The following is a 57,671-nucleotide window of genomic DNA, read 5'->3' on the forward strand; positions in this document are numbered from 1 at the left end:
TCGTGCACGATCCGCGCGCGGGTCTGCTGTTTATCGACTTCGCAACCGGCGATCTGCTTTATCTGGCGGTGCGAGCAGAGATCATCTGGGACGGCGACGAACTCGCGGCATTTGCGGGCGCGCAGCGGCTCGTGCGGTTTCATGTGAGCGAAGTGCGGCGCAGTCGCGGCGCGTTGCCGTTCCAATGGTCGGAGGTCGAATTGGCGCCGCAGTTTCTGCCAAAGGTTCGAGAAATCGCCTGAGCCGATGCGCACGCGCGTGCTTTAGCTGGGTACGGCCGCCGTTTTACTGCGCATTCCGGCCGAGCCGATAAGACACGCCGAGTCTGGTGGCCAGTTGCCATACATAGACTCGCGAGTACGAAATGCCAAACTGACGGCTTATCAGCTCGCGCATGCGCGCATTGCTCCAGCCGTCGGCGTCGAAGCCGTAGTCCCGCGGCGAGGCCCTCAGCGCCTGGGCCAACCAGTCCAGATCCGCCACCGCGAGTGCGGAATGGCGGCCGCCGACGCTCATGTTTCTCAGCGCCTCGAGCCCGCCTTGCTCCAATAGCTTGCGATATCGCTCGACGGTGGTCTTTGCCATGCCCATCTGTCTCGCGACCTCGGCCGCAGCGACGCCGTCGAGCAGTTTCTTGCCCGCCGTGAGACGCCGCGCGACGGTCGGCAAATCGTCATTTGGTCGATGCATCGGAGAACTCCGCCGTTGGGTCGCTGACCGGACTGCAATCGGTTACTGGGGTAGACAGTGAGAAGGGCGCGTCACCTACAGATAATCGAAAACTCGCCCGTTGTGTCCAAAAGAATAAAAAATCAATCGCGCCTTTCCTCTGATAGAAAATCACGCAATCCTCACGTAAGGCGGTTACATGATGTTTTCTTTCTAAAATCTTAAATATCCCTCTTGCGATTGAATTTAACGTTTGCTAACCTGATTGACGTGATTCAAAGCCGTCAATCCGGCTCGGCTCGCTCTGGCAGCCCGGACACCGCCAGGCCGCATCCGGCTTGACGTCGGGCGCTTTTAAGTGCGGGGCGGCAGGTCGGAAGACTGAACCGTTTGAGTGCGCGGATTCCTGTTTTGCGAATCTAATTGGAATGCATTTTTCGATGCAGAGTGGCGATTCGCCGGACAGCTGCGAAAAAACTGCTGAAGCTTGAAAACCCTTCGCGGCGTTTTTCCGGCGGATTATAGCTAAACGGGGCATTCGCGCAGAGTGGCGTTGTGAAGCCCGAATCCAGTAACCACCCGCTTAATTTTAGCTGCGTCGTTCAATACCGGAAATATTTTATGCCGGGCAGTTTCCCACTCGATACGCATAACCGCGATAAAAGCTGACAGCGCATTCATCGGTTGCCATTGGGCGCTTGCAAGCAGGCGGTAAGGAGAACGACATGAACATGGATCGGACCCGCGATATTGCCGCGATGCTACTGCGTGCCGCGAAACGCAAAAGACTCGTGACTTATCAGGAACTGCACGCGCTTTTCGGTCGCGACGAACCGTTGCAAAGCCGCTATCGCGCATTGGAGGACGCGGCGCGCTCACTGAGCGATTGCGCGTCGCTCGACTACGGCTGCCTGATGAGCCTCGACAACGGCCTGCCGGGCGATGACTTCTTTAATCGCTTCAGGCACGGCAGGCCGCGTGAGTACGAAAAGGTGATGGGCTTCGGATCGGCGGGACGCTCGATGCCGAAGAAGCGACTGATTGCGGATGCCGAGCGTCTGCGCGTGTTCGAACATGCATCTCAGATCGCGGCAAGTGGGAGGGCGGCGAACACGTTGCGCCCGTACGCCACGTCGAAATGCACGTAGCCCATTCACAGCCGCTCAACGACGACACGCCCGCCGGTTGAGAAAAATGCGAAACGTCTCTAAGCCACAAGGCAATAGCAGATGATAAAAAATCCGCGCGAGCTGCGATAGTGGCATTGGCTTTCGCTACCAAGCTTATTCTCGTGGTGCGCAAAGCAGTATTTAACAGTTGTCTAATTTCGGCATGTGGCGTGCATAAATTAATCTGTACGCACGGCCGCGTCTTAATTCGTGAGGGCTCTGATTGGGCCCGCCATAAAAATTGAAATTGAATTGCCGCGCCAGTTTTGTTGGTCACTGAATCGGGCTGCACCCGGCGTCAGTTGTGGTAGGCGAAAGAGTCGCGGTTCGGACGATTCGCGATCGTCACCGGGCATCGGTGTGCATCGCTTGTGGCGTAGGGCCGACACGCGGCACGCGCATCGACGGTGGCACGTGCGATGCGTACTGGAAGCCTTTTCCGAAGAATTCGCAATTTGACATAAGATAAATTATCACCCAAGCTGGTTGTAGTAGCTTTATAGAAATGTCGTACCTGGGCATTGCGCCGAAATCCAGCGTGCATCGTCGCAGTCGCAGCATTTTCCAAATCGGTCCAACGAGATTTACAAAAGCTGTCAGAGAAATCGCTTTAGATTTAATGATCGAGCTCAATCGCCTGAGGGCTTTATGTACGCTGGCGCACATTGTGCCCGCCTCGGAGGGAATATTTTTCAATACGGTCGTAGAACAAAAAGCGAATGGAAATTTGCGCTATGGACACCCTGACAGACGTGCGCGGGCATACAGAGACTAAGCGGATTCGAATCGACAAAAGCGTCGCGTTGAACTCTTTTGATGAGGTGATTCCGCAGGAGTCGATCGTCGAAATCAACGACTTCATCGACCACCTGTTTGGCACGACGGTACCGCGCTCGCAGTCCGGCGCAGAGATTGCAAAGATGCTGCGTCGCGGTCAGGCATTTCGCGAACTCGAACAGTCGATCTGCGCGAATGCGCGCGCGATGGCCGCGAAGTTCGGTCGGACAAACTTACCGACTGAGCCGTTCCACGTACTGCGCTGTGCGAGCAAGACTTCGTTGGCCGAGAGCCACTGCCGCCACTACGACTCGCACCTGCTGACGCTGCTGATTCCGCTTCAGCTCGCACCCGACGGAGTTCACAACGGCGACCTCGTGATGTACTGCAAGCCGCGCCTGTCCGTAACGACGCTGACCAACGTGATCTGCAAGATGCGCCATGGCTTCCTGCAAAGCCTGCCGCTCAGCTGGCGCAGCTGGCATACCTTGCATGATCTGCGTGTCGGCAACTGCAAGCGCATTCCGGTCAAGCCGGGCAGCGTCTACGAATTCAACGGCTTCGCACTTCAGCATGCGAACCTCGACGTACAGAACGGGCAGCGGCGCACACTCCTCATTCACTACTACGACCCAGGCCACTCGCTCGGTCTGAGCAGCGTGCTGCGGCGCGGACGGATCGGCTGAGGTCTGCCCCGCAAGCCTGAAATCGTCCACGTTGGCTTGCCGATTCCGCAATCGCACATCGTAAGTCCTCCTGAATCGAACCAGAGGCCTTGCTTGCGATCGCAATGCACAAATGCATCACGGCGCCCGCGGCACGCCCGGCGCTGCGCGCGCCAGCCATCGCACTGCCCTATCGCCCCGACAAAGCAAGCGGATTTCACTTTGCTTTTAATCCGGCATAGACTGAATTTGCCGTTAGACGCTTTCTCCGCACTTGCCGTGGCCGTTGCCGTCCACGGCGACGGATGTTTTTGTCGTGCTCCACGAGCCGATGGCAGCCTAACCGGTTCGTGCCTGATCAACACTGAAAAGGGACGACTCATCATGGCCGATACCGGTTACATGGCACGCAAAACCGTTGCTGATATCGTCGCCAGCGCGGACGCCGAAGAAGGCCGTCACCTGTCGAAAACGCTGGGCGCGACGAGTATCACCGCGATGGGCATCGGCGCGATCATCGGCGCAGGCATCTTCGTGCTGACGGGGACCGCCGCCGCGCAGTTCGCGGGGCCGGCCATCATGCTGTCGTTCGTGCTGGGCGGCATCGCGTGCGCGTTCGTCGGCCTGTGCTATTCGGAGCTTGCGGCGATGCTGCCCGTGTGCGGGAGCAGCTACACCTATACGTATGCGACGCTCGGCGAGATCTTCGCGTGGATCATCGGCTGGGACCTGATCCTCGAGTACGCGATGGGCGCCGCGACCGTCGCGGTCGGTTGGTCCGGCTATATCGTGAGCCTGTTGCGCAACGTCGGCATCGACATTCCACCTACCCTCGCCGCCGCCCCCGGCACCATCGTCAAACTGGCCGATGGCTCGACAGTCACCGGCGTCATCAACCTGCCGGCGGTGTTGATCATCGCGATCCTGACCACGTTGCTCGTGTTGGGAACCAAGGAGTCGGCGCGGCTCAACAACGTGATGGTCGCGATCAAGCTGATCGTGGTGGTGGCGTTTATCGCCATCGGCCTGTTTTTCATCAAGCCGGAACACTGGCATCCGTTCATTCCTGCCAATACCGGCCAGTTCGGCAGTTTCGGCATGAGCGGTATTCTGCGCGGCTCGGCCGTGGTGTTCTTCGCGTTCATCGGCTTCGATGCGGTGTCGACCGCCGCGCAGGAAGCGCGACAGCCGCAGCGCGACATGCCGATCGGCATTCTCGGCTCGCTGATCATCTGTACGGTGCTGTACATCCTCGTCGCCGGCGTGCTGACCGGCCTCGTTCCGTACCCCGAGCTGAACGTTCCTGATCCGATCGCCAAGGGCGTCGACGCGATCGGGCTCACGTGGTTCTCGATCCTGATCAAAATCGGCGCGTTGACGGGGCTGACCACCGTGATACTCGTGCTGCTCTATGGACAAAGCCGCATCTTCTTCACGATGTCGCAAGACGGTTTGTTGCCGCACTTTTTCTCGAGGGTCCATCTGCGTCTGCATACACCCTATCTGAGTCAGATCCTGATCGGCACCGTCGTCGCGATCGTGGCGGCGCTGACACCGATCGGCGTGCTCGGCGAGATGGTCAGCATCGGCACCCTGTTCGCGTTCGTCCTCGTGTGCGGCGCGGTGATCTATCTGCGGCGCAGCGACGCCGAGGCGACGCGCCCATTCCGGGCGCCCGGCGTGCCGGTCGTGCCAGTGCTCGGCATCCTGTTCTGCCTGCTGCTGATGGTCGGCTTGCCGCTCGTCACGTGGCTGCGGCTCGTCGTGTGGCTCGTGATCGGCATGACGATTTATCTGTCATACGGCCGCAACCATTCGGTGTTGCGGCATCCGGAGCGCAAACGTACGTGAGTGTGTGGCGACTCGGAATATTTTTTTCAGGCGCATCGATTTCGATGACAATTGCATGCCTTTGAATTGCGGCAATTGCTGGATGGCAAGTGACATGTAATTGACAAATACCATTCAAGATCTCGTCTGCGAGCGGGAATCCCCCGGTCGTGACCACCGCGTCCGCCGCCTGGTCCTTGCGAGTCCATGCCACTCGCGACCACCAAGAACAAATTGACAAGCCACCCAGACACGGTAGGATCAACAGAAATCTTTTCCCCGCATTAACGCACCCACACACGTTCTGAATAGTTAATTCGACCGCAAACCGTTAAAACCGTCACCGATCTCACGCGCAAAAAAGACTGCCTTGATCAAAGGAGTTTCTCTTGCTTTGCTCCGCACTCCGCCTGCGTAGTCGTGCCGTATCGCTTCTGATCACCGGTTTGCCGCTCCTGCTTGCCGCCTGCAACGACCGGCCGCAGACTCCCACCGCCGCGTCGATGCCGCCGGTTCCCGTGCTGGTCGAAACGGTTTCCACCACCCCTGTCGCCGATGTCGTCGAGTTGCCTGGCCGCATCGAGGCCGTGCGCACCGCCGAAATTCGCGCGCGCGTCGACGGCATCGTCCAGCGCACGCTCTATCAGGAAGGCACGGACCTGCCGGCCAACGCCCCACTCTTCCAGATCGACGCGAGCGACTATCGCGCGCAGTTGCAGCAGGCGCAGGCCGCGCTCACGCGCGCGACCGCCGTGCGCGACAACGCGGCGTCGGTGGTGGACCGGTTCAAGCCGCTCGTCGGCCGTCATGCAGTCAGCGCGCAGGAATACGACGCCGCGCTTGCGACGATGCAGCAGGCGCAGGCCAATGTCTCCGATGCGCAAGCTGCGGTCTCGCTTGCACAATTGCGGCTTGATCGCTGCATCGTGCGCACGCCGATCGCCGGGCGCGCGGGCCGCGCGCTCGTCACCGAAGGCGCGCTCGTCAGCGCGGGCGCCGCCACGCTGCTCACGCAGGTCAATCAACTGACGCCGATCAACGCAGTGTTCACGCAGTCGAATACCGCGATGCTCGACGTCGAGCAGCAGATCCAGTCGGGCGCGCGCAAGCCGACCAGCATGAAGCACGTCGAGGTGCAACTGATCCTTGCCAACGGCCAGGTCTACAACGAGCGCGGTTTTCTGGACTTCGCCGATCTCGTCGTCGATCCGTCGACCGGTACGCAGACGGTGCGCGCGCAGTTCGCGAATCCGGCCCGCACGCTGTTGCCGGGGCAGTTCGTGCGCGGGCGCATCATCGCGGCGGGCAATGTGCAGGGCATCCGTATTCCCGAGCGCGCGGTGCAGCTCGACAACGGCATTGCAAGCGTTGCGTTGGTCGCCGACGACGGCACCGTGGTCCGCCGCAATATCTATCTCGGCGAGCAGGGCGAAGGACGCTGGACCGTGCGCGACGGTCTGAAGCCCGGCGAGCGCCTGATCGTCGATGGCTGGCAGAAAGTGCAGCCGGGCCAGCGGGTCGACGCGCGGCCCGCCCCCGATGCGTCGCCAGCGGCGCATTCGGCCGCGTCCCCCGCTCCCGCTTCGACCGCGCACTGACGGGCTCGCCGATGAATCGATTCTTCGTCGCCCGGCCGGTCTTCGCGTGGGTCATCGCCCTCTTCATCGTGCTGTTCGGCGCGATCGCGCTCGCGCTGCTGCCGGTCGAGCAGTACCCCGACGTCGCTCCGCCGTCGCTCACCATCAGCGCGGTCTTCAGCGGCGCGGACGCGAGCACGCTCGAGCGTACCGTCACGTCGATCGTCGAAGACGAGATGAACGGCATCGAGAATTTCCTGTACATGTCGTCGGTGAGCCGCTCGAACGGCACGATGCAGATCACCGTGGTGCTAAAGCCCGGCACCAATCTCGACATCGCGCGCACTCAGGTGCAGGACCGTCTGAGCCGCGTCGAACCGCGCCTGCCGCTCGAAGTCCGTCAGATCGGCTTGAGCGTGACGAAGGCGTCGTCGGGCTTTCTGATGCTGCTTGCGCTGCAGGCGACCGACGGCACCACCGACGCCGTCGCGATGGGCAACTTCGCGTCGAACAACATCGTCAACGAGCTGCGCCGTATCGACGGCGTCGGCGACGTGCAGCTGTTCGGCTCGTCGTACGCGATGCGGATCTGGCTCGATCCGCGCAAGCTCGCGGGCTTTGGGCTGTCGGCCAGCGAGGTGTTGCAGGCGATCCAGGAGCAGAACAGCCAGACCGCGGGCGGCAGCCTCGGCGATCAGCCGATCGCGCCGGGCTCCGAGTTCACCGCGCAGATCGTCACGCAAAGCCGCTTCACGACGCCCGAGCAGTTCCGCGAAATCATCGTGCACGCGAATCCGGATGGCTCGACCGTGCGGGTGGGCGACGTCGCGCGCGTCGAGCTCGGCAACGACAGCTATGGCAACCGCCTCACCGTCAACGGCAAGGCGTCGGCCGGGATCGCGATCCAGCTCGCGAGCGGGGCGAACGCGCTCGCAGTCGCCAACGCGGTGCGCCAGCGCATGGCCGAATTGCAGCCGATCTTCCCGCGCGGCGTCGCGTGGACCGTGCCGTTCGACACCACGCCGTTCATCACGACCTCGGTGCAGGGCGTGATCCGCACGATGGTCGAGGCGCTGTTGCTCGTGACGGTCGTGGTGTTCCTGTTCCTGCAGGACTGGCGCGCGACCGTGATCCCGACGATCGTGGTGCCGATCGCGTTGATCGGCACGTGCGCGGGGCTCTATCTGTTCGGGCTGTCGATCAACATTCTGTCGCTGTTCGGCATGGTGGTCGCGATCGGTATCCTCAACGACGACGCGATCGTCGTCGTCGAAAACGTCGCGCGCATCATGCGCGAGGAAGGGCTCGGCGCGCCGCGCGCAACGGTGAAGGCGATCGGGCAGATATCGGGCGCGGCGATCGCGAGTACGCTGGTGCTCGTCGCGGTGTTCATTCCGATGGCGTTTTTTCCGGGCTCGACGGGCGGCATCTACCGGCAGTTTTCGGTCACGCTCGCGGTGTCGATCCTGCTGTCGACGATGTTGGCGCTGACACTCGGCGCGGCGTTGTGCGCGGCGATGTTGCGTAGCGAGGCGGCCGCCAGGGAGCGGCCGAAGAACCCGGCGTCACGAATGCTGCATCGCGTGTTCGACGGCTTCAATCGCGGGCTCGATGCGGGCACCACGCGCTATATCGGCGGCGTCGATGCGATGCTGCGCTCGCCGCTGCGCTGGCTGCTGGTGTTCGTCGCGGCCTGCGCGATCACCGTGTTTTTCTTCACGCGGCTGCCGACCGGCTTTCTGCCGACCGAGGACCAGGGGCATATCTTCATTACGTATACCGGCCCGCCGGGTTCGACCGACCAGCGCACGCAGCGCGCGATCGACCAGGTCGAGGCGTTTCTGCGAACCCAGCCGCAAGTGCGCAACGTCGCGTCCGTGACGGGCTTCAGCTTCTTTGGCCAGGGGCAATCGGCGGCACTGTCGTTCGTCGATCTGAAGCCGTGGGACGAGCGCTCGGGCGAGGCCAATTCGGCGAGCGCGCTGGTGCGTCGCGCGAATGCGGCGTTTCGGCAGATTCCCGAGGCGATCATTTTTGCGCTCGACCCGCCGCCGATTCCGTCGCTCGGCAACGCGACCGGCTTCACGATGAAGATCCAGGATCGCAGCGGCGTCGGCGGCGAAGCGCTGCAACAGGCCGCGCGGCGGATGATGATCGAGGCGTCGCAAAGCCCCCTTCTCGCGGGCGTGCGCGCCGAGGGCATGCCGGAAGCGCCGCAACTGTATGTCGAGATCGACCGCGTGAAGGCGCGCGCATTAGGCCTGCAAATCGGTCAGGTGAACCAGGCGCTTGCGCTGACGTTCGGTGCGAACTACGTGAACGACTTCGTGTTCGAGGGCAACGTGCTGCGCGTGCTGTTGCAGGCGGACGCCGAGCAACGCATGCGTGCCGAGGACGTGACTTCGCTGCGCTTGCGCAATAACCGCGGCGAGATGGTGCCGTTCTCGGCGTTCACGCGTGTGCGCTGGATTTCCGGACCGCAGCAGATCGAACGCTATAACGGCTTTCCGTCCGCGACGCTGTCGGGTCAGGCCGCGCCCGGCCGCTCGAGCGGCGCGGCGATCGCCGAGATGGAGCGCATCGCGTCGCACGTGTTGACCGGCAACCTGAGTTACGAATGGACCGGCACCGCGCTCGAGGAAAAACAGGCGAGCGGCCAGATCGGCATGCTGCTCGGGCTGTCGCTCGTGGTCGTGTTCCTGTTGCTCGCGGCGCTGTACGAGAGCTGGGCGATTCCGGTCGCGGTGTTGCTGATCATCCCGTTCGGCGTGATCGGCGCGGTACTGTTGACGATGCTGCGTGGACTGTCCGCGGACGTGTATTTCAACATCGGCCTGGTGACGATCATCGGCCTTGCCGCGAAGAACGCCATCCTCATCGTCGAATTTGCGATCAAGGAGGAATCCGAAGGAAGGGACGCGCTAGCCGCCGCCAAAAGCGGCGCACAGCAGCGTCTGCGCCCGATTCTGATGACGAGCGTCACGTTCGTGTTGGGCATGCTGCCGCTCGTGCTCGCGACCGGCGCGGGCGCGGCGAGCCGCCGCGCGGTCGGCACCGGCGTGATGGGCAGCATGCTGACCGCGACGTTGTTCGGCATCTTCTTTACGCCGCTGTTCTATGTCGCCGCGCGACGCTGGCTGAGCCGCAAGAAACGCAGCATCGATCTCGACGATGACGATCTGCCGACGGCCATGCCGCCCGATTCGGGTGGAGGGCAGCGCGATGCGTAAATGCCTTCATGTGCGCCTGGTGCTGCCCCTCTTCTGCTGCTCGCTCGCCGCCTGCAACTTTGCGCCGAACTATCAGCAGCCCCAATTGCCGATCGCCGATCGTTTCGACACGACGGAGACCGCCAATCCGGCCACCGCGCATCTGGCAAGCGAAGTCGACTGGCAGACCTTCTTCGCCGATCCGCAACTGAAGCTGCTGATCGAGGCGGCGCTCGAGCACAACCGCGATCTCGCCGCGTCGATCGCGCGCATCGAGCAGGCGCGCGCGTTTTATCGCATCCAGAACGCCGCGCGTTTGCCGCAGGTCAATGCGAACGCGGGTGCGACCCGCACCAAGGCGCCGCTCGGTTCGATCGATCCCGAGTTCGACAACACGGACATCTCGGTCCAGTTCAACCAGTACAACGTGCAGGCCGCAGTGACGTCGTTCGAACTCGACTTCTGGGGGCGCGTGCGCAACACCAGCGAAGCCGCGCGGCGTCGATATCTGGCCACCGTCGACGCGCAGCACGCGTTCCGTTTGTCGCTGATCGGCAATGTCGCGTCGAACTACTACGCGATCCGCTCGGGCGAGGAAGGCATCGAGCTTGCACAACAGACGCTCGACAGTCGGCGCTACGCGCTGGAAGTCGCGAAGATGCGGCTCGACGCGGGCGTCACGTCGATGGTCGATTACGACCAGGCCGCCATTCTGGTTACGCAGGCGCAGACTCAGCTGGCCGAGCTGCAACGGACCACCGCGCAGCAGCGCCATCTGCTCGAGGTACTGATCGGCGGGCCGCTCAGCGGGTCGCTACCGCCGGCGCCGCCTATCGCCGACGCCGCGCAGTTCCGCGAGCTCGATGCCGGCCTGCCCTCCGCACTGCTGATCGACCGGCCGGACATCCAGCAGGCCGAGCAGCAGCTGCGCGCAGCCAATGCCGACATCGGCGCCGCTCGCGCGGACTTTTTTCCACGCATCGCGCTGACGGGTAGCTTCGGATATGTGTCGCCCGAACTCGGCGATCTGTTCGTGCCGGCCAAGCAGGCGTGGTCGTTCGGCGCGCTGGTCGGCATGCCGATCTTCGATGCGGGACAGCGCCAGGCGCAACTATCGCAGGCGCGCGCGCGACGCGACGAATTGGTCGCCGATTATCAGCGCACGGTGCAGAACGCGTTTCGTGAAGTGTCCGACGCATTGGTCGCGCGACAACGCTACAAGGAACAGATCGCGGCGCAGGAACAGGCGGTGCAGGCGCAGCGGCAACTCGCCGAAACGGCGGAGCTGCGCTACGAAAACGGGATCTCGATCTATCTCGAGGTGGTGGATGCGCGACGCAATCAGTTTGCCGCCGAGCAGCAGCTGATCCAGCTTCGGGCGACGGCTTTGCAGAACGGGGTGTCGCTTTACGTCGCATTGGGGGGCGGGCCCGACGAGCCGCGGAACGTCACGCAAAGCACGTCTCACGCTAAGGGGGTCCACCCGTCCAACTGAGGCACGCGCGCCACAGCAGCGCATCGTGCCCGCCGCCGGCATTGCACCGGCGGGTTCTACTCATCAGCCAAGCGTTACGTCGACCGATGCTTGTTCACCATCGCGCACCACGGTGACAGACACGCTTTCGTCCGCCTGAGCGATCATGCGGCGCAGTTGCTCGACGCCGTGAATCACCTTGCCGTCGACGGCAACGATGATGTCGCCCGCCTGTATGCCGGCTTCGGCGGCCGGACCGGTGGCCTGCTGCACCACCACGCCGCCCGGCAGCTGCGCTTGCTGCTGTTCGTCCTGGGTCAGCGCACGCACGGCGACGCCGAGACGCGGACGGTTTTGCTGCTGCGGTTGTTCCTGCTGCTCTTCGCGTGGCGCGGCCGACGCCATGTCCGACGCTTGCTGCGCGCCCACCGTCACCGCCAGCTTGCTTTCGCCGCCGTTGCGCCACACGCTGATCGTCGCTTTGCTGCCCGGCGACAGTTGCGCGACCTGACCGATCAATTCGGTAGTGTTACCAATATGCTTGCCGTTCACGCCGACGATCACGTCGCCCTGGCGCAGACCGGCTGCGTGCGCGGGACCATTCGGATCGACCGAGCCGACCAGTGCGCCGCCCGTCGAGTCGAGGCCGAGCGCCTTGGCCTTGTCGGCGCTGAGCGGCTGCACGCCCACGCCGATGCGGCCGCGGCTTACGTGACCGGTACTCACGAGCTGGTCCTTCACGTGCATCGCCGCGTCGATCGGGATGGCGAACGACAGTCCCTGGAAGCCGCCGGTGCGCGAGTAGATCATCGAGTTGATGCCGATCACTTCGCCGTTCAGGTTGAACAGCGGACCGCCCGAGTTGCCCGGGTTGACCGGCACGTCGGTCTGGATGAACGGAATCGGGCTATCGTCGGAGAACGAGCGCGATTTCGCGCTGATGATGCCCGAGGTCACCGTGCTGTCGAAGCCGTACGGCGAGCCGATCGCCACGACCCATTCGCCGACCTTGCTGCTGTCCGGGTTGCCGATCTTCACGGTCGGCAGATTGGTCGCGTCGATCTTGACGACGGCGACGTCGGTGGCCTTGTCCTTGCCGATCACGCGCGCGTGAAATTCGCGGCCGTCGGTGAGCTTCACGGTCACGCTGGTCGCGCCGTCGACAACGTGATTGTTGGTCAGGATGTACCCGTCCTGGCTGATGATGAAGCCCGAGCCGAGCGCTTCGCCGCCGCTCTTGCGTTGACCGTTCTCGTCGACCGACGCGGCTTCTTTCACGCCGATATGCACGACCGCCGGGCCATAGCGCGTCACGATGCTGGAGAAGTCCGGTGCCGACGAGCGCGAGCCGACGATATCCGCCGCCGCGTGCAGCGACGACGTCGAGCCCTGCGCGTCGTTCACCGACGCATCGGCATTGCGATGGCTCAGCGCATACGCGCCGCCGATTGCGAGGACGGCGCAGATCGCGGCGCTACCGCGCCAATAGTTTTTGGTGGTCATAGTCAGGGAGTGTTGCGGAGGGTTACGTGGTGGATGCGTAATGTAGTGGCCTCCACTTAAAGCAGACTTAAAGATGGTGTTCGATCAGAATGCGCGCGCAGGCCTTGTTTTAGGCGCTTTTTGCGTGTCGTGCGGCTTTTATGAGATAGCAACACGTGCATCTTTCGCGCGATTCGAGAACGAGTGCGGCGTCGCTTTATCGTGCCTGACCAGTAATTTCCCCAGGATTGACCCCGCCCAAAGCGGTTCCGATAATAACCATATTGTGGACTCTTTATCCACAATATGGACATTGCTTTTTTCTGCACACTTCGTGAGGAATTTCCCATGCCAGAGGCCGATCAATCCGACCTGACGCCGTACCAGCTACCGTTCCCGAAGGAAGCGCAAAAGGAAATCGTCGTGCCCTTCGCGATTCCGACCGACGAACGCGTGTGGGTCCCGCAGGCAGAAAACGTGTCGTTCCGCCCACTGTGCCTGAATGCGTCGCAGGGATACTGGATGAATCTGCTGCGCGTACGCCGCTCGGGCGTGTTGAGTCGGCATCGTCATCCGCAGGCTGTGCACGGCATGGTGCTCAAGGGCCGCTGGCGTTATCTCGAGCATGACTGGGTCGCGACCGAAGGCAGCTACGTGTACGAGCCGCCGGGCGAAACGCATACGTTGTATGTGCCCGAGGACGTCGAGGAAATGATCACGTACTTCCAGGTCAACGGCGTGATGTTCTATTGCGATCCGTACGGGAACTACACCGGTTACGAAGACGTATTCACGAAGATCGACATGTGCCGCAAGCACTACGCGGCGGTGGGCCTCGGCGAAGACTACGTCGACCAGTTCGTCCGGTAAAAGGCCGCGCAAGCCCCAACAGAACCAACAGCCAGGACACCGCAATACCGACAGGCACGCCAACACCATTCCCACACAGCAGAACCCATTGCGCAGGAGACAAACATGCTTCAGAAGTCGCAGCGTCTGAAACGTATCCAGGTGGTCGCCGTCGTCTTCCTGACGGTGGCGGGCATCGTCAATTATCTCGATCGCAGCACGCTGTCGATCGCGGATCATCTGGTCAGCGAGGAATTGCATCTGTCCGCTTCGCAGATGGGGCTGCTGCTGTCCGCATTCTCGTTGTCGTATGCGTTCGCGCAGTTGCCGGTTGGCGCGCTGCTCGACCGTTTCGGATCGCGCGTGATGCTCGGCCTCGGCATGCTCGTGTGGTCGATCGCCCAGGTCGCGGGCGGCTTCATCCAGACGCTCAATCACTTCCTCACGGCGCGCGTCGTGCTCGGCATCGCCGAGGCGCCGCTGTTTCCGGCCGGCGCGAAAGTCGTCAGCGAATGGTTCGCGGTACGCGAGCGCGGCACGCCGATCGGCACCTTCATCTCGTCATCCACCATTGCGCCGATGATCGCACCGCCGCTGCTCACGGTGCTGATGCTTTCCTTCGGATGGCGAACGATGTTCGTCATCATGGGCGTGGCCGGCATTGTCGTCGCGCTCGCGTGGTACCTCGTCTATCGCAATCGCAGCGAAATCGCGCTGACCGAAGAAGAAACCGCGCATCTGAACGAAGGTGCGACCGGCCAGGAGAATCCGCAGGGCCTCAGCTGGTCCGAATGGGGCGCGCTGTTCAAGCTGCGCAACACGTGGGGCATGATCTTCGGCTTCATGGGCGTGATCTACATGGTGTGGCTCTATCTGACGTGGCTGCCCGGCTATCTGGAGCGTGAGCGTCACTTGAGCATCGCGCATACCGGCTGGCTCGTCGCGATTCCGTATGTGTTCGGCACGATCGGCATGGCGAGCAGCGGCGTGATCGCCGACTATCTGTTGAAGCGCGGCATGGCGCCGATCCGCAGCCGCAAGTGGCCGCTGTGCGTCGGTCTCGTCGGCGCGGCCGCATTCACGGTGCCGGCCGCCTACACACCGAGCACGACGCTCGCGATCGTCTACGTGTCGCTCGCGATGCTGTTCGTGAACCTGTCGAGCGGCAGCGCATGGGCGCTCGTCAGCGTCGCCGCGCCGCGACATCTGGTGGCGTCGCTCGGCAGCATGCAGAACTTCGGTGGTTTTCGGTGGTTATCTGGGCGGCTCGTTCGCGCCGGTGATCACCGGCATCGTCGTCGATCGGACGCATTCGTTCGTCAACGCGCTGCTGATCAGCGCGGCCGTCGCGTTCGCGGCGGCGCTCGTCTATCTGTTCGTCGTCCAGGAAGTGGCGCCCGCGCCGCTCGCGAACTCGATCGAGACCCAACCCACCTGAGGCGGCTTCTCCCATGACATTCCAGAACCAGCTCCTCGAAGGCAAGACCGCGCTCGTGACCGGCGGCTTGACCGGTATCGGCGCGGCGATCGCCAACACGCTCGCGCAGCTTGGCGCGCACACGGTGGCGGCTGGTTTGCCGCTGCCCGAAGGCACGCCCGATACGCTCAATCGCGAGATTCCGCGCGTCACGCTGGATGTCCGCTCGGGCAACGCCGTAACGGCCGCGGTGAACGCGTTCGATCGTCTCGACATCGTGGTCAACTGCGCCGGCGTGATCAACCGCGTCGAAGAACATCGGCTCGACGTGTTCGAACGCGTGATGGATATCAATCTCAACGGCACGATGCGCGTGTGCGCCGCCGCGCGCGACTCGTTGAAGGCGTCGGCGGGCTGCATCGTCAATACGGCGTCGATGCTGAGTTTTTTCGGCGGCGGTCTCGTGCCCGCTTATAGCGCGAGCAAGGGCGCGGTGGCGCAGCTAACGAAGTCGCTCGCGATCGCCTATGCCGCCGACGGCATTCGCGTCAATGCGGTTGCGCCGGGCTGGATCGCAACGCCGCTCACACAGGCGTTGCAGGACGACGATGGCCGCTCGCTGGCGATTCTGGAACGAACGCCGCTGCGTCGCTGGGGCACGCCGGAGGAAGTCGCGCAGGTCGCGGTGTTCCTGTGCTCGCCGGCGGCGTCGTTCATGACGGGCGCAATCGTGCCGGTCGACGGCGGATATCTCGTCGCGTGATCGAGTCGTCGCGTGAAGCGGCGCCGCCGTCGTTCGACGCCATTGATAAAGGCATAATTGCGTACCCCTGCTCTGCCCTGCCTCTGTGTGATGTCGAGTTCCACTTCCAAACCCCGTTCCCACGCCGGCGCCACCGGCCATGATGCTGTCGGGCACGCCGACAACAAAGCCGACTTCAAGGCCGTCGCCGGCGCCGCCGCGTTCTCGAAGTTCATCGCGGTGCTGCAACTGATCGCCGATGCGCCAACGCCGCCCAACGTCGCGAAGCTGAGCGCGGCGAGCGGCTATCCACGCCCGACCGTCCATCGCATCGTCGCGGCTTTGCAGGCTGAAGGGATGATCGTCGCGAGCGGCAGCGGCAACACCTTCGGCCTCGGACCGCGCCTGATCAACCTTGCGAGCCATAGCTGGGAGCGCTCGGATCTGCGGCTCGCGGCCGTTGATGCGTTGATGGCGTTGCGCGACTTCACATCGGAGACGATCCACCTCGCGGTGCCCAGCCAGGGCGAGATGGTCTACATCGAAAAGCTCGAAAGCCCGCACGCGGTGCGCATGGCATCGCGCATCGGCACGCGAGTGTCGCTGACGTCGAGTTCGGTCGGCAAGGCGTATCTGGCGACACTCAGCGTGGCCGAGCGCGAGGCGCTGCTGAAGAACGCGCCGCTGGAGCGTTTCACCGAGCACACGCTGACCGACCTCGACGCCGTGCGCCGCGAGCTCGACGCGACCGCGCAGCGCGGCTACGCGGAAGACCGCGAGGAGAACGAAGTATCGATCTGCTGCTACGGCGCCGCAATTCGCGGCACGGACGGCCGCGCGGCCGGCTGCGTGAGCATCAGCATGCCGACCTTCCGCCGTCGCGACGATGTGCAAGCCACTTACATCGAGCCGTTGCTTGCGGCATGCCGCACGATCGCGGCGCGGCTGGGGCCGCCGAGCGGCAGATAGCGGACGATAGTGCGGCCGCGCCCGTCGATAAACTGCTATTCTTGCTGTCGCGCGGCCGCTCTGGCCGCCCGCCGCGTGCAAGCGGCAGACCCCGACAAGCTCCCGGCGGCGCTCACGCGCACGCCTTCGCAAAGACAGGAATACGCATGTTCGGCTTTCTGCGCGGCTACTTTTCCAACGACCTGGCAATCGACCTCGGTACGTCGAACACGCTGATCTACATGCGCGGCAAGGGCATCGTTCTCGACGAGCCGTCGGTCGTGTCGATCCGCCAGGAAGGCGGGCCGAACGGCAAGAAGATCATCCTCGCCGTGGGCCGCGAAGCGAAGCAGATGCTCGGCAAGGTACCGGGCAACATCGAGGCGATCCGCCCGATGAAAGACGGCGTGATCGCCGATTTCAACATCACCCAGCAGATGATCAAGCGCTTCATCCAGATGGCGCACGAGTCGCGGCTGTTTGCGCCATCGCCGCGCATCATCATCTGCGTGCCGTGTGGTTCGACCCAGGTCGAGCGCCGCGCGATCAAGGAGGCCGCGCATAGCGCGGGCGCCTCGCAGGTCTATCTGATCGAGGAACCGATGGCCGCGGCGACGGGCGCCGGCCTGCCGGTGTCGGATGCAACCGGTTCGATGGTCGTCGATATCGGCGGCGGCACCACCGAGGTCGGCGTGATCTCGCTCGGCGGCATTGTGTACAAAGGCTCGGTGCGCGTCGGCGGCGACAAGTTCGACGACGCCATCGTCAACTACATCCGCCGCAACTACGGCATGCTGATCGGCGAGCAGACCGCCGAGGCGATCAAGAAGGAAATCGGCTCCGCGTTTCCGGGCTCCGAGGTCATGGAGATGGAAGTCAAAGGCCGCAACATGTCCGAGGGCATTCCGCGCAGCTTCACGGTGTCGAGCAACGAAATCCTCGAAGCGCTGACCGATCCGCTGAATCAGATCGTGTCGTCGGTGAAGATCGCACTGGAACAGACGCCACCGGAACTCGGCGCGGACATCGCCGAGCGCGGCATCACGCTCGCCGGTGGCGGCGCGCTGCTGCGCGATCTCGACCGTCTGCTCGCCGAGGAAACCGGCCTGCCGGTGTTCGTTGCAGAGGCGCCGCTGACCTGCGTCGTACGCGGCTCGGGCATGGCGCTGGAACGGATCGAGAAGTTCGGCAGCTCGTTTTCCTACGATTGATGCGCGTGCCGAACGCTGAGCGATGACGACCCTGCCCGCCTACGAGCCGCCCGTCGACGAAACCGAGCTGCTGTTGAAATGGATTCGCCGCGCGCGCGAATCGCAGATGAGCCATTACGACATGGCGGATCTGCTGTCGGCGCGCGAGCGCCGCATGGGCTGGCTCGTGACCGCGCTGACCGCGTTCGTCGGCACGGCGGTGTTCGCGTCGTTGAGCGCGCCGCCGGTGTCGATCGAGATGCGGATAGTCGTTGGGCTCGTCAGCGTGGCGGCGGCGATGTCGGCCGCATTGCAGACGTTCCTGCGCTATGCGGAGCGTGCCGAGAAGCATCGCGCGGCCGGTGCGCGCTATGGCGCGGTGCGTCGGCGGCTCGAAGCGGTGTTTGCCGGCGACGCCGATGCGCGCGAAGCGCACTACCTCACCGGGATCCGTACCGAACTCGACCGTCTCGCCGAAGACTCGCCGAACGTGCCGCCGCGAATCTTCTATCGCACGCAGCGCACGTTGCTGGCGGACAGGCCGCGTCGGCGTGATGCGTGAAACAGGCGGCCGGGCGCGTTTTCGCCTTCGCTTTCGCCTTCGCCTTCGTTTCCGTTTCAGATCACAGATCGTCCGCGCTGATACCCAGCTCGGTCGCCATGCGCCGCACGACGGCCTGCAGACGGCTGACTTCATCGGCGAGACGCTTCTGCTCGGCCTTCAGCGCCTCGAATGCCGACAGCGGCACGCTGTCGTCCTCGGCGAGCGCGGACTGCGCGGCTTCGGTGATGCTGACCTCGCCGCACAACAGATGCATCCAGCGAATCTCACGCTCGCCCGCCATGCGCGGCAGCCGGACGACGCGAGGCGGATCGTTCGCGGCCAGCTCGTCGAGGAACGCCTCGACCGACGAAATATCGGCGAAGCCATGCAGGCGCGCGCTGTTCAGGCGCAATTCGGCGGCCGTTTGCGCGCCGCGCAGCAGCAGCGTGGTCAGCAGCGCGATCGACTGTCCCGGCAGCCCGAGCACGCGGTTCATGTTGTGCTCGAAGCGCGGCACGCGGCTGCTGCTGCCCTCGAACACGAGGCTCAGGCGTTTCAGGCCGTCGACGGCGGTCAGCACCTCGGCCTCGGTCGCGCTCATCACCGGCGCGCGGCCGGTCTTCTGATTGCAGCCGAGCGTCAGCGCGTTCAGCGACAACGGATAACTGTCGGGTACCGTGTGCTGTTTTTCGACGAGCACGCCGAGAACACGTCCTTCGAGCGCGGTCAGCGCGCGCAGCGAGGGTCGGGAAGGAGCGTCGGGAGGAGAATTCATGGGATTGCGAGGTCTCGTGGAAGATGCGCGCGCCGTTCGCGGCTGGACGGCGCGTTCTGTCAGGTGGGCACTATGATAAACGTGGCGAGCCCGGCGCGGCGAGCGAATCCGCGCTGCCGGCGTTGCCGCGCGTCAGGCCGTCTTCGAATACTTGAACGTGCCCTGCGCGCTCGCGATCAGCAGCTTGCCGTCCACCCACGCTTCCGAGCGCGAAAAGAAAATCGAGCGGCCCGCGCGTTCGAGAAAGCCCTTCGCGGTGACCGTCGCGCCGAGCCCCTTGTCCAGATAGTTCGTGGTCAGCGACAGCGTGAAGCCATGCCGCGCCGGCTGTCCCGGTGGCGCATAGAGGCCCGCGTAGCCCGCGGCGGCATCGAGCAGCGTCGCGATCGCGCCGCCTTGCAGCACACCCTGACGATTGAGCTTGCTCGCGTCGATCGGCATCAACAGCTCGGCATAGCCGTCGCGCCATTGGGTCAGACGCACGCCGAGCGATTCGAGAAACGGGTTGTCGATGGGAAAGTCGGACATGAATCGGGCCTTGCCTGGGTCGGAACGAATCGTGAGCATACCCGCGATCCAGCGGCGGCAGCGTCGGCAGCGGCGAAGCGCGCACGCCGGCAAAACCCGCCACATCTGCTAGTGTGAGTTGATCGACATTCTGTTTCGCGGAGACGCCATGCGGTCCACAAGCTCGAGAGCGAGCGAATCTGCCCGCCTGACCGACGCGCAGATCGCCGCCGAAGCGGCGCGCCGTCTCGCGTGGGATTCGGCCGTGCCGCCGCGCGCCGTGCGCGTGAAGGTCGCGCGGGGGCGCATCACGCTGTCGGGCGAGCTTCAGCGCGAAGCACAGCGCGCCGCGATGCTCGAAGACGTCACGCGTCTGTTCGGCGTCACCTCAGTCGCGGACCGGACCGTCGTCCGCAAGGGCTGACCTCAGTCAGGCGGGTCAACTCCCGCCCGCTTGCAGCAGTTGCCGGCAATGCCGCGCGATCTGCCTTTCCTCCTCGGTGTGCAACACCCTCACCTTGCCCGCCGGATCGTTTTCGACGAGCCCAAGAAACGCAAGCCCATCGCATACGCGCCGCCGAACCTCGGCGCTGTGCTCGCCGATCCCGCCGGTAAACACGAGCAGTTCGATGCCGCCAAGCAGTGCCGCGTACCCGCCGATCGTCTTGCGCACCGCGGTCGCAAAGGCATCGAGCGCGAGCGACGCCCGCGCGTCGCCGGCCGCCGCGCGTTTTTCGAGCACTTGCATGTCGCTTTCGCCGTCCGCGTAACCGGCCAGCCCGCTGCGGCGATTGAGCAGCGCTTCCAGCGCATCGGCGTCGAGCCGTTCCGCGCGCAGCAGATACAGCAGCACGCCCGGATCGAGGTCACCGCAGCGCGTGCCCATCGGGATGCCGCCGGTCGGCGTCAGGCCCATCGACGTATCGACCGAGCGGCCGTCGAGCAGCGCGCACAGGCTCGCCCCATTGCCGAGATGCGCGAACACCGCTCGCGACGGCAACGCCGCGCCGAGCTGCATGACCAGCGATTCGTACGACAGTCCATGAAAGCCATAGCGGATCACACCAGCGTCCGCGTAACGGCCCGGTAACGCGAGCTGCGCCGCACGCGGCGGCAGCGTCGCGTGAAACGCGGTGTCGAAGCACGCATAGTGCGGCGCGTCGCCGAAGATCTGCGTGGCTTCATCGATGAGCGCGAGTGCCGGCGGGATATGCAGCGGCGCGAAGTGCAGCGCGTCGCGCAACTGACGGCGCACGTCGTCGGTGATGAGCTGGTGCGTGCGCAGATGCGGACCGCCATGCACGACGCGATGCCCCACCGCCGAGGGCCGCGCATGATGCTGTTGCACGAGCACCTGCGAGAGCGCCTGCAACGCCTCGGTCTGCGATTGGAGCAAGTGCTCCTGCTGCAAAAGCACGCGACCATCGGCCGCTCTGATCCGCAGGCGGCCGTCGTCGCGGCCGATGCCCTCGGCCGCGCCTTCGAGCAGCAGTGTTTCGTCGTTGGCCGAGTGGGCGAACAGCCCGAACTTCAGCGATGACTACCCGCTGTTCAGCACGAGGATCGTCCGTTCCTGATCGTGGTCGTGCATGGCGCCTCCTCGCTCAGCCTTTCCACGTCCAGTTGCGGATTTCCTCCTTGTCGATCCCTTCCTCGTGCGCATACGCGAGATGCTCGATGATCTGCCCGCGCAGCCACTCCTTCGTATGATCACCGACGCCGCGCAGCGACGGCACGCGATCGATCGCATCGATCGCCAGCGTGAAGCGGTCGACGCCGTTGATGATCGCGAGTTCGAGCGGGGTATTGATGTTGCCCTTCTCGTTATAGCCATGCACGTGCATGTTTCCGTGATTCTGACGGTTGTACGTGAGCTTGTGCACGAGCGCCGCATACGAGTGGAAGTTGAAGATCACCGGCTTGCTGGTCGTAAACAGCGAATCGAAATCGCGGTCGGACAGTCCATGCGGATGCGCATGCTCGGGCATCAGGCGGAACAGATCGACCACGTTGACGAAGCGGATCTTCAGCGTCGGGCAGCGCTCCTTCAGGATCTGCACGGCGGCGAGCGCTTCCATCGTCGCGATGTCGCCCGCGCACGCGATCACGACGTCGGGCTCGACGCCCTGATCGGTCGACGCCCAGTCCCAGATGCCGATGCCCTTGGTGCAATGCGTGACGGCCGCGTCCATGTCGAGATAGTCCAGGTGCGGCTGCTTGTCGGACACGATCACATTCACGTAGTCGCGCGAGCGCAGGCAGTGATCGGCGACGCTCAGCAGACAGTTCGCGTCGGGCGGCAGATAGATGCGCACGACGTCCGGGCTCTTGTTCGTGACCACGTCGAGAAAACCGGGATCCTGGTGCGTGAAACCGTTGTGATCCTGGCGCCACACGATCGACGTGATCAGCAGATTGAGCGACGGCACCGGCTGCCGCCAGCCGAGCTCGCGCTTGGCTTTTTCGAGCCACTTGGCGTGCTGGTTGAACATCGAGTCGATCACGTGCACGAACGCTTCGTAGGTCGCGAAGAGTCCGTGACGGCCTGTCAGCGCATAGCCTTCCAACCAGCCTTCGAGCGTGTGCTCGCTGAGCATTTCCATCACGCGGCCATCGGGCGACAGTTCGCCGCCGTCGGCGTCGCCCGGTTCGAGCGCGGCGAGCCAGGTCTTGCCCGACGCTTCATAGACCGCGTGCAGCTTGTTGCTCGAAGTTTCGTCGGGACCGAACAGCCGGAAGTTCGACATGTTGTTGCGCATCACGTCGCGCAGGAACGTGCCGAGCACCGCGGTCGGCGACGTGTACGCCGCCGCCGGCTTCTTCACGGCCACCGCGTAGTCGCGGAACGGCGGCATGTCGAGCATCTTGCACAACAGCCCGCCGTTCGCGTGCGGATTCGCGCTGATGCGGCGCGCGCCCTCGGGCGCGAGCGCGCGCAGTTCTTCGACGAGCCGGCCGTTCGCATCGAACAGCGTTTCGGGGCCGTACCTGCGCAGCCAATCCTCGACGATCTGCAGACTCTTGCGATTGCTCACCGCATCGGCCACCGGCACCTGATGCGAGCGCCACGAGCCTTCCACCTTGTGACCGTCGACTTCCTTCGGCCCGGTCCAGCCCTTCGGCGAGCGCAGCACGATCATCGGCCAGCGCGGCCGCGTCGTGTCGTTGTTCTGCCGCGCATGCTGCTGGATCGCGCGAATTTCGCCGATGCATTGTTCGAGCGTCGCGGCCATCTGCTGATGCATCGTGTCGGGATCGTCGCCTTCGACGAAATACGGCTTGTGCCCGTAGCCGACCATCAATGCTTCGAGTTCCTCACGCGGAATGCGCGCGAGCAGCGTCGGGTTGGCGATCTTGTAGCCGTTCAGATGCAGCACCGGCAGCACCGCGCCGTCGCGGATCGGGTTCAGGAATTTGTTCGAATGCCACGACGTGGCGAGCGGGCCGGTTTCCGCTTCGCCGTCGCCGATCATCACGGTGACGATCAGCTCGGGGTTGTCGAACGCGGCGCCGTAGCCGTGCGACAGGCTGTAGCCGAGTTCGCCCCCTTCGTGAATCGAGCCCGGCGTTTCGGGCGTGCAATGCGAGCCGATGCCGCCCGGAAACGAGAATTGCCGGAAAAAGCGCCGCATACCGGCTTCGTCCTCGCTGCGGTCCGGATAAATTTCCGAGTAGTGGCCTTCCAGGTAGCAGTGCGCGAGGCTCGCGGGGGCGCCGTGACCGGGGCCGGACAGAAAGATCACGTCGAGATCGTGTTTGCGGATCAGCCGGTTCAGATGCACGAGCACGAAGCTCTGGCCGGCGTCGGAGCCCCAGTGGCCGAGCAGCCGGTTCTTGATGTGCTCGGCCTTCAGCGGTTTGCGCAGCAACGGGTTGTCGCGCAGATAGATCATGCCGACCGACAGGTAATTGCATGCGCGCCAGTAGCGATCGAGGTTGCGCAGCGTATCGGGGTCCAGAACTTGCGGTGGGGTGGGATGCGAGGTTGCTTCGGCCATGGCGTCACTCCTCGAAAAGAACTGTGAGGCTGGTTGGCGGATGATGCGGCGCACTCGAAACGAAGCCGGGCGGTGCGAGTCGAATGTACTAAGCTGCTCATACGGGGGCGGATGCTTTCTACCCCTCCCAGTATGTCGCGCTGAATGTGGCATTCGTGCTGCAACTCCCTGCGCTGTCTGCTTTCTTTTCGTGATTTTCCGTCTCAGGTCAATGGCCGCCATGTCGACATCTCCCAGTGCGCTCAAAGTGCTCGTGGTCCTGGTCCTTACGCTCGTGTTCACATGCCTGGCGGTCGCCATACCGATCGGCATATTCGGGCTGCTGGTCAAGCTGTTCGGCCACGTCTAGCACAGCGGCGCGGCTGCCAGCACGCGAACGCGGGCGCCACGGAATGTGTATGCTCGCTGAAAGACCGGGCGCGGCATTGGCAACACGCCGCTCATTCGTCGAAAGGAGAGTGCCTTGACCGACCACACCGACAACCCGCACGCATCGCAACCCGATCCCGAATTGCAGGCGCTCGCGCGCGAAGTCTTCGACCTCGCGCGGCGCGGCGACGCGACGATGCTCGCGGCCGTCATCGAAAAAGGCGTGCCGCCGAATTTGCGCAACGAGCGCGGCGACAGCCTGCTAATGCTCGCGAGCTACCACGGCCACGTCGACGCGGTGCGCACGCTGCTCGACCGGGGCGCCGATGCGAACCTGCGCAACGACGCGGGCCAGACGCCAATCGCGGGCGCCGCGTTCAAGGGCTTCGACAAGGTGATCGAAACCTTGCTCGCGCATGGCGCCGACGTCGAAGGCGCATCGCCCGATGGCCGTACCGCGCTGATGATCGCGGCGATGTTCAACCGCACCGCGATCGTCGATCTGCTGCTCGCGCACGGCGCGGACCCGCATGTGCGCGACGCGAACGGCGTCAGCGCGGCCGATGCCGCCGCGCGGATGGGCGCGGCCGATACCCAGGCGCGCCTGAAAGCGCTGGGCGCGTGAGCCCGCGATTTCACCCATGAAACGGCGCCCGCACACCACGCGCGGCGCCGCCTAGTTGCCCTTCGCGCTACGCAACAGCGTTTCCACGTCGATCTCCGCCAACTCGCCGATCCGCCCGACCGTCACGTCCGCGGGCGGATTGCTCGCGATCTCCTTCGCATCGAACGCATAGTGTCCCTGGCGCGGAAACACGGTGGTCAGCTCCGCGCCCCAGGCCTTCTTCATCGCGCTCAGAATTCGCAGCTTGTCGTCGACCATCACGTAATGGCGCGCCGGATAGCATTCCATCACCTGATCGAGCATCAACTCCTTGTGGATGTAGATCAGCACGCGCCCGTCGACTTCGTCCCACAGGCCCGAGCGCGAAATCTTGCGCGGCTGGAACACGACGTCGCCATCCGACAGGATCACCGTCGGCCCGTGCTTGCCGAGATGCCGCAGCGCGTCGAGCGCACCCGGATAGAGCCGGTTCGCAAACGGATACTCGATCAGGAACGACGACATCAACAGCAGGCGCGTGTCGCGTGGATGCTCGGTCCGGTAACGCTGCAGCGCGCCGAGGTAGTCGGCGTAACCGAGTTCGGTGCGCAGGTTTTCGAAGATTTCCCAATAGCGCGCACTGTTCTCTTCGCCGAACTGGCCCATCATGTGCGCGCGCAGATCCTGCAGCACGTGATCGTTGTCGAGCAGCGTGTTGTCGCAATCGAACAGAAACACGACGTCGTGCGGCGTGGTGGAGGTGACTGGCATCGGGGTTCCTTGTGGCAAGTTCGGCGGGACGGTTCGGCGGATCGGCGTGATAGCGGACGCGTGGATGGCCTCGACTACTTCAGCCCGCCGTCCGGCGCAACGGGTTTTTCCGCGTGGCCGCCGAAATCGTGCCGCATCGCCGACAGCACGCGATTCGCGAAATCGGCTTCTCCGCGGGAACTGAAGCGCGCGAACAGCGCCGCGCTGAGCACCGGTGTCGGCACACCTTCGTCGATGGCCGCCGCGACGGTCCAGCGCCCCTCGCCCGAATCCGATACGCGGCCCGCATAGCCTTTCAATTCGGTGTCGGTGGCGAGCGAGCCGGCGATCAGGTCGAGTAGCCACGAGCCGATCACGCTGCCGCGCCGCCAGACCTCGGCGATATCCGCGAGATTCAGATCGTACTGATACAGCTCGGGACGGCGCAGCGGCGACGTCTCCGCATCGGCCTCGCGCGCGTGCCGGCCGGCGTCGGCGTGGCGCAGCACGTTCAGACCTTCGGCGTAGGCGGTCATCAGCCCATACTCGATGCCGTTATGAACCATCTTGACGAAATGCCCCGCGCCTTGCGGGCCGCAATGCAGAAAGCCCTGCTCAGCGGTGCTCGCGCCCGCCGCGCGGCCCGGTGTCGCGCTCTGCGTGCCCACGCCGGGCGCCAACGTCGAGAAGATCGGTTCGAGCCGTTTGACGACCTCAGCCTCGCCGCCGATCATCAGGCAGTAGCCGCGCTCGCGCCCCGCGACGCCGCCGCTCGTGCCGACGTCCACGTAGTGAAGCTGGCGCGCGCCGAGTTGCTGGCCGCGGCGGATGTCGTCGTGGTAGTAGGAGTTGCCGCCGTCGATCACGACATCGCCCGGCTCGAGCAGCGGCACGAGCTTGTCGAGCGTCGCGTCGACCACGGCGGCGGGCACCATCAGCCACACGGCGCGCGGCTTGTCGAGCTTCGCGACGAGGTCTTCGAGCGAGCTCGCGCCGGCCACGCCTTCCTGCTTCAGCCTGTCGACCGCCGCCGGCTGCACGTCGTAGACGATGCACTGCTGAGCTCCCCTGGTCAGGCGCCGCACCATGTCGGCGCCCATTCGTCCCAATCCAATCATGCCTAGCTGCATGGCTCGCTCCGAAAGATGCTGCGTTGCGCTGCCCGATTTTGCGGTCGTCGTGTTGCGGCGGCGTGGCTGCCCTTAAGCATAGGCGCTGTGTCGCGAGCTACGCCGAATGTACCGAAGCAAGCCGCACTTTTTTGCAGAGGCGCAGCGCGGCTCAAAGTTCCGCGTAGCTGGAGGCGCGCCGCATCCGCACGAAAGCGAACGCGGCGGGCCCACGTGTCATTCGCTACGCTCGGGCACGCGCGTGCCGCGGCGGGCGGCCAGCTTCGCGTATTGCTCGGCCGCGAAGCGCTTGACCGCGCGCCACATCAGCGGATAGCGATAGCCGGGCACCGCGAACAGCACCAGCGCGCACAGCCCCAGCAGTCCGCAGAACAGGAACGTGCCGCGATAGCTGAACGCCTGCACGAGCAGCCCCGACAGCACGCCCGACAGGATCGAGCCGACTCGCGCCGCATTGAAGAACAGCGCGGTCGCGCGCCCGGGCGAATGCGGCATCAGGTCCTGCACGTAGGTCATGCCGAGGCACGACGTCACGGCGACCACGAACGCGTTCAGCATCTGCATCGGGATCAGCACGCTGACGTTGCCCGCCAGCGACATCGCGACGAAGTACACCGCATGCACGGCCGCGCACGAGGCAAGCCAGTTCGGCTTGTGCAGCGACGACGACTTCGCGCCGAGCGCGAGCATCATCGGGATCTCGGTCAGCGCGCCGAGACCGAGCATCACCGACACGTCGAGATGCGTGCCGTTGAGCCCATGCACGATGTACAGCGGCAGTACGATCATCGTCGCGTTCGCGGCGAGGCCGAGCAAGGTCAGCGCGGTCACCGAGCGCAGGATGTCGTTCGCCGACGCGACCGGCAGTGTTTCGTGCGCGTCCTCGCCGGGCTGCCTCAGCGGCGGCACCGTGATCGACGCGGACGGCTCCGACGCGGTGTCCTCGACCGTGTGATCGCCGAGATGGCTCTGCGGCTCCTGCATGCGCCAGACGATGAAGCCGCAGGTCGCGAAGCTGGCGGCCGCGAACAGGAAGAGTCCGGTGAAGCTCGTCGCGGCGAGCACCAAAGCGCCGACCGCCGGCCCGAACACCCATGCGGCCGAGAGGATCGTACGCAGCGTCGCGCTCGCGAACACGCGCTCGGCAGGGTCGGGCACCGGCAGCGCCGCGCGGCTGAACGAGAACACCATCGAAATCGCCGAACCGCCCGCGCCGATGAACACGATGCCGACCACGAGCAGCAGCCGGTAATCGCGCACCACGCACAGACACAGGTAGCCGAGCGCGGCAGCGATGAGCGCCGCCAGCAATAACGGTCGATGCCGCCCGCTGCGGTCGCTCCAGCGCCCCGCCACCGTGCTCGCGAGCACGCCGCTCGCGGCGATCAGCGTCATGAATACGCCGAGCCGGAACGGCGTCATGCCGGCGCGTTCGATGCCGAACAAAGACAGATACGGTGCGGTGAAGGACATCGCCACACCGAGCATCAGGGTGGCGGCGGCGAGCGGCTTGAAGCCAGGAATGCGAAGCAGGTCGAAAAAACGCGCAGTTTTCAACACGGGGACGGTGGGTCAGGTGGAGCGGGCCTCGATACGCAGCGAAGCGCTCGAAGGCACGTTAGGCGTCGCAGGCAGGGGGCCGGAACGACCGGGGCATTATCGACCCGGAGCGCGGCTCGCGTAAACCCGCTAAGAGCTGTCCCAAATCCGTGAGAAGCCTGCGGATTCATCCGGTTACTTGCGCCGCGCCGCGCCGATGCGTGCCGTTAGCGCCAAGCTGCTGGCGCGCTCACCGCTACTTGCCCTCAGTTGCGCGCATCTGCTGCGCCTGCGCCTTGTAGTCGTAGGTCGGATAGAACTCGGTGTGATAGCCGCCCCACGCGGTCGATTCGATCGCGCGGTTCACTTCACGCAACCGGCTCGCGGGCACGCGCAGCGTCACGACCTGCCCGATGCCCATCATCACGTACCACGACACGACTTCGATGCCTGGCGGCGGGAAGGTCTTGAAGAAGCCCTGCTCGCGCAGTTGATCGTTGATTTTCGGAAGCGGCTTCGATTCGTCGTGGCGCAGGAAGATCGTCAGCAGGAAGGTGTCGTCGGCGGGGGCGGAGGCTGCCGTGGCTGGGGTGGCCGCAATCGTGGCGGGGGGCGCCGCGTCGGCGCAGTGCGCGAGCGGCGCGATGGTCAACATGACCAACGATGCAGCCAGCGCGACCGCCCGCGCGCCGCGCGTCGAAAGGCTATCAGCGGAAAGACCAGCGACTGCCGATGCAATGAGCATAAAACGCCTCCATGACGGATTGAACTCAGCTTCGATCACATTCCTGCGCGCAGCAATCCCCGCTCCAGCGCGAACGCATCACACCACGACGTAGCCGCGCTGTTCGAGCGTCCAGCGGTGCCACCGGTTGCCATACGCGCCGCATGCGAACGCGAACACGATCGACAGCACGAAGCCGATCAGATCGGCCGTCTCGCCCCACAGACCGATGCCGAGCAGGATCACGTTGATGCCTAGCATCACGAACGCGGCGAACCACATTCTCTTCGACAGCGCCCAGATGAAGCCGAGCAGGCACGCGCCCCAGCTGAAGCCGGTCGCGACCGCGATAGCGTCTTTGTGTTGCGGATGTTGCAGATAGATTCGTGTGTTCATGTTTTGCGAGGTTCTGTGCGATGACGCGGCGCGTCGATCGGTCGAGCACGCGCGCACCGCTTTTTAACATACCGCGGCGACACCGCGCGCATCGGCAGCATACGGCCGCTGCGCTGACGATCCGCGACATAGCTGCTACCCTTGGCAGATCACGATCAGCAGCGGAGCACGCATGACCTCGCCGACAGCTTATTCCCCGAAAGGACCGACCCGTGCCGAGCTGGACTCGCTGCCCGGCGTCACCGTCGTCGAATTCGGCACCGACTGGTGCGGTTATTGCCAGGGCGCGCAGGCATCGATCCGGCAGGCGCTCGCGCCGCACGCGGGCCTGCGGCATCTGAAGATCGAGGACGGCCCGGGCCGCCCGCTCGGCCGCTCGTTCAAGGTCAAGCTGTGGCCGACGCTCGTGCTGATGCGCGACGGCGCCGAGGTCGCGCGCGTGGTGCGGCCACACAGCGCCGAGGATATCGACGACGCGTTCGCGTCGCTCTGAGATTCGAGCTCCGTCATGCGCCAGGTCATCCATCATCTGAGTGTCCAGGCCCGCGGCCGCGGCCTCGTCGAATTTACCGACGACGCGCGCCGCTTCGTCGACGATACGGACATCCGTACAGGTCTGCTAACGCTGTTTTGCCGGCACACGTCGGCGTCGCTGCTGATTCAGGAGAATGCCGATCCGTCCGTGCGGCGAGATCTGCAGCGCTACTTCGAGACCCTCGCGCCCGAGGACGACACGCGCTACGAGCACGACACCGAAGGCCCCGACGACATGCCCGCGCATCTGCGCACGGCGCTCACCCAGGTGCAGTTGTCCGTGCCCGTCGAGCATGGAAGGATGGTGCTCGGCACATGGCAGGGGCTGTATCTGTTCGAACATCGGCGTCACCCGCAGCCGCGCGATATCGTGTTGCATCTGCTCGGCGAATGAAGTCCGCTTTCGCACCCACTCGTCACGCAAAGGAAACTGTCACCGGCACTTCTCCGCACACCGCATCGAACGGAACCTACCCAAGGGAGCACACCTCATGGACACCCGTAGCGAGCTGCAAGCCACCGTCAAGGCGATGGTTCAACCGGGCAAGGGTCTTCTCGCCGCCGACGAAAGCGGCCCGACCATCGCCAAACGCTTCAAGACGATCGGCCTCGAATCGACCGAGGAAAACCGTCGCGCGTATCGCAACCTGCTCCTGACGACGCCCGGCCTCGGCGAGTTCGTGAGCGGCGTGATCCTCTACGAAGAAACGCTCGGCCAGAAAGCCGACGACGGCACGCCGTTCCCGCAGGTGGCCGCGGCAAACGGCATCGTGCCCGGCATCAAGGTCGACCTCGGCAAGGTGCCGCTTGCGCTCGCTCCCGGCGACGAGATCATCGAAGGCCTCGACGGTCTCGCCAAACGGTTCGTCGATTACAAGCGGCACGGCGCCCGCTTCGCGAAGTGGCGCGCGGTCTACAACATCACCGCGAGCCTGCCGAGCCGGCTCGCGATCGAGGCGAACGCCGATTCGCTCGCGCGCTACGCGGCGATCAGCCAGGAAGCCGGCATCGTGCCGATCGTCGAACCCGAGGTGCTGATGGACGGCGAGCACACGATCGAGCGTTGCGCGGAAGTCACCGAGGCCGTGTTGCACGAGGTGTTTCATGCGCTGCATCGGCATCGCGTGGTGCTCGAACATATCGTGCTGAAGCCGAGCATGGTGCTGGCCGGCTCCGAGCATCAGCAGCAGTCGAGCACGGCGCATATCGCGGCGGCGACCGTGCGCGTGCTGATGCGTACGGTCCCCTCTTCGGTTCCCGGTCTCGTGTTCCTGTCGGGCGGACAGTCGCCCGAGGAGGCCACCGCCAATCTCAGTGCGATGAACCGGCTCGGCGCGCTACCGTGGAATCTGAGCTTTTCGTACGGGCGCGCGTTGCAGGAGCCGCCGTTGAATGCGTGGCGCGGACAGCCGGCCAACGTGAAGGAAGCGCAGCAGGCGTTGCTCAAGCGCGCGCGTCTGAACGGCGCGGCCGCGCTCGGCAAGTACGACGCGGCGATGGAAAAGGATTGACCGCTGGCGAGCGATTGCAAATCGCCAGTAATCACGTTTATGTACAAAGCGGCAGGAGCCGACACGCCGGGTCACACCCGACGCGCGACTCCAGCCGCCCTTCTGCCTTGATACGCTGCGCTTACTGCCCCTTCGTATCGCTGCTCGCGTCGGCGCCCGGCGTATTCGTCGAGTCGGTCATGGGCTTCTTCGACTTCGAATGCTTCTTCACGTGATGGTGAGTCGAAGGCGTGGTCGCCCCGGTCGGCCCCGCATCGCCGCCCTCGCGTGTCGAGGTCGCGGCGTTGCTGTTCGGGTCGTTGCCGGCGGGCCCCCCGCCGCCGCCTGCGCCACCGCCGGCGCCTTGCGCCATTGCGAGCGACGAAGCCGCGAGCAAGGTGGAAACGAGCACTGCGTGTCTGATCTTCATGGCGATTCTCCTGGGTGTCGAGAGTGTCGAAAGGAAGTGGGCGCGCGGTGACCGCGTGCGCAAACCTCGCGCTCTTTTCAGCAAGGGCTGTGCCGCAGCACAGCACGCCAGGAAAAGCCCATGGACGCGATAGACGAACGGTGCCGCGGCTTCAGGTGCCGCAAGCCACCAGCGCATGCAGTTCGTCGATATTGAACGGCTTCGCGAGTATCGCGATGCCGAGCCGACGCGCGCGGTCGAGCTCGTCGGCGTAACCGGTCATCAGCGCGATCTTTTGCGACGGCCACGCGCTGCGGATCTTCTCCGCCAGGTCGATACCGTTCAGCTTGCCCGGCATCTGGATGTCCGACAGCACGAGCTCGAAGCGCTCGCCGGCGCTCAGCACGTCGAACGCCTGGTCGGCGGTCGGCTCGTGGTGCACCTCGCAGCCGAAGGTTTCGAGCACCGCGGTCACGCCGGCCGCGACGTCCTCGTTGTCCTCGACGAGCAGCACGGCCCCGGCCGCGGTCGGCAGCGGCTGGCGCGCATCGGCGCCGGCCAGCGCGGCGCGCTCACGATAGCGCGGCAGAAACATCCGCACCGTCGTGCCGCTGCCCAGCACGCTGTCGATCTTCGCGGTGCCACCGGCCTGCTCGGACATCGACAGCACCTGGGCGAGCCCGAGGCCGGTGCCCGAGCCGCGCAGCTTGGTCGTGAACAGCGGCTCGAACGCACGACGCGCGACCGATTCGGGCATCCCTTCGCCGTCGTCGGAACAGGCGATCAGCACGTACTCGCCGTCCGGCAGCAGCGTATCGCTGTTGACCAGCCGATTGTTCTGGCAGCGGATCACGAAGCGCCCGCCGCGCGGCATCGCATCGCGCGCGTTCATCGCGATGTTCACGATCGCGAACTCGAGATCGGTCGGATCGACGAGCACCTGCCACAGGTTCTCCGGCATCCGCAACGCCAGTTCGATCGTGTCGCCGAGCGCCGCGTTGATCAGCGGCACGGCGGCCGGCAGCCAGCGCGCAAGCTCGACGGGCTCCTGCTTCAGCGGCTGCTTGCGCGCGACGCTCAACAGACGCCGCGTCAGCGCTTCGGCCGTGGCCGTGGCACGCTCGACCGCATGCACTTCCTTCTCGAGATCGTTGTAATGTTTGAGGCGCGCGAGCTCGGTGTTCGCCGACACCACCATCAGCAGGTTGTTGAAATCGTGCGCGACATTCGCGACCAGATTGCCGAGCGCGCCCATGCGCTGCAGTTGCCGGCTCGACGCCTCGGCCGATAGACGCATCGCGACCTCGCCCTGCCACCGCTCCCACGCGCGCCGCTCCGCCTCGAGCTGACGCAGCGAATACAGCACGAGCCACCAGATCGCGATGCAGGGCACCGCCGTCAGCGCCGCGATGAACATAAAGTGCGCGCGCCACGCCGCCACGATCGACGACGTCGAATACGCGCTCATCACATACAACGGATAGTCGCCGACGCGGCGAAACGCGAGCAGCCGCTCGACACCGTCGACGGTCGAATTCAGACGCACGTGCCCGAACAGCTCTTTGTCGCGCAACGCGGACATGAACGCGCTGTGCATCGACGGCCGCGCGCCGGCCGGCCATGGCGGATAGCGCACCAGCAGATTGCCGTCCTGCCGGTACAGCGCGAGCGCGAGCGACGGATCGCCGTTGGTCAGCTCGCGATAGAAGCGCGAAAAATATTCGTTGCGCAGCGCCACCGTGACCGCGCCGAGAAACTGACCGTCCGTACCCGTGCGGCCGATCGCGGTCGTGAACACGTCGATCTTCGACAGCGCGCCGAACATCGGCAGCGAGAAATACGGCTGCGGACGCATCGACTTCGCGGCGAGAAAGTCGTCGCGCAAGCCGATCGTCATCGCCGGCGCCGGATACACGAGGCTCGACGCAAGTAACTGGCCGTTCACACCGAGCAGCGAGATCGACGCCACCTGCGGAAAGTCGCCGCCGATGCTCTGCAGACGCTCGTGCAATTCGCGCTCGCGCGCGCGGATCTGCGCGTCGTCGGAATTGCCGAGCAGCTCGATCACGCGCGAGGCCATCTGCCGGTTCAAATCCAGCACCTTGACGGCCTGCTCCTGCGCCACGCGCGCGAGGCGGTCGAGCGCATCGTTCGCATCGGAGATGCGGCGCTGGTAGTCGAAGTAGCCATAGCCCACGAGGCAGGCCAACGGAAACACGATCGACACGGCCAGCAAGATCAGCAGCATGCGCCGCGTCGCCGCGAAGTTGCGTGACGGCATCGGCACATCGACTGCGATACGTTCTGCACGCTGCACGGTCACCTGCTCCATCAAAGTTGCATACGGTCAGGGAAGGCATTGCCTGGGAATTCGCACGCCGCTGTTCGCGCGCTAATTCCCCTGTCTCGAAATTTACCGCAACTCGGCCTATCTTCCCAAGCGGCTTCACGGCATCACTCCGTCGACGCGTCCGGGCACGACGATTGCTGCCTTATCGCTGCTTGATGGCAAGCGTACTTCCGTCACCGCTCGCGACGCGTTTGCGTGCGCTGCGCGAGCTCTTTCTTGCGCGAGGCCTCACCATGTCCACGACTGCCCGCCGCGTCGCGCGGCTCTCGGAATTGCCAGCGGACCGCGCGGTGCGCGTGATCGTGGACGGCACGCCGATTCTGCTGGTGCGCGATGGCGACACCGTGCGGGCGTACTCGCCTGATTGCCCGCATGCCGGGGGCCCGCTCGAAGAGGGCGCGCTGTGCCACGGCCGCATCATCTGCCCATGGCACAAGGGTACGTTCGACGTCGCGACCGGCAACGTGCTCGAGCCGCCCGCGCTGCTGCCGCTCGATCGCTACCCGGTCACGCTCGATGGCGACGAAGTGCTCGTGTCGTCGGAAAAAATCGCAGCGGCGGCACCGGCGGCGCACACAGCCCCGCCCGATGCCACCGCGCAAGACAAGCACTACGTGGTAATCGGCGCGGGCGCGGCCGGCGCCGCTGCCTGTGCCGCGTTACGCGAGTTCGGCTTCGAGGGCCGCATCACGCTGATCGGCGACGAAGCGCACGCGCCCTATGACCGCACCTCGCTGAGCAAATTCGTCCCCTCGTTTGAAATGGCGCCCGCCGACGTGCCGCCGCTGCTGCCGCCCGACTGGCTGCACACGCACGGCATCGAGCGCATCGTCGCGAAGGTCGCGCGGCTCGACGTGCCTGCGCACACGATCCATTTCGAAGCCGGCGCGGGTGGTAGCGAGCAGAGCATCGAGCCGCTGAAATACGACACCGCGCTGCTCGCGACCGGCAGCGTGCCGAAAGTGCCCGACATGCCCGGCTGCGAACTCGGCGGCGTGCATGTGCTTCGACACCTCGACGATGCCGCCGCGTTGATCGACGCGCTCGGCGACGATGCATCGCAAACCCGCGTCGCGATTCTCGGCAGCAGCTTCATCGGCCTCGAAGTCGCGTCCGCGTTGCGCAACCACGGCGTGCCCGTCACCGTGATTTCGCGTGACAAGGTGCCGTTCGCGAAGCAGTTCGGCGAGCGCGCGGGCCGGATGTTTCGCGCGCTGCACGAAAGCAATGGCGTGAAGTTTTATCTCGACGCCAAGGTCGCCTCGCTCGAGGGCGAGGAAGGCAATGTGCATACGGTGATGCTTGCCGGCGGCGAGGCCATCGCGGCCGATGTCGTGCTTCTGGGCACGGGGGTTGCGCCGGCTACGGGGTTTGTCGAAGGACTGCCGTTGCAGAAGGACGGCGGCGTGATCGTCAATGCCGGCATGAACGCCGCGTGCGGTCTGTATGCGGCCGGCGATATCGCCGTGTTCACGCTGCATGAGAACCAGGAGCCGGTGCGTATCGAGCATTGGCGCGTCGCGCAGCAGCATGCGCGCATCGCCGCGCAGAACATGTGCGGTTTGCGCAATCGCTATGCCGACGTGCCGTTCTTCTGGACCTATCACTACGGCAAGACCTTCGAATACCTCGGTCACGCGAGCGAGTGGGATGAGATCGTCGTCGATGGCGACTTCGATCGTCACCAGTTCATCGCGCTGTACGTGCGTGACGGCCACGTCGACGCGGTGTTCGCCTGCGAGCGCGAAGCGCTGACCGCGCGGCTTTCCGACGCGATGCGCGGCGGGCTGTCGCGGGCCGACGCGCTCGCGATCATCGGCGCGGCGGAAGCGGCGGCGTCGTGACGATGCGCACGTGGACCCGCGCGATCCGATGTCTTGACGTTCAACCTGGAGCAAGGAGCCACCATGACGACAAACAAGGAAAAGCATCCGCACTCGGAAAAGAGCGAGCAGCAGATCGACAGGCAGGTCGAAGATAGCTTCCCGGCTAGCGACCCGCCTTCGACGGGCGGCACCACGAAGATCGAGCCGGAGCAGGACAAGTCAAAGGGCGGGCACGACAAGCCCGCCGGTCAATAGACGGATAAAAGCCGCGATGCCGGGACGCATCAGCAACGATTGTTCAGGAAAACCACCTAACGGCCATCCTCGAACTGCGGCTCCGCAATCACCGTTCGCGTCGCATCGATGCGACGGCACGCGGCCAGCATCTGCTGCAACGATGTCACGGAGCACTCCGCTTCCAGCGATTCCTGCTGTTCCGCGCTCCACTGCTGCGTATCCTCGGGTGTCCAAAGGCCGACCACGATCGCCACCTTCGGCAAGCGCGTGCGGATGCGCCGGATCAGATTGCGCAGATGCGACGGAATGCCGTCGATCTGCAGATACAGAAGGCAGACGATGCCCACGTCGTCCGCCACGAGGCTGTCGATCGACGCGCGCGACACCGCCTCGTGCGGCAGCGAGCGCGCCGCGAAGCCGTGCTTGCCGAGCAACTGCAGCAGGATGATCGTCGCCAGCGCATCGAACGGGCCACGGCCCGGCAGGCACAACACCCGGCTCGTCGGCGCATGCCAGGCGAACACGGGCGCGGCGGCGGACGGTTGGCCGATCGGCCCCTGCTGCTGGCCGTCGATCTGTTCGGGCGTGACCGTACTGGTGCCGATGCCACTGTTCGCGGCGTCGAGCGATCGTGGCATCGCCCGCGCGGCCGGCGTTTCGTCGGAGGGAGCCCGCGGCCCGACCGCGCCCGGGTTCGCCTGCATCGCGAGCGGCGCCGGCTCGCGATCCTCGTAGCCGTCGAGGCCGTCGACCAGGTCGTTGGTCGTCGACTCGATGCGCGCGAGTTGCGCGCTCGTCACGCTGCCGCGCGTGAGGTCATTGGCCGCGAGCCTCAAGCCCTGGATCGCGACTTCGTCGTAATAGGCAGACAGCGAGCAGTCGCGCAATAGCACTTCGGCCTGCTCGATCGCGTCATCCGGATCGCCGGCGAGCGCGCGTTGATAGAAGTTTTCGACTGGCGTCAGCGCGGGCTGATCGCCGAGCAGCACGTCGAGAAACTCGAGACGCCGCACGTGCCGCCCGAGCACCAGCAGACACAGCGTCAACGGTGTCGACAGGATCAGCCCGATCGGCCCCCAGATCCAGCTCCAGAAGATCGCCGCGACCACCACCGAAAACGGCGACAGGCCGGTGCTGCGCCCATACAGCAGCGGCTCGACTACCTGCCCCACCGCCAGTTCCGCGACCACGAACAGCACCAGCGACCAGATCGCCATCGCCCAGCCGGGACTGACCGCCGCAGCGAGCGCGGTGGGCAGTATCGCCGCGATCCAGATGCCGACGTAGGGCACGAGCCGCAGCAGCGCCGCGAGAATGCCCCACAGGATCGGGCTCGGCACGCCGATCAGAAACAGCCCCGCCCCGATCGCGACACCGACGCCGGTGTTGCCGCCGAGTTGCGACACGAAGTAGCGGCTCAAGCGCCGCGCGGTCTCGTCCATCACCGTGGTCGTGCGGTGCAGGTCGCGCGAGCCGAACAGCCGGATCGCGCGATCGCGCAGGTCATCGCGTTGCAGCAGGATCACGATCGTGACGACGAAAACGATGAACGCGGTTTCCAACGGACTGATGGCCGGCGACAGCACGCGTCGCGCGAGCTCGAACGGCGTGGGCACCGGCTCGCGCACTTCCACCGGCACCGCCGTCGACGCCTGCGGACTCGCCGCGGCCGCCGCGCCGTTCGACGCTCACGGCTGCGGCGGCTCGATCATCGCGCGCTGCAATGCCTGCCCTGCCTCGCTCGCGAAACGGTTCAGCTTGCCGATCGTCAGACTGTGCACGGTGTCGATCTTGTGCTGGATGGTCGCCTGATAGCGCGGCATGCCGGCCGCGAGATCGGTCAGCTGTGTGGCGATTACCGCGCACAGCAGCGCGATGACCGACACCGAGATCAGGACCGCCGCGCACACCGACGCGACATGGCCGAGTTTGAGCCGGGACAGCGCATCGGCGAGCGGTGCGACGAGAAAGCTCAACAGGATCGCGAGCGTGATCGGAATCATCACCGCGCTCGCGACGTACAGGCATGCGACCGCGATCACGCCGACGCCGAACGTGACGAGGCCCTCGATACCGAGTGCGGTGGAGGCCGCCTGAATGCGCGCGGCGGGGCTCGTGCCGCGCGGCTCGGGTGTGTCGTTCATCTTGCGGAGCGAAAATCGGGCATGGGAAAACGGTCCCTGAGCCGCACGCGGTTCGCCGGCTCGGAGTCTTATTGCTCAACACCGTTGAGCAATGTCTATTTCATCGTATCGCCCGACACCGGCCCGCTCTCGACCGGTGGTGCCTCCTTCTCGATCTCACTGCGGGCCTGCTCCCAGTATTGCTCGGGCGTGCCCTTCGGCTCGGCCGCCTGCTCCCACAGATAGTAGGCGCGCGTGCGGATCTGCTCGTCGACGCTCGGTTCATGTTCCATTTGTTCACCCCAGCCTGGCCGTTTGCGTGCGCGCGCCTGCCGTGGCGAAGATAGGAGACGCGTGCGTATCGTCAACCACAGAAGGAGCAAACCTTGTACCTGTGGTGCGGCCCGCTTTTGCAACGGGCTGGCGTCGCTCGCCAGCCTGGACTAGCCTGGCGCGGAGTCGCCTTCGTCGGAAGTCAACTGCTCTTCGAGGCGGTCGAACACGCGCTGCGTCGCGCGGCTCGGCGCTTCGAGCGCCAACAGCAGCAGCGAGCGGCCGGTCACCTGGTAGGCATCGCCCGCGCTGAATTGCGGCAGCTCGGCGCGCACCGGCATGTTGGTGTCGACGAGGCAGGTCCAGCGCTCGCCCTCGGGAACGTCGGGCAGCGTGAAGTTGACCACGTCGTGATAGGCGTTCAGCACCAGCAGCAAGGTCGCGTCGGACGCGAGGCGGCGAATGCCGCTCGCCTGCGCACGGCCGTCGATCACGAGGCCGAAGCAGCGCATCGCCGGATCGGCCCACTGCTCGTCAGTGATGTCGGTGCCGTCCGGCGATAGCCAGCGCGTGTCGGTCACGTCGAGCGTCTCGTTGTATTCGCCAGTCAGAAAACGGCCGCGCCGCAGCACTGGCAAACGGTGGCGCAATGTGGTCAGATTGCGCACGAACTCGGTCAGCGCGCGGCCGTCGTCGTCGATCGCATCCCAATCGACCCAGCTGATCTCGTTGTCCTGGCAATACGCGTTGTTGTTGCCCTGCTGCGTGCGGCCGAATTCGTCGCCGGCGAGAATCATCGGCGTGCCCTGCGACAGCAGCAGCGTCGCGAGCAGATTGCGCTTCTGGCGCTCGCGTTGCTGGCGGATGTCGGCGTCGTCGGTCGGTCCTTCGACGCCCATGTTCCACGACTTGTTGTCCGAATGGCCGTCGCGGTTGTCCTCGCCGTTTGCCTCGTTGTGCTTGTCGTTGTACGAGACCAGATCGTTCAGCGTGAAGCCGTCGTGCGCGGCAATGAAGTTCACGCTCGCCCACGGCCGCCGGCCGCGATGATTGAACTTGTCGCCCGACGCGGTGACGCGCGTCGCGAGATCGGCGGCGGTGCCCTCGTCACCCTTCCAGTACGCGCGCGCGGTGTCGCGGAAGCGATCGTTCCATTCGGCCCAGCCCGGCGGAAAACCGCCCACCTGATAGCCGCCGGGGCCGCAATCCCACGGCTCGGCGATCAGCCGGATGCTGGAGAGGACCGGGTCCTGGCGGCAGCTGTCGAGAAAGCCGCCGCCCTCGTCGAAACCGTGATCTTCGCGGCCGAGGATCGTCGCGAGATCGAAGCGGAAGCCGTCCACTTTCATTTCGGTGACCCAGTAGCGCAGGCTGTCGGTCACCATCTGCAGCACGCGCGGATGCGACAGGTTCAGCGTATTGCCGGTGCCGGTGTCGTTGATGTAGTAGCGCGGCTCGTCGGGCATCAGCCGGTAGTACGACGCGTTGTCGATGCCCTTGAACGAAACCGTCGGGCCACGTTCGTTGCCTTCAGCCGTGTGGTTGTACACGACGTCGAGTATCACTTCGAGATCGGCCTGGTGAAAGCGGTCGACCATCTCCTTGAATTCGCCGACCGACTCGGTCGATGACGCGAAAAAGCGCGGATCGGCCGCGAAAAAGCCGATCGTGTTGTAACCCCAGTAGTTCGTGAGACCCTTGTCGAGCAGATGGCTGTCGTTGACGAAAGTCTGGATCGGCATCAGCTCGACCGAGGTCACGCCAAGGCTGCGGATATGGTCGAGCACCGGCTGCTGCGCCAGACCCGCGAACGTGCCGCGCAGACGCTCGGGCACTCGCGGATGAAGTTTCGTGTAGCCGCGCACGTGCGTCTCGTAGAGAATCACGCGCTCCCACGGCAGCGCGTTGCGCTCCGGATGGCTCCACGAAAAATTCGCGTCGACCACCTTGCACTTCGGCACGAAAGGCGCGCTATCGCGTTCATCGAATGACAGGTCGAGCTCTTCCGAGCCGAGCGTATAGCCGAAGATTTCCGGCGCCCATTTAAGCTCGCCGATGTGCGCCTTCGCATATGGATCGAGAAGCAGCTTGTTCGGATTGAAGCGATGCCCGTTTTCGGGCTCGTAGGGACCATGCACGCGATATCCATAGACGGCACCCGGTTTCAGATTCGGTACGAACACATGCCATACCTCGTCGGTGTATTCGGGCAGCTCGATCCGTTCGAGTTCGTGTTGGCCAGTTTCATCGAACAGACACAGTTCGACTTTGGTTGCGTGCGCGGAGAACAACGCGAAGTTGACGCCACTGCCGTTCCATGTCGCGCCGAGCGGAAAAGGCGTGCCTTCGGCGATGCGCGTCGAGTAGCTGGCTGGGGATGACATAGGTGTTCTCAGTGGCTGCGAGGAGGTTGGTATCTCAGGGTCATGCATGTGTTTTTTTCAACTGCCTTTCCACGGGTTCTTTGCTGCTCATTGTTCCAGTGTAGGCATTCGAGGCCCGCGCCGGACATTGCACCGCGCGCAAGCAGCGGGCCGGTGGGTGCAGCAACTTATGGGCCTGATCCGCCTCGCTTTCCTCAGCTCAAAGTCGCGGCATGAGATTTGCAGCATAGCGGCAAGGCGCACGCATTGCGCGCCGTCGAAACGCCACGACACCAAATCGGGAGAACACAGATGCGCAACACGCAGATCACACCGCTGGCCGCTTCCGCATCGCTTCTCGCCGCCATTACGCTGATTTCCGCGTTGGGCACGTGCGGCAGCTCGTTCGCGCAAGGCGCGCCGCAGGCGATCACCGAAAAACGCACGGACGTCGTGCAGCTCGCGAGCGGCTATCGCGCGTCGAAGCTGTCGGGCGCGGACGTGTACAACCGCAACAAGGACAACATCGGCACGCTCGATGATCTGATCGTCTCGCCGGGCACCGAGCGCACCACGTATGCGATCCTGTCGGTCGGCGGCTTTCTCGGCATGGGCAAGCATCTGGTCGCCGTGCCGCTCAACGATCTGCAGATCGACAACCGGCGCGTCGTGCTGCCCGAGGCGACGAAGAAATCGCTCGAGGCGTTGCCGGAGTTCAAGTACGCGGATTGAGCGCGGCGTTGCCGCGTCGAATCGATCGACGCGGCAACGGGCCATCCATGCACATGCGTTCAGGGGCGTAGTCAGCCGAGCAGCTTGTCGGGCGTAATGGGCAAATCGCGGATGCGTTTGCCGGTCGCATGCCAGATCGCGTTGCACACTGCCGCGGCCACGCCCACCACGCCGATTTCGCCGACACCTTTGACGCCGAGCGGATTGACGATGTCATCGCGCTCGTCGACGAACAGCACGTCGATCTCGTGAATGTCGGCATTCACCGGCATATGATATTCGGCGAGGTTGTGATTCATCTGCCGTCCTAGCACGTGATCGAACTGGCCGTGCTCGTGCAGCGCCATGCTGATGCCCCACACGATGCCGCCCGCGACCTGATTGCCCGCCGTCTTCGGATTGACGATGCGTCCTGCCGCGACCGCGCTGACCACACGCGTGACCCGCACGGTGCCGAGCGCGTCGTCGACGCGCGCTTCGGCGAACACCGCCGAATGCGTGCCCATCGAATACGCCTGCTGCTTTTCGTGCGGCTTCACGCTGGCCTGCTCTTCGAGTTCGTCCAGCCCGGCGCGCTGCAACAGCGTCGCAATCGCGATCGAGTCGTCCGCGTGTGGCCCCGCACACGAGCCGGTTGCGCTCGCGCCGCACGTGTTCGCGAGTCGCCGACGCGAACCGTGCCCCACCATGTTCGCGCGCCAGTTCAACCAGACGATTGTGCAGGCGCGTACACGCGGCATCGACTGCGCTGCCCACCGACGACACCGTCCACGATCCGCCCTCGATCGGCGCCCTCGGCAGCCGGGTGTCGCCGAGTTCGAAGCTGACGTCGCCGAGCGGCACGCCGAGCGCGTCGGCGGCGATCTGCGTCATCGCGGTGTAGGTTCCGGTGCCGATATCGGCGGTCGAGCTCGACACGCTGACGCGGCCATCGGGCGTCAACACCGCGCGTGCGGCCGCTTCGTTCTGCATCGCGTCCCACGCACCGGTCGCCATGCCCCAGCCGATCAACTCGTTGCCGTCGCGGCGTGCGCGCGCCTCGAGCGGCCGCCCCGCCCAGCCGAAGCGGGCCGCGCCTTCGCGATAACAGTCGCGCAGCGCCTTGCTCGAAAACGGCAGATTCCTGTTCGCGTCGCGCTCCGCATAGTTGACGAGCCTCAATTCGAGCGGGTCCATCCGCAATGCCTCGGCCAGTTCGTCCATCGCGACTTCGAGCGCAAAGAGTCCTTGTGTCGCGCCGGGCGCGCGCATGTCGGCCGGTGTCGGCACGTCGAGCTTCGCGACCCGGTAGCCCATCGACACGTTGTCGCATCGATACAGTTGCCCCGCCCAGTCGACCACCACGTCGCAGTAGTCCTCGTAGCGCGAGGTTTCCGACACCGCCTCGTGGATCACTGCCTGCAGGCGGCCATCCGCCGACGCGCCGAGCGCGACGCGCTGCACCGTTTGCGGACGATGCGCGAAGGTGAACATCTGCTGCCGGGTCAGCGTGACGCGCACGGGTTTCTTCAGTTCGCGCGCGGCCATCACCGCGAGCGCCAGATGATATTGCGGCCGCAAGCCGGAGCCGAATGCGCCGCCGACGAACGGCGACACCACGTGCACTTCGTCGTCTTTCAAACCGAACACACGCGTCAGATAGCCCTTCGTATTGACGACCCCCTGAGTCTTTTCATAGACGGTCAAGCGTCCTTGCACATCGGGCACCACGGTGCATCCGTGCATTTCCAGCGGATTGTGATACTCCGGTGGTGTCGTGTAGAACGCGTCCACGCGCGCCTTTGCAGCGGCCAACGCCTTGCGTGGGTCGCCACGCTCGGGCGGAGGCGAATCGAAGCCGCCCTTCTCGGCCGACGGCGGCACGGCGCTCGTCAACGCTGCTTCGATATCGGTCTGGTGCGAGCCGGCCTCGTAACGCACCTGCACCAGCGACGCCGCGTAGCGCGCCAGTTCCAGCGATTGCGCGACCACCAGCGCGACCGGCTGCCCGCTGTACCACACGCGCTCGTCCCACAGCGGCCTCAATGGCGTGCCGCCGGGCGCGACCATGTCCTTGAACGCGTCGACGTCCGACGGCAGCGCCGGGCGCTTGCGATGCGTGAGCACGAGCAGCACGCCGGACAGCGCCTCGGCGGCCGAGGTATCGATCGACACGATCTTGCCTGTCGCGATCGTGCCCGACACGACGACGCCATACACGAGCCCTTCGACGCAGAACTCGGCGGCATATTGCGCGGCGCCGGTCACTTTGACGGGCCCGTCCACACGCGAATGCGGCACGCCGGTGGCAGGCTTCGGGCTGCCTGTCGACGGCAAGGTTTCGGCACGGTTCATCGCGCGGCCTCCTCGAACGAACGTTGTGTGGCCTCGCCGAAGGCGCGCACGATCACGCGCGCCGCGAGTTCGATCTTGAACGCGTTGTCGCGCTGAGGGCGCGCACCGCGCAGCAGCATCGCCGCGAAATCGCGCAACGTTTGCGCGTTCAGCGTCGCGCCGCGCAGTGCGGCTTCGGCGGCGGGATCGCGCCACGGCTTGTGCGCGACCCCGCCGAGCGCGCAACGCGCGTCGACGATCCGCGACTCGTCATCGAGTTCGACACCGACCGCGGCCGCCACCAGCGCGAACGCATACGATGCGCGGTCGCGCACCTTCACGTACGCGTGATGCGCGGCAAAACCTTGCGGCGGCAGTTCGATCGCGGTCACGAGTTCGTCGTCGCGCAGGTTGGTGTCGATATGCGGCGTATCGCCGGGCAGCCGGTGAAAATCCGCGAACGGCAGCGTGCGTGCGCCGTCGTTGCCGATCAGATGCACGGTGGCGCCGAGCGCCGCCAACGCGACGCACATATCGGACGGATGCACGGCGATGCAGTGCTCGCTCGCACCGAGGATCGCGTGAATGCGGTTCACGCCGTGCAGCGCCGGACAGCCGCTGCCGGGTTCGCGCTTGTTGCACGGCGTGCCAATGTCGTAGAAGTAGTAGCAGCGCGTGCGTTGCAGCAGATTGCCGCCGACCGTCGCGACGTTGCGAATCTGCGGCGACGCGCCCGCCAGGATCGCTTTCGCGAGCAGCGGGTAGCGTGTCGCGACGGTATCGTCATACGCGAGCGCGCTATTGGTTACGAGCGCGCCGATCTTCAGGCCGCCTTGCGCCGACGCTTCGATCTGCCTGAGCGGCAAACGGTTGATGTCGACGAGCAAAGCCGGGCGCGCCACGTCTTCGCGCAGCAGGTCGACGAGATTCGTGCCGCCCGCGAGGAACGCGGCGCCCCTGTCCGAACGATGCCGTTCGAGCGCATCCTGCACCGCATCGGCGCGCGTGTACGAGAAGCGGTTCATGGCCGCGCTCCAGCTTTATTCGCGACCGCACTGTCTTGCCTTGCGTCATCGTCACCGAAATGCGCAGTGTCGAGAATCGCCGCGACGATGTTCGGATACGCGCCGCAGCGGCACAGATTGCCGCTCATCTGCTCGCGCACATCGTCCGCGCAGCGCGCATGTCCTTCTTCGAGCATCGCGTGCGCCGAGCAGATTTGTCCGGGCGTACAGTAGCCGCACTGGAACGCGTCGTGATCGATGAACGCCTGCTGCAGCGGATGCAACGTGTCGCCGTTCGCGAGACCTTCGATCGTCGTGATCGATGCGCTGTCGTACACGACCGCGAGCGCGAGGCAGGTATTGATCCGCTGGCCATTGACGATCGCCGTACAAGCGCCGCATTGACCGTGATCGCAGCCCTTCTTGGTGCCGCTCAGGTGCGCATGCTCGCGCAGCAGATCGAGCAGCGAGGTCCACGCTTCGACGTCGAAGCGCCGCGTCTCGCCGTTGATCTCGAACGTCAATGCATGCGACTCGGGCGCGTCGGCCCGGGCGGTTTCAGCATCGGGGATAGCCATCGGATTTCCTCCTCACAAGGCATCGCGCAAGCAATGCGACACGCGACGGAACTCAACGCAACTCAAACCCATGCAAAGCGGCGACAGCGCGCGAGCGCGATGCCGCCGCGGCGTCCGGCGCGGCGCGAGGCAGGCCGGCGCGCTCGACGGATCACTTATTGCCCCGCCCCACTACCCGCGTGCGGCGGCGTCGCGCCTTTGAAGCGCCTGTTGGTGGTTTTCCCATTGCCGCCACCGGCGACGCCATTGGTGGCGCCCCCCGATTCGCCGACATTGCCGTTCGCGTTGTTCGCGCTGGTCGTATCCGGCGTGCGCGACTCTTCCTGACTTGCGCCGGGTTGCGCGGCAGACTTGCTGTTTTGCATGGACGGATTGGTACCGGTCTGCGCGAAGCCCGCCTGCGCGAAGCCTAGCGCGAGGCAGCCTGAAACGAGCGCGGCACCCACTTTGACGGATACATCGATCTTCATGGCACTCTCCCTTATGACGTTATGAAAACCCACTGCGCGAACCTCGTACGTGAGCGCAGGCGGCCATGCCGCCATCAGTTCGACAACCTAAATAATCGGCGCGCCGCCCGTTACCGCAATGGTCGCGCCCGAGATGTAGCTCGCTTCATCCGACGCGAGCATCACGTACGCGGCGGCCAGTTCGGCCGGTTGGCCGGGGCGCTTCATCGGCACCTGCTTGCCGAACTGCTCGACCTTGTCGGCCGGCATCGTCGATGGAATCAACGGCGTCCAGATCGGTCCCGGCGCCACGCAGTTCGCGCGAATGCCTTTTTCCGCGAGCAATTGCGCGAGGCCACCGGTGAAGTTCTGGATCGCGCCCTTGGTGGTCGCATACGCGATCAGGCCAGGATTCGGATGATCGGCATTGATCGACGACGTATTGATGATCGCGCCGCCCGGCTTCATATGGCGCACCGCCGCGCGCGTGATCCTGAACATCGCGCCGATGTTGGTATCGAAGGTCTTGTCCCATTCTTCGTCGCTGATCGCATCGAGCGACGGATAGCTCATCTGATACGCGGCGTTGTTGACCACCACGTCGAGCCGGCCGAATGCCTCGATCGCCTTGTCGACGATCGCATCGCAATGCGTGCGATCGCGGATATCGCCGCCGACCAGCACCGCCTTGCGACCCGTTTCCTCGACCCAGCGCGCGGTCTCGCGCGCATCGTCGTCTTCGTCGAGATAGGCGATCAGCACATCCGCACCTTCGCGCGCGAACGCGATCGCGACCGCGCGGCCGATGCCGCTGTCGCCGCCGGTCACGATCGCCGCCTTGCCTGCGAGACGCCCCGATCCTTCATAGGTTTTCTCGCCGTGATCCGGTTGCGGGTTCATGTCGGCCGTGCGGCCGGGCCTCTGGTCCTGCTGCTGTTCAGGAAACGGCGGTGCCGGACGTTGCGTGTCGCTCATGTCGGATCTCCCTCAATGCGAATGACCATGGGCGGCGCGCACGAACGCGCCGCATCATCGGTCTTTCAGCAACGAGTGGGCCTGCATGCAATAGCGAGCGGAAACTCCTGCGCGCCGGGCGGCGCAGGCGCACACATGGCTTAAGAAACTGCATTGGACAGAACGGTGGCGGACAGATGGCAGATTGATGACAAACGGATTCGCGGAGCGACGAGTGCGATTTCCTGCCGACGACCGTGCAGAAATGACAGAACTGTCAGGAAGTTTTCGCTAACAGCGTGATTCAGATGATGGCTCCGCCGCGTGCAACGCCGCCGCCGATTCGAGCACGCGCAGCAGACGCTCGGGCGTCAACGGTTTGGCGCAATGCGCGTCGAAGCCCGCGGCCTTCGCGAGCGCGCGATCGTCGCGCGACGCAAACGCGGTACACGCGACCAGCAGCATGTGTGAAGTCTGCGGATGCGCGCGCAGCCGCCGCGCGAGTTCGAGCCCGTCGAGTCCCGGCATCTTGATGTCGAGCACCACCGCGAACGGCTGCCATTCGCGCGCGGTCTCGCACACGGCAAACGGATCGTCGAGCGCGCGGCATTCGAAGCCGTCGGCCATCAGTAGCATTTGCAGCGCATCGGCCGCTTCCCGGTAATCGTCGACTACCAGCACACGACGATGCGCGGCCATCGCATAGCGGATCGGTCGCCATACGAGCACGTCGTCGCTGCTGTCCACGTTGTCGTTGAACACAGTCATTATTTCTCGCCCTTTACATTGGCCCTGAAGGGCATCCGCGCCACACGTGCAAGATTCGATCCCATTGCTTTTGCCGGACTACGAGCAGCTTTTTGTTATTCCCGGTTCGCATCGGACGATGCCGCGGCCAGCACGCCTCGTCGCGCATTCCAGCGTTTCAATCAGCTGGAATGCGGGATTCAGCGTGCCCATTCATCACGACGTTTGAATGACGGCGCCTGCGATGTGCGCGCTGCGCAACATCGATTGACGCTCTGTCTTTGTGCTATCCGCCTCGTTCCGGGGCGTCGCATGTTATCGGTAATTTCAACGGATTGGGGGGCCACGCAATGCATGCCGCTTGCGCACTGATGGCGCGAATCGATGACGCGGTCTTAACAAAGAATAAGCGACGATGCCGATAAAAAAATGCTCGACATGTTAGGGGTTTGTGCTCTGCGGGTTATCCCGCACGGTTATCGATGAAGCCTTTCAGCATCGCAAGCGTATCGGCGTCGTCGATATGTTTGTCCGTACGCCAGCGCAGCATGCGTGGAAAACGCACGGCCACGCCGGACTTGTGACGCGAGCTCGCTTGTATCCCTTCGAAGCCGATCTCGAACACGAGCGTTGGCGTCACGCTGCGCACGGGACCGAATTTATCGACGGTGGTCTTGCGCACGATCGCATCGACCCGACGCATCTCTTCATCTGTGAGCCCTGAATAGGCCTTCGCGAACGGCACCAACGTGCGCACGCCGTCGGCCTCGTCCCACACCGCGAACGTGTAGTCCGTGTAAAGACTCGCGCGACGGCCATGACCGCGCTGCGCGTAAACAAGTACAGCGTCCACCGCATGAGGCTCGATCTTCCATTTCCACCACGTGCCCGACGCCTTGGTACGACCGACGCCGTACATCGACTCGCGCTCCTTGAGCATCAAACCTTCGACGCCGCGCGCGCGGCTCTCGTCGCGCAACGCCGCGAGCGCGGTCCAGTCCGCTGCAAAGACGAGCGGCGATATGCGCAGCAAACCACGCGCGAGCGTGCCATCGACGGAGCTGGCCAGCGCATCGAGGCGTGCGCGCCGTTCAGCGAGCGGTTTCATGCGCTGGTCCTGTCCGTTTGCTTCGAGCAGATCGTATGCGAGCAGCGCGGCGGGCGAATCCGCGAGTATCTTGCGTGTCAGCGTCTTGCGCGCGATGCGCGGTTGCAGCCGCGCGAACGGCAATGGCGCTGCCGCGCCGGGCTCCCACGCGAGAATCTCGCCATCGATCACGTAGCCATCGGGTAATGACTCGCCCAATGCCGCGACTTCGGGAAAACGATCGGTAATCAGATCCTCGCCGCGCGACCACAACCACACGCGGCCGCCGCGTTTGACGAGTTGCGCGCGTATGCCGTCCCACTTCCACTCGATCAGCCAGTGCGCGGGATCGCCGAGCGTCGCCGGATCGGTCTGCAAGGGATGCGCGAGAAAGAACGGATACGGCAGGCCGAGGTCGCTATCGTGTTCAGGCGCGCGCGCTTGCGTATCGTCGTCGGTCTGCGGCGCGATCAGACGCAGATAGCGCGCCGCATCGGGCTTCTGTTGCGAATCGGTCCAGCCGACCATTCGTTGCGCGATCCGCTTGTGATCGACACCGGCCACTTCGGCGAGCGCACGCACCACCAGTTGCCGCGCGACGCCGACACGAAAGCCGCCACCGATCAGCTTGGTCAGCAGGAAACGACCACCCCAGTCGAGTTCGTCCCAGTAGCTGAGCAGACGCCTGCGCAACTCGTCGGGCGGCAGGCCGCGCAACGGCAGCATGCGTTGCTCGATCCATTGCGTGAGACCCAGCTCGGAGTTGCGCGACGCGGGCGGCAGGATATGCGCGATGGTCTCGGCCAGATCGCCCACCGCGTGATACGACTCCTCGAACAGCCACTCGGGCAAGCCGGCGCGCTCGCGCGCGATTTCGGTCAGCAAACGCGTCGGCACGAGTTGACGCGGCTTGCCGCCCGCGAGGAAATACGACGCCCATGCCGCGTCTTCGGGGTCGGCCACCGAGAAATAATTGGTCAGCGCCGCGAGCTTGTCGTGCGTCGACGTGGTCGCATCGAGCGCGGTGTAGAGAGCCGCGAAGCGTTTCATACGGTGCCCGTCATGATTCGCTCGCCGCCGGCGCCTGGTCGGCGCCGGCCGCGTCGGCTTCGACGGTATCGTCGCCGTATTGCGTTTCGAACGCGCTGGCGTGCAGGCCCTGCTCGTTGAGCCAGCGCACCATCGGTTCGATCGAGCCATGCGTGACGATCACGCGGGAGGCGCCGCTCTCGCGTATCGCCGTTTGCAAACCCGGCCAGTCCGCGTGATCCGACAGCACGAAGCCACGATCGACGCCGCGCCGGCGACGCGCACCGCGCAGGCGCATCCAGCCCGACGCGAACGCATCGCTGTAGTCGCCGAAGCGCTTGAGCCACGCGCTGTTCTGCGCGGACGGCGGCGCGACGATCAGCGCCTGTTTGAATACGCCCTTGTCTTTCGCGGCAATCTCGCCGACCAGACCGACCGCCGGCAGACGCACGCCCGCGTCGCGATACGCGCGATTGAGCGGCTCGAGCGCGCCGTGGCAGAAGATCGGCCCGATCGCCGCATCGACACTCGCGAGCACGCGTTGCGCCTTGCCGAATGAATAGCAGAACAGCACCGATGCGCGCCCTTCGGAGGCGTTGTGACGCCACCATGAATCGATCGAATCGAACACGCTTTGCGGCGTATCCCAGCGATAGATCGGCAGACCGAACGTCGATTCGGTGATGAACGTATCGCAGCGCACCGGTTCGAACGCGGCGCAGGTCGGATCGGCTTCGAGCTTGTAGTCGCCCGACGCCACCCACACGTGGCCCGCGTGCTCGATGCGCACCTGCGCCGAGCCGAGCACGTGCCCGGCCGGATGCAGCGACACGCGCGCCGCGCCAATCGTCAGCGGCTCGCCGTAGTCGAGCGTGTGCAGCGCGATGCCCGGCAGCCGCGATAGCAGCACGCTCGCGCCCGCGCGCGTGGCCAGGTAGCGCTGATGACCGAAACGCGCGTGGTCGGAATGCGCATGTGTGATCACCGCGCGTTCGACCGGCCGCCACGGATCGATGTAAAAATCGCCGGGCGGGCAATACAGTCCCTCCGGCCGCGCGATCACCAGATCGTTGGCTTGCGGCGCGGTGTCGGTCTGACGCGGCGACTGATCCATCGGCTGTCCTCGGCAAGGGAACGCGATCTTGCGAACGCGGCCAAGCAAACTATATGCCCCGCCATTGATGGCCCCGTTTCTGCTTACGGTATATAAAGCACACAGGCGTGTCGAGAGCGGCTGCCATCCGGCAGTGCCAGGCGCGCACCGCGAGGCCTCATGCCGATCCTGCTCGACCAGCAAGCGCTGTATATCGCCAGACATCCCTGGCGCTTCCTGCTGCAAACGCTGAAAGCGTTTCGCGCGAACCAGGGGCTGCTGCTCGCGGGCGCGGTCGCGTACTACGCGTTGCTGTCCATCGTGCCGCTGCTGATCCTGATCGTCATCGTGTTGTCGCGTGTGGTGCCGCAGCAGCTGGTGCTCGACGCGCTTGCGCATCTGCTGCGCTGGCTCGTGCCCGGACAATCGGCCGCGCTCGTGCGTGAGCTGTCGAACTTCCTGCTGCATCGCGCGGTAATCGGCTGGGTGCTGCTGCTGACGATGATCTTCTTCAGCTCGCTCGCGTTCACCGTGCTCGAAAACGCGATGTCGCTGATCTTCGTGCATCGGGTCGTCGTGAAGCGGCGCCACTTCCTGATCTCGGCGCTGCTGCCGTACTGCTACATCCTGTTTCTCGGCGTGGGGCTGCTGCTCGTCACGTTCGTGTCGAGCGCGCTCGACACGATCGGCGCAGAAGGACTCAGACTGTTCGGCCTGCACGTGTCGTTGCAGGGCTTCTCGCGAGTGATGCTGTATCTGTTCGGGCTCGCCGGCGAAATCTTCGTGCTGACCTCGGTGTATCTGGTGATGCCGGTGGGACGGCCGTCGCTCAAACACGCGCTGATCGGCGGCGTGGTGGCCGGCGCGTTGTGGGAGATCACGCGGCACGTGCTGGTCTGGTATTTCGCCACGCTGTCGCAGGTCAGCGTCGTCTACGGTTCGCTGACGATGGCGATCGTGATCCTGCTCAGCTTCGAATGGCTCGCGACACTGCTGCTGTTCGGCGCGCAGGTGATATCGCAATACGAGCGCTTCGGCCACGAACCACTCGACGCGCCGCAACCGAGGATCAAGACCGGCTAAGCAAGCCAGTCGCAAGGAACAACCCTTGCTCGCTCGATACCGACCATAGCCGCCCTTTTCGCGCGGCGGCATCGACTGGCTATCGAGGGAGCGAGGATCATGGCTGAAACCGTCGGCGATTTCATCATCGGGAGGCTGCATGCATGGGGCGTGCGGCGTATCTACGGCTATCCAGGCGATGGCATCAACGGCGTGTTCGGCGCGTTGAACCGCGCGCAGAGCGAAGCGAAGAAACGCCACAAAAGCACGGATCAGCCAGGCCCGATCGAATTCATTCAGGTTCGACACGAAGAAATGGCCGCTTTCATGGCCGCCGCGCATGCGAAGTTCACCGGCGAGTTGGGCGTGTGCATCGCCACCTCGGGGCCGGGCGCATCGCATCTGCTGACGGGGCTGTACGACGCGCGCATGGATCACATGCCGGTGCTGGCGATTACCGGTCAGCAGGCACGCGCGGCGATCGGCGGACACTATCAGCAGGAGCTCGATCTGCCCGCGATGTTCAAGGACGTGGCCGGCTCGTTCGTCGGCTTTGCGACGATGCCCGCGCAGGTCCGCCACCTGGTCGATCGCGCGGTGCGCATCGCGCTCGCCGAGCGCGCGGTCACGGCGCTGATACTGCCGAACGATCTGCAGGACATGTCCTACGAGCCGCCGGGGCGCACGCATGGCACGCTGCATTCGGGCATCGGTTACGCGCGCCCGCGCGTCGTGCCGAGCGACGAGCAGTTGCGCCAGGCCGCCGACGTGCTGAACGCGGGCCGCAAGGTCGCTATCCTGGTCGGCGCGGGCGCGCTGCACGCGACCGACGAAGTGATCGCGATCGCCGAGAAGCTCGGCGCCGGCGTCGCCAAGGCGCTGCTCGGCAAGGCCGCGCTACCCGACGATCTGCCGTGGGTGACCGGTTCGATCGGCCTGCTCGGCACGAAGCCGAGCTACGACATGATGACCCATTGCGATACGTTGCTGATGATCGGCTCGGGCTTCCCCTACTCGGAATTTCTGCCGAAGGAAGGCGACGCGCGCGGCGTGCAGATCGACATCAAGGCCGACATGCTGAGCCTGCGTTATCCGATGAAAGTTAACCTCGTCGGCGATAGCGCCGAGACGCTGCGCGCGCTGCTGCCGCTACTCGAGGAAAAGAAGGATCGGCTGTGGCGCGAGCGCATCGAAGGCTGGGTGTCCGACTGGTGGAAGACGCTGGAGAAACGCGCGCACGAACCCGCGAAAGATGGCCTGAATCCGCAGCTCTCGGTCTGGGAGCTGTCGAAGCGCATTCCCTCGAACGCGATCGTCGCCAGCGATTCGGGCTCGGTCGCGAACTGGTACGCACGCGATCTGCAAGTGCAGCGCGGCATGATGTGCTCGCTGTCGGGCGGGCTCGCGTCGATGGGCGCGGCCGTGCCCTATGCGATCGCCGCGAAGTTCGCGTACCCCGAGCGGCCCGTGATCGCGCTCGTCGGTGACGGCGCGATGCAGATGAACAACATGGCGGAGCTGATCACAGTCGCGAAGTACTGGCAAGGCTGGAGCGATCCGCGCTGGATCTGCATGGTGCTCAACAATGGCGACCTGAATCAGGTCACATGGGAGCAGCGCGTGATGGAAGGCGATCCGAAGTTCGAGGCCTCGCAGAGCATTCCGTCCGTGCCGTATCACCGCTTCGCGGAGCTGATCGGTCTGAAGGGCATCTATGTCGACAATCCCGATCAGATGGCCACCGCCTGGGACGACGCGCTCGCGTCGAATCGTCCGGTCGTGATCGAGGTGAAGGCCGATCCGAACGTGCCGCCGCTGCCGCCGCATGTCACGCTCGCGCAGGCCAAAGCGTTCGCCGAGACGTTGATGAAGGGCGACCCCGATCAGGCCAACGTGGTGGTCGAAACGGCGAAGCAGATGCTCGGTGCCGTGCTGCCGGGGCATCACGACAAATGACGCGGTAGCGGCTCGACGACGCGTGTGCGCGCCAACGTTCGACGCAGAACGTGGCTGGTAAAATGGCGCGCGCTCCGTGCACGCGCTCATTGGGTCTGCTTCGCCGCAGGCCATCACGTCGGCCGTTATCTCATGCTCACACACGTCCTCGCCGTTTTCGCGGCGGCCCAAACCCCGTCATTCGCGCAAGTCGCATCATTCGCGTCATCAGGCATGGACGCTCTTGCCCATGCTTGACGAAACCCGCATCGCGCGCGCACTGACCGCGCGCGGCATCTCTGCCGATGCACGGCAGCGCGAGGCCATCGGCGCGCTCGTCGGGTTTGTCGGCGCGCAGCAGCGCGCGCGGCAGGCATGGTCCACCGCCGCGTTCGGGCCGCAAGGCGTCTACTGTCACGGACTGCCGGGCCGCGGTAAGAGCCTTGTCGTCGATACGCTGTTCGAGCTTGCGCCATGCCGCAAACGACGCCTGCATTTCCACGAGTTCCTGCGCGAGATGAACCGCCGGCTCGTGCACGCGCCGCGTGGCGACGACCGGCTCGGCGACGTGTCGCGGCAATGGCTCGACGGTATCGACCTGCTGTGCTTCGACGAATTCCATGTGTACGATATCGCCGACGCGTTCCTGATGGGCCGCTTTCTCGACACCGCGATCAACCTGGGCACGCGTATCGTGCTGACGTCGAACTACGCACCGGACGATCTGTTGCCCGACCCCGAGCTTCACGAGCGCTTTCTGCCGACCATCGCGCAGATCAAACGCGGCTTCACGGTGATCCATTTCGACGGCGTGCGCGATTACCGCTTCGGCGGCGAAGCGGACGAGGTGCCGCGCTTTTTCGCGCCGCTCGACACCTCGAGCGAGGCCGCGTTGTGCGATATCTTCACGAGCCATGAACGCGACGCTGCGATCGAGCCGATCAGGCTGAGCGCGGCGGGCCGGCCGCTCGAAGCGCGGGCAGCCGGCCGCGCGCTGCTGTGGGCGGACTTCGAGCAGTTGTGCGTCGCAAGCCGCTCGCACCTCGACTACCTCGATCTCGCCGGGCAATGGCAAGGCTTGATCGTCGATCGTCTGCATACGGAAGCGCTGAGGCAGCCGCATACGCTGCAGCGCCTCATCTGGCTGATCGACATCTTCTACGACCGCAAGCGTGCGCTCTTCATCGCCTCCGATCAGCCGATCGAGACCGCGTTGATCGGTCTCGAAGGCGCGCGTGATCTGTCGCGTACGCTGAGCCGGCTTGCCGGGATGCAGTCGAGCGCATATCGCAGCACGCTTGAACGAGGCGGCGAGAACAACGCGCAAGACGGCATTAACGTCAAGGCTTGATGGCCGGGCATCGGACCCGCGCGAATTTCTGCAATTCTTGCAAAGCGACGGTAAAGCGTGCCAACGCCGTTTCGCGTCGACGCACGCGCCACAGCGCCGCGCGATGCATCGAACCGACAACGAAGCGGCCCCGGGGGCGGGCCGCCGCTTGCGCGGGAATGGGTTCTGCTACCGCCGAGCGCAAACTCCATTGTTCAGCGGATTGCTTCCGCTCGCACCCGCCCATGCTCAGAACCGCTTCGGTGGCCGCCGCGTTGTGCGCGGCCTGCCTCACGTCCGCCTGCGTGCATATCGGCCCCTCGCGTCTGAAGGCCGACCAGGTCGACTATGCGCGCGCGCTCGGCGACGCGAAGAAGCGCGCGATCCTCGCCGCCGTGATCGGTCTGCGCTACGGCGATGCGCCCGCGTTCCTGACCGTCAGCAGCATCATCGCCGCCTACACGTTCGACACCACCGGCGGCGCGACCGTCAACGCCGGCACGGGCAGCATGCCGAACTACGCGCAGGCGACCGGCAGCGTGTCGTACGCGAACCGGCCGACCTTCACGTTCACGCCGACCACCGGCGAAGCGTTCGCGTCCGCGTATATCCGGCCGCTCGCGCCGGCACTCGTGTTGCCGCTCGCCGAGGGCGGCGTGCCGATCGATCTGCTGTTGCGCATCACCGCCCAATCGATCGGCGGGCTGCGCAACGGCGATGCGCTCGGCGGCGACAACAGCGCGGGCGCCCCGGGCTTCTTCGAATTGCTGCAGGCCTTGCGTCGTCTGCAAATGGCTGGCGAGTTGAACGTCGAGACGCGTCAGCTCGATGCGAGGGCCGATCTCAGAGGCGGCCAAAGACCCGCATTGGCCGTGTTTCTGTCGATCGGCGCGACCGCGAGCGGCGAGTCGCCGAGCACCGCCGCCGATGTCGCGCGCGTGCGCAGGCTGCTGCATCTGTCGGCGAAGACGCGTAGCTATGAGGTCGTGTATGGGCCTTCGTCGACGTCTCAGAAGGGTGAGCGTATTCCGATGGTTACGCGCTCGGTGCTCGGCATCCTCAGCGATCTCGGCGCCCAGGTGCAGGTGCCGCGGGGGCGCATCAGCGATGGTTCGACGAAGCCGACCGTCGGGCTGATCGGCGGCGAGACGCGGCCGACGATCATCGTGCACTCGGGCAAGGCCGCGCCGGACGACGCGTATGTGTCGATCGCGTATGGGCCTTCGGTGTATTGGGTCGAGCGCAATGACTTCGATTCGAAATACGCGTTTACGGTCGTGCAGAATCTGATGGCGCTCGCGGAAGCGGATACCAGCAGCAAGGCGCCGGTGGTGACGATTCCGGCGAATTGAGGAGTGAATGAAAAGCCAATCGGGCCCGATCGCCATTCGCTGACGGGCAGGGATGCCTGCCGGCCACCCGAAACAAGCCTACACTCAACCATGCCATGCCCCGCGGTACCGGAAAACTCGCCGCCAGAGCAGTTCGATGGGCGTGGCGAACATGTTCGTTCTTCATCGCGCCGCTCTTTCGCGGCAAAGGAGAAGCCATGGAAAAGGTCCCAAAAGCCACGGCCTTGTTCATCGCAGGTTTTGGCCCGATTGTGATTGAAGCCCAGGCAAGCCGCGATCTCTACGGTCGGGCCTTCGGTATCCCCTTCAAGGAAGAGAACGGCGGCTATCTCCATACGGAGGGTCTGAACGGCGCAAACTCCTTCGCCTTGTGGCCGCTCTCCCACGCCTCCCAGTCGTGCTTCGGCACGGATTCGTGGCCTCGCGACGTACCCATCCCGCAAGCCTGGATCGAGTTTGATGTCGATGACGTCCAGGCGGCGACGGCGGAACTTGAATCGCAAGGGTATCGGATGCTGGTCAGGAACCGGAATGAGCCGTGGGGCCAGACGGTCAGTCGTTTCATCGGGCCGGAAGGATTGCTGGTCGGAATCACGTTTACGCCGTGGATGCGGGAACAGAAATAATGGCGGCCGCAGTGGCCGTCTTGCGCGCGGTGACTGATAGCCTCAGATTGGGGACCAGCGCGCGTCAGGTTACCCGGTTAGCGCCGAAAATCGATATTCACAATTGTGAATAATGCGCATAACTATCAGCCACCGCTTTCCTAAACTTGGCATTGGGCGAGCACGACGGAAACAGTACGAAAGCATCGTTTGCGTCGAAATCGCAGTCCAACCAAGGAGAAGCGTGTCATGAACAAGGCAACCAGCACATTGATCGCGGCCGTCGCCGCACTCACGCTGTCGGGCGGCGTATATGCACAAAGCAACAACACGCTGGCGACTCCGACCACACAGTCGCCGGCCGCTGCGACGAGTGGCTACGGCACGCCTGGTGCCACCAACACGGACAGCGGCGCCGGGTCGCCGACCTCGGGCCAGCCGAATAGCGCGAACAGTAGCTCG

Annotated in this window: 48 protein-coding genes and 4 pseudogenes (2 of these 52 cut by a window edge); 28 read left to right on the forward strand and 24 right to left on the reverse strand. The window is 64.8% G+C overall.

Translation table 11 applies throughout. The annotated features are described in order from the left end of the window. Positions 1–215 (forward strand): annotated as a pseudogene (locus OKW41_RS11270) (pyridoxamine 5'-phosphate oxidase family protein); its annotated part reaches 742 nt to the left of the window's first position; the annotation flags it as partial. A gap of 70 nt (positions 216–285) precedes the next feature. On the opposite strand, the gene OKW41_RS11275 reads toward OKW41_RS11270, so the two are convergent. Further along, complete coding sequence (locus OKW41_RS11275) at positions 286–690, reverse strand: helix-turn-helix domain-containing protein (RefSeq protein ID WP_090809994.1); 405 nt, start codon at positions 688–690, stop codon at positions 286–288. A 704-nt stretch (positions 691–1,394) separates the two neighbouring features. On the opposite strand from OKW41_RS11275, the gene OKW41_RS11280 reads away from it, so the two are divergent. From OKW41_RS11280 to OKW41_RS11305, 6 genes are all read left to right on the forward strand, one after another. Further along, the gene (locus OKW41_RS11280) at positions 1,395–1,817 is read left to right on the forward strand and encodes a hypothetical protein (protein ID WP_429443494.1); all 423 of its coding nucleotides are present in this window, start codon (positions 1,395–1,397) and stop codon (positions 1,815–1,817) included. Positions 1,818–2,572: 755 nt separating this feature from the next. Further along, positions 2,573–3,301, forward strand: a complete 729-nt coding sequence (locus OKW41_RS11285; protein ID WP_429572527.1) for a hypothetical protein — start codon at positions 2,573–2,575, stop codon at positions 3,299–3,301. A gap of 363 nt (positions 3,302–3,664) precedes the next feature. Continuing rightward, a complete protein-coding gene (locus OKW41_RS11290; protein ID WP_429443498.1) occupies positions 3,665–5,131 on the forward strand; it encodes an amino acid permease in 1,467 nt (488 codons plus the stop codon). Positions 5,132–5,499: 368 nt separating this feature from the next. Continuing rightward, the gene (locus OKW41_RS11295) at positions 5,500–6,708 is read left to right on the forward strand and encodes an efflux RND transporter periplasmic adaptor subunit (protein ID WP_429443499.1); all 1,209 of its coding nucleotides are present in this window, start codon (positions 5,500–5,502) and stop codon (positions 6,706–6,708) included. Positions 6,709–6,719: 11 nt separating this feature from the next. After that, positions 6,720–9,917, forward strand: a complete 3,198-nt coding sequence (locus tag OKW41_RS11300) for a multidrug efflux RND transporter permease subunit (protein ID WP_429443501.1) — start codon at positions 6,720–6,722, stop codon at positions 9,915–9,917. Continuing rightward, a complete protein-coding gene (locus OKW41_RS11305) occupies positions 9,910–11,391 on the forward strand; it encodes an efflux transporter outer membrane subunit (protein WP_429572528.1) in 1,482 nt (493 codons plus the stop codon). Before OKW41_RS11300 ends, OKW41_RS11305 begins: the two co-directional genes overlap by 8 nt. 63 nt (positions 11,392–11,454) lie before the next feature. On the opposite strand, the gene OKW41_RS11310 is transcribed toward OKW41_RS11305, so the two are convergent. Beyond that, positions 11,455–12,873: a trypsin-like peptidase domain-containing protein gene (locus OKW41_RS11310; RefSeq protein WP_429572529.1), complete on the reverse strand. Its 1,419-nt coding sequence runs from the start codon at positions 12,871–12,873 to the stop codon at positions 11,455–11,457. 327 nt (positions 12,874–13,200) lie between these two features. Here OKW41_RS11310 and OKW41_RS11315 point away from each other — a divergent pair, with 327 nt between their 5' ends. From OKW41_RS11315 to OKW41_RS11340, 6 genes and pseudogenes are all read left to right on the forward strand, one after another. Continuing rightward, positions 13,201–13,722 carry a 2,4'-dihydroxyacetophenone dioxygenase family protein gene (locus tag OKW41_RS11315; RefSeq protein ID WP_429443507.1) on the forward strand — a complete coding sequence of 174 codons (522 nt, stop codon included), beginning with the start codon at positions 13,201–13,203 and terminating at the stop codon, positions 13,720–13,722. Positions 13,723–13,827: 105 nt separating this feature from the next. After that, positions 13,828–15,139 (forward strand): annotated as a pseudogene (locus OKW41_RS11320) (MFS transporter). A gap of 13 nt (positions 15,140–15,152) precedes the next feature. Next, positions 15,153–15,881, forward strand: coding sequence for an SDR family NAD(P)-dependent oxidoreductase (locus OKW41_RS11325; RefSeq protein WP_429572530.1), 729 nt, complete (start codon positions 15,153–15,155; stop codon positions 15,879–15,881). A 90-nt stretch (positions 15,882–15,971) separates the two neighbouring features. Further along, positions 15,972–16,829 carry an IclR family transcriptional regulator gene (locus tag OKW41_RS11330; RefSeq protein ID WP_429572531.1) on the forward strand — a complete coding sequence of 286 codons (858 nt, stop codon included), beginning with the start codon at positions 15,972–15,974 and terminating at the stop codon, positions 16,827–16,829. 146 nt (positions 16,830–16,975) lie between these two features. After that, entirely contained in the window at positions 16,976–18,019 is a 1,044-nt protein-coding gene (locus OKW41_RS11335; RefSeq protein WP_013091688.1) for a rod shape-determining protein, read from the forward strand. A 22-nt stretch (positions 18,020–18,041) separates the two neighbouring features. Further along, positions 18,042–18,560 carry an SLATT domain-containing protein gene (locus OKW41_RS11340; protein ID WP_018425120.1) on the forward strand — a complete coding sequence of 173 codons (519 nt, stop codon included), beginning with the start codon at positions 18,042–18,044 and terminating at the stop codon, positions 18,558–18,560. A 61-nt stretch (positions 18,561–18,621) separates the two neighbouring features. Here the strand turns inward: OKW41_RS11340 and OKW41_RS11345 are convergent, their stop codons facing one another. Together OKW41_RS11345 and OKW41_RS11350 are read right to left on the reverse strand one after the other, a co-directional pair. Further along, on the reverse strand, positions 18,622–19,317 hold the full coding sequence (locus OKW41_RS11345; RefSeq protein WP_429443513.1) for a YceH family protein: 696 nt from the start codon (positions 19,315–19,317) through the stop codon (positions 18,622–18,624). A gap of 132 nt (positions 19,318–19,449) precedes the next feature. Further along, complete coding sequence (locus OKW41_RS11350; protein ID WP_026226643.1) at positions 19,450–19,845, reverse strand: PaaI family thioesterase; 396 nt, start codon at positions 19,843–19,845, stop codon at positions 19,450–19,452. Between the two features lie 148 nt (positions 19,846–19,993). On the opposite strand from OKW41_RS11350, the gene OKW41_RS11355 reads away from it, so the two are divergent. Then, complete coding sequence (locus OKW41_RS11355; protein WP_429290387.1) at positions 19,994–20,248, forward strand: BON domain-containing protein; 255 nt, start codon at positions 19,994–19,996, stop codon at positions 20,246–20,248. Positions 20,249–20,263: 15 nt separating this feature from the next. Here OKW41_RS11355 and OKW41_RS11360 read toward each other — a convergent pair whose 3' ends face one another. Further along, entirely contained in the window at positions 20,264–21,358 is a 1,095-nt protein-coding gene (locus OKW41_RS11360) for an acetate/propionate family kinase (RefSeq protein WP_429573388.1), read from the reverse strand. Between the two features lie 70 nt (positions 21,359–21,428). Beyond that, a complete protein-coding gene (locus tag OKW41_RS11365) occupies positions 21,429–23,822 on the reverse strand; it encodes a phosphoketolase family protein (RefSeq protein WP_429572532.1) in 2,394 nt (797 codons plus the stop codon). Positions 23,823–24,042: 220 nt separating this feature from the next. On the opposite strand from OKW41_RS11365, the gene OKW41_RS11370 reads away from it, so the two are divergent. Beyond that, complete coding sequence (locus tag OKW41_RS11370) at positions 24,043–24,171, forward strand: hypothetical protein (protein WP_429443519.1); 129 nt, start codon at positions 24,043–24,045, stop codon at positions 24,169–24,171. Positions 24,172–24,285: 114 nt separating this feature from the next. Next, the gene (locus OKW41_RS11375; protein WP_429572533.1) at positions 24,286–24,816 is read left to right on the forward strand and encodes an ankyrin repeat domain-containing protein; all 531 of its coding nucleotides are present in this window, start codon (positions 24,286–24,288) and stop codon (positions 24,814–24,816) included. Between the two features lie 51 nt (positions 24,817–24,867). Here OKW41_RS11375 and OKW41_RS11380 read toward each other — a convergent pair whose 3' ends face one another. From OKW41_RS11380 to OKW41_RS11400, 5 genes are all read right to left on the reverse strand, one after another. After that, complete coding sequence (locus OKW41_RS11380) at positions 24,868–25,566, reverse strand: HAD family hydrolase (protein WP_429572534.1); 699 nt, start codon at positions 25,564–25,566, stop codon at positions 24,868–24,870. Positions 25,567–25,640: 74 nt separating this feature from the next. After that, complete coding sequence (gene gnd, locus OKW41_RS11385) at positions 25,641–26,675, reverse strand: phosphogluconate dehydrogenase (NAD(+)-dependent, decarboxylating) (protein ID WP_429572535.1); 1,035 nt, start codon at positions 26,673–26,675, stop codon at positions 25,641–25,643. Positions 26,676–26,891: 216 nt separating this feature from the next. After that, positions 26,892–28,235, reverse strand: coding sequence for a sugar efflux transporter (locus tag OKW41_RS11390; RefSeq protein ID WP_429572536.1), 1,344 nt, complete (start codon positions 28,233–28,235; stop codon positions 26,892–26,894). 235 nt (positions 28,236–28,470) lie between these two features. Further along, on the reverse strand, positions 28,471–28,959 hold the full coding sequence (locus OKW41_RS11395) for a hypothetical protein (RefSeq protein WP_429572537.1): 489 nt from the start codon (positions 28,957–28,959) through the stop codon (positions 28,471–28,473). Between the two features lie 78 nt (positions 28,960–29,037). Further along, positions 29,038–29,334: a DUF2628 domain-containing protein gene (locus OKW41_RS11400; protein WP_187611384.1), complete on the reverse strand. Its 297-nt coding sequence runs from the start codon at positions 29,332–29,334 to the stop codon at positions 29,038–29,040. Between the two features lie 172 nt (positions 29,335–29,506). Between OKW41_RS11400 and OKW41_RS11405 the strand changes: the two genes are divergently transcribed. The 3 genes from OKW41_RS11405 to OKW41_RS11415 all read left to right on the forward strand — a co-directional run bounded on the left by OKW41_RS11405 (position 29,507) and on the right by OKW41_RS11415 (position 31,379). After that, positions 29,507–29,827 (forward strand): thioredoxin family protein, encoded by a 321-nt coding sequence (locus OKW41_RS11405; protein WP_429443532.1) that lies wholly within the window; start codon positions 29,507–29,509, stop codon positions 29,825–29,827. A 15-nt stretch (positions 29,828–29,842) separates the two neighbouring features. Then, positions 29,843–30,262, forward strand: coding sequence for a secondary thiamine-phosphate synthase enzyme YjbQ (locus OKW41_RS11410; RefSeq protein ID WP_429443535.1), 420 nt, complete (start codon positions 29,843–29,845; stop codon positions 30,260–30,262). Positions 30,263–30,359: 97 nt separating this feature from the next. Further along, positions 30,360–31,379: a class I fructose-bisphosphate aldolase gene (locus OKW41_RS11415; protein WP_429572538.1), complete on the forward strand. Its 1,020-nt coding sequence runs from the start codon at positions 30,360–30,362 to the stop codon at positions 31,377–31,379. Between the two features lie 121 nt (positions 31,380–31,500). Here OKW41_RS11415 and OKW41_RS11420 read toward each other — a convergent pair whose 3' ends face one another. Together OKW41_RS11420 and OKW41_RS11425 are read right to left on the reverse strand one after the other, a co-directional pair. Further along, positions 31,501–31,788: a hypothetical protein gene (locus tag OKW41_RS11420; RefSeq protein ID WP_429572539.1), complete on the reverse strand. Its 288-nt coding sequence runs from the start codon at positions 31,786–31,788 to the stop codon at positions 31,501–31,503. Between the two features lie 151 nt (positions 31,789–31,939). After that, positions 31,940–34,084 (reverse strand): response regulator, encoded by a 2,145-nt coding sequence (locus OKW41_RS11425; protein ID WP_429572540.1) that lies wholly within the window; start codon positions 34,082–34,084, stop codon positions 31,940–31,942. A gap of 266 nt (positions 34,085–34,350) precedes the next feature. On the opposite strand from OKW41_RS11425, the gene OKW41_RS11430 reads away from it, so the two are divergent. Both OKW41_RS11430 and OKW41_RS11435 read left to right on the forward strand, forming a co-directional pair. Further along, positions 34,351–35,961, forward strand: coding sequence for an FAD-dependent oxidoreductase (locus OKW41_RS11430; RefSeq protein WP_429572541.1), 1,611 nt, complete (start codon positions 34,351–34,353; stop codon positions 35,959–35,961). A gap of 63 nt (positions 35,962–36,024) precedes the next feature. Next, positions 36,025–36,198 carry a hypothetical protein gene (locus OKW41_RS11435; RefSeq protein ID WP_429348585.1) on the forward strand — a complete coding sequence of 58 codons (174 nt, stop codon included), beginning with the start codon at positions 36,025–36,027 and terminating at the stop codon, positions 36,196–36,198. A 56-nt stretch (positions 36,199–36,254) separates the two neighbouring features. Here the strand turns inward: OKW41_RS11435 and OKW41_RS11440 are convergent. From OKW41_RS11440 to glgX, 3 genes and pseudogenes are all read right to left on the reverse strand, one after another. Beyond that, positions 36,255–38,324, reverse strand: a pseudogene (locus OKW41_RS11440) (AI-2E family transporter). A 95-nt stretch (positions 38,325–38,419) separates the two neighbouring features. Continuing rightward, positions 38,420–38,596, reverse strand: coding sequence for a DUF2934 domain-containing protein (locus OKW41_RS11445; protein ID WP_429443557.1), 177 nt, complete (start codon positions 38,594–38,596; stop codon positions 38,420–38,422). A gap of 150 nt (positions 38,597–38,746) precedes the next feature. Then, positions 38,747–40,960 carry a glycogen debranching protein GlgX gene (gene glgX, locus OKW41_RS11450; RefSeq protein WP_429443560.1) on the reverse strand — a complete coding sequence of 738 codons (2,214 nt, stop codon included), beginning with the start codon at positions 40,958–40,960 and terminating at the stop codon, positions 38,747–38,749. Positions 40,961–41,251: 291 nt separating this feature from the next. On the opposite strand from glgX, the gene OKW41_RS11455 reads away from it, so the two are divergent. After that, positions 41,252–41,671 (forward strand): PRC-barrel domain-containing protein, encoded by a 420-nt coding sequence (locus OKW41_RS11455; protein WP_429572542.1) that lies wholly within the window; start codon positions 41,252–41,254, stop codon positions 41,669–41,671. A 71-nt stretch (positions 41,672–41,742) separates the two neighbouring features. Here the strand turns inward: OKW41_RS11455 and OKW41_RS11460 are convergent. The 8 genes and pseudogenes from OKW41_RS11460 to OKW41_RS11495 form a co-directional block, all read right to left on the reverse strand. Next, a pseudogene (locus tag OKW41_RS11460) lies at positions 41,743–44,005 on the reverse strand (xanthine dehydrogenase family protein molybdopterin-binding subunit). After that, a complete protein-coding gene (locus tag OKW41_RS11465; RefSeq protein WP_429572543.1) occupies positions 44,002–45,009 on the reverse strand; it encodes an FAD binding domain-containing protein in 1,008 nt (335 codons plus the stop codon). The pseudogene OKW41_RS11460 and the gene OKW41_RS11465 overlap by 4 nt, the downstream one beginning before the upstream one ends. Next, complete coding sequence (locus OKW41_RS11470; protein WP_429572544.1) at positions 45,006–45,566, reverse strand: (2Fe-2S)-binding protein; 561 nt, start codon at positions 45,564–45,566, stop codon at positions 45,006–45,008. The genes OKW41_RS11465 and OKW41_RS11470 overlap by 4 nt, the downstream gene beginning before the upstream one ends. Positions 45,567–45,721: 155 nt before the next feature. After that, positions 45,722–46,036: a hypothetical protein gene (locus OKW41_RS11475; protein WP_429572545.1), complete on the reverse strand. Its 315-nt coding sequence runs from the start codon at positions 46,034–46,036 to the stop codon at positions 45,722–45,724. A gap of 87 nt (positions 46,037–46,123) precedes the next feature. Continuing rightward, the gene (locus OKW41_RS11480) at positions 46,124–46,990 is read right to left on the reverse strand and encodes a glucose 1-dehydrogenase (RefSeq protein ID WP_429572546.1); all 867 of its coding nucleotides are present in this window, start codon (positions 46,988–46,990) and stop codon (positions 46,124–46,126) included. A 270-nt stretch (positions 46,991–47,260) separates the two neighbouring features. Then, on the reverse strand, positions 47,261–47,737 hold the full coding sequence (locus OKW41_RS11485) for a response regulator (protein WP_018425151.1): 477 nt from the start codon (positions 47,735–47,737) through the stop codon (positions 47,261–47,263). Positions 47,738–48,179: 442 nt separating this feature from the next. After that, positions 48,180–49,853: an ATP-dependent DNA ligase gene (locus OKW41_RS11490; RefSeq protein ID WP_429572547.1), complete on the reverse strand. Its 1,674-nt coding sequence runs from the start codon at positions 49,851–49,853 to the stop codon at positions 48,180–48,182. A gap of 10 nt (positions 49,854–49,863) precedes the next feature. After that, a complete protein-coding gene (locus OKW41_RS11495) occupies positions 49,864–50,946 on the reverse strand; it encodes a ligase-associated DNA damage response exonuclease (protein ID WP_429443579.1) in 1,083 nt (360 codons plus the stop codon). 159 nt (positions 50,947–51,105) lie between these two features. On the opposite strand from OKW41_RS11495, the gene OKW41_RS11500 reads away from it, so the two are divergent. The 6 genes from OKW41_RS11500 to OKW41_RS11525 all read left to right on the forward strand — a co-directional run. After that, the gene (locus tag OKW41_RS11500; RefSeq protein ID WP_429443581.1) at positions 51,106–52,008 is read left to right on the forward strand and encodes a YihY/virulence factor BrkB family protein; all 903 of its coding nucleotides are present in this window, start codon (positions 51,106–51,108) and stop codon (positions 52,006–52,008) included. A 99-nt stretch (positions 52,009–52,107) separates the two neighbouring features. Beyond that, positions 52,108–53,943 (forward strand): thiamine pyrophosphate-requiring protein, encoded by a 1,836-nt coding sequence (locus OKW41_RS11505; protein ID WP_429572548.1) that lies wholly within the window; start codon positions 52,108–52,110, stop codon positions 53,941–53,943. Between the two features lie 229 nt (positions 53,944–54,172). Then, positions 54,173–55,273, forward strand: coding sequence for a cell division protein ZapE (gene zapE / locus OKW41_RS11510; RefSeq protein ID WP_429572549.1), 1,101 nt, complete (start codon positions 54,173–54,175; stop codon positions 55,271–55,273). 224 nt (positions 55,274–55,497) lie between these two features. Then, positions 55,498–56,604, forward strand: a complete 1,107-nt coding sequence (locus tag OKW41_RS11515; protein ID WP_429572550.1) for a hypothetical protein — start codon at positions 55,498–55,500, stop codon at positions 56,602–56,604. 197 nt (positions 56,605–56,801) lie between these two features. Then, the gene (locus tag OKW41_RS11520; RefSeq protein WP_429572551.1) at positions 56,802–57,230 is read left to right on the forward strand and encodes a VOC family protein; all 429 of its coding nucleotides are present in this window, start codon (positions 56,802–56,804) and stop codon (positions 57,228–57,230) included. Positions 57,231–57,458: 228 nt separating this feature from the next. Beyond that, positions 57,459–57,671 carry the 5' portion of a hypothetical protein gene (locus tag OKW41_RS11525; RefSeq protein WP_429572552.1) on the forward strand. 75 nt of this gene lie beyond the right edge of the window, so only the first 213 of its 288 coding nucleotides appear in the window; it begins with the start codon at positions 57,459–57,461; its stop codon lies beyond the right edge, outside the window.

Source organism: Paraburkholderia sp. UCT70, assembly GCF_050434085.1.
Classification (GTDB): Bacteria; Pseudomonadota; Gammaproteobacteria; order Burkholderiales; family Burkholderiaceae; genus Paraburkholderia; species Paraburkholderia tuberum.

Coding starts and splice junctions, on each gene's coding strand:
- OKW41_RS11275 (WP_090809994.1), bottom strand. CDS start 690: ATGCATCGACCAAATGACGATTTGCCGACCGTCGCGCGGCGTCTCACG.
- OKW41_RS11280 (WP_429443494.1), top strand. CDS start 1,395: ATGAACATGGATCGGACCCGCGATATTGCCGCGATGCTACTGCGTGCC.
- OKW41_RS11285 (WP_429572527.1), top strand. CDS start 2,573: ATGGACACCCTGACAGACGTGCGCGGGCATACAGAGACTAAGCGGATT.
- OKW41_RS11290 (WP_429443498.1), top strand. CDS start 3,665: ATGGCCGATACCGGTTACATGGCACGCAAAACCGTTGCTGATATCGTC.
- OKW41_RS11300 (WP_429443501.1), top strand. CDS start 6,720: ATGAATCGATTCTTCGTCGCCCGGCCGGTCTTCGCGTGGGTCATCGCC.
- OKW41_RS11305 (WP_429572528.1), top strand. CDS start 9,910: ATGCGTAAATGCCTTCATGTGCGCCTGGTGCTGCCCCTCTTCTGCTGC.
- OKW41_RS11310 (WP_429572529.1), bottom strand. CDS start 12,873: ATGACCACCAAAAACTATTGGCGCGGTAGCGCCGCGATCTGCGCCGTC.
- OKW41_RS11315 (WP_429443507.1), top strand. CDS start 13,201: ATGCCAGAGGCCGATCAATCCGACCTGACGCCGTACCAGCTACCGTTC.
- OKW41_RS11325 (WP_429572530.1), top strand. CDS start 15,153: ATGACATTCCAGAACCAGCTCCTCGAAGGCAAGACCGCGCTCGTGACC.
- OKW41_RS11330 (WP_429572531.1), top strand. CDS start 15,972: ATGTCGAGTTCCACTTCCAAACCCCGTTCCCACGCCGGCGCCACCGGC.
- OKW41_RS11335 (WP_013091688.1), top strand. CDS start 16,976: ATGTTCGGCTTTCTGCGCGGCTACTTTTCCAACGACCTGGCAATCGAC.
- OKW41_RS11340 (WP_018425120.1), top strand. CDS start 18,042: ATGACGACCCTGCCCGCCTACGAGCCGCCCGTCGACGAAACCGAGCTG.
- OKW41_RS11345 (WP_429443513.1), bottom strand. CDS start 19,317: ATGAATTCTCCTCCCGACGCTCCTTCCCGACCCTCGCTGCGCGCGCTG.
- OKW41_RS11350 (WP_026226643.1), bottom strand. CDS start 19,845: ATGTCCGACTTTCCCATCGACAACCCGTTTCTCGAATCGCTCGGCGTG.
- OKW41_RS11355 (WP_429290387.1), top strand. CDS start 19,994: ATGCGGTCCACAAGCTCGAGAGCGAGCGAATCTGCCCGCCTGACCGAC.
- OKW41_RS11365 (WP_429572532.1), bottom strand. CDS start 23,822: ATGGCCGAAGCAACCTCGCATCCCACCCCACCGCAAGTTCTGGACCCC.
- OKW41_RS11370 (WP_429443519.1), top strand. CDS start 24,043: ATGTCGACATCTCCCAGTGCGCTCAAAGTGCTCGTGGTCCTGGTCCTT.
- OKW41_RS11380 (WP_429572534.1), bottom strand. CDS start 25,566: ATGCCAGTCACCTCCACCACGCCGCACGACGTCGTGTTTCTGTTCGAT.
- gnd (WP_429572535.1), bottom strand. CDS start 26,675: ATGCAGCTAGGCATGATTGGATTGGGACGAATGGGCGCCGACATGGTG.
- OKW41_RS11395 (WP_429572537.1), bottom strand. CDS start 28,959: ATGCTCATTGCATCGGCAGTCGCTGGTCTTTCCGCTGATAGCCTTTCG.
- OKW41_RS11400 (WP_187611384.1), bottom strand. CDS start 29,334: ATGAACACACGAATCTATCTGCAACATCCGCAACACAAAGACGCTATC.
- OKW41_RS11405 (WP_429443532.1), top strand. CDS start 29,507: ATGACCTCGCCGACAGCTTATTCCCCGAAAGGACCGACCCGTGCCGAG.
- OKW41_RS11410 (WP_429443535.1), top strand. CDS start 29,843: ATGCGCCAGGTCATCCATCATCTGAGTGTCCAGGCCCGCGGCCGCGGC.
- OKW41_RS11415 (WP_429572538.1), top strand. CDS start 30,360: ATGGACACCCGTAGCGAGCTGCAAGCCACCGTCAAGGCGATGGTTCAA.
- OKW41_RS11420 (WP_429572539.1), bottom strand. CDS start 31,788: ATGAAGATCAGACACGCAGTGCTCGTTTCCACCTTGCTCGCGGCTTCG.
- OKW41_RS11430 (WP_429572541.1), top strand. CDS start 34,351: ATGTCCACGACTGCCCGCCGCGTCGCGCGGCTCTCGGAATTGCCAGCG.
- OKW41_RS11435 (WP_429348585.1), top strand. CDS start 36,025: ATGACGACAAACAAGGAAAAGCATCCGCACTCGGAAAAGAGCGAGCAG.
- OKW41_RS11445 (WP_429443557.1), bottom strand. CDS start 38,596: ATGGAACATGAACCGAGCGTCGACGAGCAGATCCGCACGCGCGCCTAC.
- glgX (WP_429443560.1), bottom strand. CDS start 40,960: ATGTCATCCCCAGCCAGCTACTCGACGCGCATCGCCGAAGGCACGCCT.
- OKW41_RS11455 (WP_429572542.1), top strand. CDS start 41,252: ATGCGCAACACGCAGATCACACCGCTGGCCGCTTCCGCATCGCTTCTC.
- OKW41_RS11465 (WP_429572543.1), bottom strand. CDS start 45,009: ATGAACCGCTTCTCGTACACGCGCGCCGATGCGGTGCAGGATGCGCTC.
- OKW41_RS11470 (WP_429572544.1), bottom strand. CDS start 45,566: ATGGCTATCCCCGATGCTGAAACCGCCCGGGCCGACGCGCCCGAGTCG.
- OKW41_RS11475 (WP_429572545.1), bottom strand. CDS start 46,036: ATGAAGATCGATGTATCCGTCAAAGTGGGTGCCGCGCTCGTTTCAGGC.
- OKW41_RS11480 (WP_429572546.1), bottom strand. CDS start 46,990: ATGAGCGACACGCAACGTCCGGCACCGCCGTTTCCTGAACAGCAGCAG.
- OKW41_RS11485 (WP_018425151.1), bottom strand. CDS start 47,737: ATGACTGTGTTCAACGACAACGTGGACAGCAGCGACGACGTGCTCGTA.
- OKW41_RS11490 (WP_429572547.1), bottom strand. CDS start 49,853: ATGAAACGCTTCGCGGCTCTCTACACCGCGCTCGATGCGACCACGTCG.
- OKW41_RS11495 (WP_429443579.1), bottom strand. CDS start 50,946: ATGGATCAGTCGCCGCGTCAGACCGACACCGCGCCGCAAGCCAACGAT.
- OKW41_RS11500 (WP_429443581.1), top strand. CDS start 51,106: ATGCCGATCCTGCTCGACCAGCAAGCGCTGTATATCGCCAGACATCCC.
- OKW41_RS11505 (WP_429572548.1), top strand. CDS start 52,108: ATGGCTGAAACCGTCGGCGATTTCATCATCGGGAGGCTGCATGCATGG.
- zapE (WP_429572549.1), top strand. CDS start 54,173: ATGCTTGACGAAACCCGCATCGCGCGCGCACTGACCGCGCGCGGCATC.
- OKW41_RS11515 (WP_429572550.1), top strand. CDS start 55,498: ATGCTCAGAACCGCTTCGGTGGCCGCCGCGTTGTGCGCGGCCTGCCTC.
- OKW41_RS11520 (WP_429572551.1), top strand. CDS start 56,802: ATGGAAAAGGTCCCAAAAGCCACGGCCTTGTTCATCGCAGGTTTTGGC.